Source organism: Candidatus Rokuibacteriota bacterium, assembly GCA_016188005.1.
Taxonomy (GTDB): domain Bacteria; phylum Methylomirabilota; class Methylomirabilia; order Rokubacteriales; family CSP1-6; genus UBA12499.
In genome coordinates, this window is record JACPIQ010000075.1 from 1 (window position 1) to 56,744 (window position 56,744).

A 56,744-nucleotide genomic window follows, 5' to 3' on the forward strand; every position below is an offset into this window, starting at 1 on the left:
CTTCGCCCTCGAGTACCACCGCCCGGCCGCCGGGCACGGGCACTAGGAGGATCGGCCGTGGCCGACCACGCCGCGACGCACGCCGCCCACGACCCCAACATGGGGATCACGGGCATCGACCACCGCAAGATGGGCATGTGGGCCTTCCTCGGCTCGGAGTGCATGTTCTTCGGGTCGCTCATCGGCACCTACCTGTCCTACAAGGGCAAGAGCGTCAGCGGGCCCACCCCGCACGAGATCCTGAACATCCCCCTCACCTCGGTGAGCGCCTTCGTCCTCCTGATGTCCTCGCTCCTCATGGTGCTGGCGCTGGCGGCCGTCCAGCGCAACGACATGCGGTGGGGGAAGGTCTGGCTCTTCACGACGGCGCTCTTCGGCGCAGGCTTCGTCGGCTTCCAGATCTACGAGTTCAACCACTTCGTCCACCTCGGGCTCACGCTCCAGACTCGGGCCGCAGGACGCGCTCAAGGTGGAGATCTGCGGCCTGTACTGGCACTTCGTGGACATCGTGTGGATCGCCATCTTCACCCTGGTGTACCTGATCCCGTAGGAGCCGAGCCCATGGCAGACGCCCACCCCCACACCGCCCTCCACGCCGAGGGGACACACGCGCCCGTGGCCACCTATCTCCGCGTGGCCGTGGTCCTGGCCATCATCACCGCCATCGAGATCGCCGCGCTCTACGTGCCGGGCCTGCCGACGGCCGCGCTGGTGACGGCGCTCATCGTCTTCTCGGTGCTCAAGTTCGGGCTGGTCGTGGCCTTCTTCATGCACCTGCGCTACGACTCCAGGGTCCTGGCGGCGCTCTTCTTCGGGCCGCTGATGATCGCCTGCGCCATCATCCTGGCGCTCATGGCGCTCTTCAGCGCGTTCCTGATCCTGCCGCGCGCGTAGCCATGGCGCATGGAGTGCCCCCGGCCGGGGGGCCGCCGCCGCTCGGGCCCGAGGGTTTCGACTGGACCGTGTGGAGCGCCGACCCCGTCGTCGTCTCGGGCCTGGCGCTGGCCGGGGGCGCCTACCTCGCCGCCACCCTGTGGCGCCGGCGGCTCGACCCGGGCGCCCGCGCCGAGCCGGGCCGGATCCTCGCGTTCGCGTGCGCCGTGATCGTCCTGGCGGGGTCGCTCACGGGCCCGCTCCACGACCTGGCGGACTACTATCTCTTCAGCGCCCACATGGTCCAGCACCTGTTACTGGCCTTCGCCATGCCGCCACTGCTCCTGCACGGCACCCCTCCGTGGATGGTCTGGCCGCTCGCCCGCCACCCTGCCGTGCTCCGGCTCGGGCGCGCGCTGACGCGCCCAAGCGGGGCCTTCGGTGCCTTCAACCTCGTGCTCGTGGCCTGGCACCTCCCACCGCTCTACAATCTGGCCATGGAGGTCCATCCGGTCCACGTGCTCCAGCACCTCATGATCATGGGGGCCTCCGTGCTGCTCTGGTGGCCGATCCTGTCGCCCACGAGCCGGCTGCCCCGCGCTCCGTACCCGGTGCAGCTCCTCTACCTCTTCGTCGTGGGCCTCCCCATGGTCGTGGTGTCCATCTTCATCACGATGGCCGACGGGGTCCTCTACCCCTACTACGCGGCTGCCCCGCGGGTGTGGGCCACCCTGTCCCCGCACGCAGACCAGCACCTGGGCGGCCTCATCATGTGGATCCCTGGAGGTCTCGTGTTCCTCGTGGCCACCTCCGTGGTGTTCTTCCGCTGGCAGGCCGCCGGCGCCGACGACGTGAGCCTGAGGGCCGTGGAGCCGAGGCATGCCCGCTAGACCGCCCCGCGCGCTCGCCTGGGCGGCGGTGGTGGCGCTCTTCCTGCTCATGGCGCTCGGCAACGTCGTCAGCGCCACCGGCTCGGGTCTGGCCTGCCCGGACTGGCCGCTCTGCCACGGCCGCCTGATTCCACCGCTCAGACCTGACGTGCTCGTGGAGTACGGGCACAGGCTGGCGGCGGCGATCACCTCGATCCTGCTCGTCAGCACCATCCTGCTCGCCATGCGCCGGCCGCGGGCCCCGGGCGTGGGGCACACGGGCGGGGCGCTCCTCGTCCTCCTGGGCGTCCAGATCGGTCTCGGCGGAGTGACGGTGCTCCTCCGGCTGCCACATCTCATCAGCACCGCGCATCTGGTCACTGCGCTGCTGATCCTCGCCGGGCTCCTGGTGCTCCAGCAGCCGGCGGAGATCCCGGGCCGTGCCGCGTTCCCGGACAAGGTCAGGCGGCTGGCCGTGGCGGGCCTCGTCGTCCTCCTGGCGCAGCTGGCCCTCGGGGGGTATGTCCGGCACACGGGGGCGGGACTGGCCTGTCCCGACTTCCCGCTCTGCAGCGGCGATCTCCTGCCGCGCGGGTGGCTCGCCGTCGCCCACTGGGTCCACCGCTGGCTGGGAATGACGCTGCTGCCCTTCTTCATCCATCTCGCGCTGGCGGCCCGCCGCACTCCTCTCGCGCGACCGGGGTGGAGCCTGGCGGCGCTCGGGGGGCTGCAGGTGACGCTCGGCATCCTCGCCGTCGTGCTCCAGCTCCCGCCGGCGGTCCGGGCCGCCCATGCCGCCGTGGGCTACGCGCTCTGGGGCACGCTCGTGTGGTTCAGCCTGCGCGCGGGCGCCTGGCGCCTCGCCTTCGCCCCGGCGCGGGCGGGGCGCCAGGCAAGGCTCGAGGCCGCGGGGACGGCCCGTGTCTCCTAGGGCCATCGCCGCGCCGGCGCGGGCGCTCCCGTCGGCGGGGGTGCGGGACCGCGTCGGCGCCTACGCGGAGCTCTCCAAGCTCGGCATCGTGCTGCTCGTCCTCGTCTCGGCCTGCGCCGGCTTCATGCTGGCGGCTCCCCTCGGCGCGGAGTTCCCGTGGCGGCAGGGCGTCCTGGTCCTCCTGGGGGTGCTGCTCCTGTCCTGCGGCGCCTCCGCGCTCAATCAGGTGCAGGAACGCGGGCGCGACGCCCTCATGCGACGGACCGTGAACCGGCCGCTCCCCTCGGGCCGCCTCTCGCTGACCCAGGGAACCTTGTTCGCCGCCCTGGCGCTCGTCACCGGGGCGGTGGTCCTGTGGCTCGGTGTGGGTGGGACGGCCGGCGCCCTGGGGCTCGTCGCGGCCTCGTTCTACAACGGCCTCTACACCCCGTGGCTCAAGCCGACCTCCCCCTTCGCGGCCGTGCCGGGGGCCGTGCCGGGATCGCTCCCGCCCGTGATCGGCTGGGTGGCCGGCGGCGGATCCCTCACCGACGCCGGCGCGCTCATCCTCTTCGGCGTCCTGTTCCTCTGGCAGATGCCCCATTTCTGGGCGCTGGCCCTGCGCTACCGCGCCGACTACGCCGCAGGGGGCTTCCCCATGGTGTCCGAGGCCGTCGGCGTCGAGGGCACGGCCCGGCTCATCCTCCTCTATGCGCTGGGGCTCACGGCGCTGGCGCTTGCCGCGCCGAGCTTCGGGCTGGGCGGATGGGCCTCGCTGGCGGCCGCGGCGCTGCTGGGCTGGCGGCTCATCTGGCTGGCGAGCAAGTTCGCGCAGCGGCCCGAGGAGCAGCGTGGGTGGCTCTCGCTCTTCCTCTTCTCCAACGTCTACCTCCTCCTGTTCTTCGCCGTCCTGGTGGGAGAGCGCCTCGTCCGCCACGCTCTCTCCTGAGCCCGCCGCGGGGGCCGGACGACATCGCCAGGCTAGCCGCCTAACGACTGTCGACTCCCGTGGACCGATATGGGCAGCGCCGGCCGTCTTGTCCGACACCCGCCGTTCTAGGCGACTATATATACCTTATTATCTAGCTATTTGTCGCATTGTAAACATTGTCACCAACTATGTTTACAATAGCCTTCCGATGCGTTTACAATATCGTCATGGCGACTGCGATCAGCGAACTATCCGAAGTACAACGTTTTATCCTAGCGGAGTTACCCAACCACCCACAGGACATCGCAAAGGTGGTTGGGGAGAAGTTCGGCATCACGCGTCAGGCCGTCGGCCGACATCTCCGCCGCCTCGTTGCACTTGGTCTTCTGACCGCAAAGGGGGAGACAAGAAGCCGAGAATACACGTTCGCGCTTCTCGGCAAGAGGTCAGCCTGGCTACCAATCACCGAGCAGTTGGAAGAGGACGCCGTCTGGCGAGAGGAAGTTGCGCCGGTCTTGGCTGGAGTGCCGGGCAACGTGATGGACATCTGTCGATATGGTGTGACGGAGATCGTGAACAACGCGATGGATCATTCCGGCTCGCCAAACGTCAGAGTCAATGTTGAATACACAGCATCAGAGATCAAGATCATGATCCTCGACGAGGGCATAGGGATCTTCCGAAAGATTAAGGAATACTGTGGCCTGGAGGATGAGCGACATGCCATCCTTGAGCTATCGAAAGGCAAATTGACTACTGACCCCAATCGGCACACGGGAGAGGGCATCTTCTTCACGTCGAGGATGTTTGACAGCTTCGGGATTCTCTCCGGCTATCTCTATGTCGGCTGCAGCCGTGGCGGCGGCGACTGGCTACTAGAAGATAGAGAGCACCCGTTCAAAGGGACGTCAGTTCATATGAATATCAGCCCCCTGTCTAATCACACGAATACGGAAGTCTTCGACAAATATGCTACCGATCAGGACGACTACGCTTTCAGTCGCACTCATGTCGTAGTCGCGTTGGCCCAGCAGTTCCACGGGGAGAAGCTGGTTTCTCGTTCACAGGCCAAGCGCGTCATGGCACGGCTTGAGCGGTTCCGCGAGGTCCTACTGGATTTTGCCGGTATGGAAGACGTGGGGCCCGCTTTCGCCGACGAAATCTTCAGAGTCTTTCGGAATGAGCATCCCGAAACCCACATTACCGCGATCAACAGCAATGATGCCGTCGGAAGGATGATTCGGCGCGCTGAGGCGGGGGCGCGGTCGGAAGAATCAACGAGTTAGGTGTTGCCCCCCCGACACCGTGGACCCGCGTGGGCCGCAGGGGAAGTACCAGTTAGGCTAGCGCATAGAAGGAGTGACAAGCGCTGCTCCCTCGGCTCCCACGAATCAAACTGAGACACCACCCGCCGCGGCGGGCTGTTGACAACGACAATTCGCTGCTGCTACGCTCCGCCGCGCGCGAGATCGTACGGTGTCGTGGTCCGCTGTCCTCATCCGCTGCCCCGCCCATCGGCTCCGTCGCCCGCGACGAGTGCCCGCGTTCGAAGCTGTCCGGGAGGAGAGAGGCCGTGAGGATCGAGGAGATCGGCGCGATCGACACAGTCGTGAACATCTGGACGGAGGAGTCCCTGACGTACCGGCCCAGCTGGCGGCATGCGTTCTTTCTCGACAAGATGAAGTCGAACGCGCAGAACGTCGCCGGCGTCTCGCTGGAACGCACGATCGAGCTGATGGACGAGGCCGGGATCCGGCGCGGCTTCCTCGTGTCGACCAAGGCGGGCCGGCGTGGCCACCCCTCGACATACCATCTGCCGTACCGGCTGGTGGCCGACGCCATCCAGAAGTACCCGGAGCGCTTCTCCGGGCTCGCCGGGATCGATCCGTTCGAGGGCATGCAGGGCGTCCGGGAGTTCGCCCGGGCGGTGACCGAATACGGCTTCATCGGCGCGCACCTCTATCCGCAGTGGTTCGAGCTCGCGCCCGATCACGCCAAGTACTATCCCTTCTACGCGAAATGTTGCGAGCTCGACGTGCCGGTGCTGATGCACATCGGTCAGTCGATGGTGTACGCGCCGGACTACCCGTGCCGCAGCGTGGGCCGCCCGATCACGCTGGACTCGGTCGCCTGCGACCTCCCGGAGCTCCGAGTGGTGGCGAGCCACATCGGCATTCCCTGGATCGACGAGATGATCGCGATGGCGTGGAAGCACGCGAACATCTACATCGCCTCGGACGCGCACAGCCCGAAGTACTGGCCGCCAGCCTTCGTGCACTACCTCAACACCTACGGCTCGGACAAGGTGATGTTCGGCACCGACTTCCCGTTGCTGGACTTCAGTCGGACGATGCAGGAGATCAAGGCGCTCGATCTGAGGCCGGAGGTGCTGCCGAAGTTCCTGCGCGACAACGCCGCGCGGGCGTTCAAGCTGGCGATCTGAGGAGCCCGATGCCCCTGTCCGAGGTCTTCCGGCTCCACGCCCGCCTGAGGGGCAGCAAGGTGGCCATCCGGCAGGGGCCCCGCCGCATCAGCTACCGCTCGCTCGACCGGCTCATCAACGGGGTCTGCTTCGTGCTCGAGGGGCTCGGCGTCCGACGCGGCGACCTGGTCGGGGTGGCCCTCCGCGACAGCGCGGAGCATCTCATCGTGCTGCTGGCACTGTCGCGGTACGGCGCCGTCATCGTCCCGATCGACTGGCGGTGGAGCGAGAGCGAGCAGCAGGCCGTCGCGGCCCGTTTCGGCGCCCGGATGGTGCTGATCGACGGCGCGCCTGCAGGCCGGCCCGAGACCTGGCCCGTCATCTCCGCTGCCTGGTTTTCGGAGACCGATCGGGAGTACCTCGACGACCAGCTCGGCGACGACAGCCCGCTGCTCCTGTCGCTGTCGGCAGGAACCACCGGCCACCCCAAGGGGCCGTGCGCGACGCACCGCCAGTTCGAGAACCGGTTCATGGCCTACTGGATCGACCTGACGCTGAATGCGCACGACCGGTTCGTCCTCGCCACCCCCCTCTATCACGGCGGTGGCCGCGGGTTCGCCCTGGCGATGCTGTTCGCCGGGGCGACCGTGTGCGTCTTTCCGGCGCCGTACAGGCCCCACGAGCTGATCCCGCACGTGGCCGAGGTGGACGGCACCGCCACCTTCCTGGTGCCGACGATCCTGCGCCGGCTGCTCGAGAACCGCTTCGACGGCCTCGCCTTCCCCGGCCTCAGGAAGCTGATCTCGAGCGGCTCGGCCCTCTATCAGGAGGAGCGTGTCGCCGTCAGGCAGCGGCTGACGCCGCACCTCTACGAGATCTACTCGTCGACGGAGGGCGGGGCGGCGACGGTCACGGGCCCGGAGGAGATGGACCGCTACCCCGACTCCGTGGGGCGCCCGGCCTTCCGGGTGCAGCTCGAGATCGTGGACGACAGCCACCGTCCCGTCCGGCCCGGCGAAGTCGGCCGGCTGCGATACCGCAGTCCGGCCTCTCCGCAGGGCTACTTCGTGGGCGATTCGTCGGAGGCGTTCAGGGACGGTTGGTTCTATCCCGGCGATCTGGCCGCGATGAATGCGGACGGCTTCGTGTTCCTGAAGGGGCGGGCCAAGGACATGATCATCCGCGGTGGCGTCAACATCTATCCCGCGGACATCGAGCAGGTGCTGCTCGAGGCCGAGGAGGTGACCGATGCCGCCGTGCTCGGCGTGCCGTCGCGCGAGCTGGGCGAGGAGGTCGCAGCGTTCGTCGTCGCCTCCTCACCCGTCGAGGCGGCGCAGCTCGTCTCGCTGTGCCGCGCCCGGCTCGCCGCCTACAAGGTGCCGTCAAGGATCTTCTTCGTGGACAGCCTGCCGAGGAACTCGGCGGGGAAGGTCCTCAAGGCGGAGCTGACACGCCTGGCCGGCGCCGGCTGATCGCCCGAGGCGCCGCCGAGGTCGACCACGGATGCGGGAAGCGGAGTCCCTGATCATGAACTCCGTCGAGCAGTTCTGTCGCCAGAGGCTCGGGGGAGACGAGGTGCGGCGCCGCGACGAGGCGCATCAGCCCCCCTACGACCTCGTCCCCGCCATGGCCGAGCTGGGCCTGATCCGGGCCCCCTTCCCCGAGAGCCAGGGCGGTCTCGGCGTGAGCTGGTCCTTGTTCTGCCGCATCCAGGAGCGGCTCGGCTACCACGCGTACTTCGCCGGATCGATCCTCAATCGCTTCGTCAGCTTCGGAGGCATGCCCATCGCCCTGTTCGGAAGCGAGGCGCAACGGGCCGCCCTCCTGCCCGAGATCCTGGCGGGGAGGGCGCTGATCGCGCTGGCCCTCAGCGAGCCCGAGGCGGGGTCCGACGCGCGGGCCGTGCGGACGCGCGCCCGCCGGGACGGAGCCCGGTGGCGGCTCGCGGGGCGGAAGACCTGGATCAGCGACGCCGGCGGCGCCGCCTACCTGCTCACCCTCTCCCGCACAGCCGAGGGGCCCGGCCGGGACCACGCGCTGACGGCGTTCCTGGTGCCGGCCCGCGCCAGCGGGATCTCGATGACCGAGCTCCCGAAGGTCGGCAACAACTGCATGCCGAGCTGGGACATCGGCCTGGACGACGTGCTCGTCGACGATGCCGCCCGGCTCGGGCCGGTCGGCCAGGGATTCGAGGTGGTGACCGGAACCCTCGGTTTCTCGCGGGCGAGCATGGCAGCCACCGTCACGGGCTGCGCGCAGGCGGCCCTCGACCTGGCGATCGCGCATGCGCAGGAGCGCCGGCAGTTCGGCCGGCCGATCGTGCAATTCCAGGTGCTGCGGCACCGGCTCGTCGACATGCGGATCGAGGTCGAGAAAGCGCGCGTGCTCGTCTACGAGCTGGCGCGGCGGATCGATGCCGCCGAGCAGACCGGCGAGCTCTCCGCGATCGCGAAGATCGTCGCGACCGAGGCCCTGCAGTTCGTCACCGAGCACGGCATGCAGATCCTGGCCAGCGCTGGCTATGCGCGCGAGAGCGCCATGCAGCGGTACTGGCGCGATGCGCGGCTCTACACCTTCGGGGAGGGGACGAATGAGATCCAGCGCGAGATCATCGCCGGCCACATGGGCCTGCGCTGATCGCTGTCCGCACCGTCACGAGCATCCAACGTCATCCGTCACACGTCCGGAGGGACTCATGAAGACGAGAGGCTGGGTTGTCGTCGCCGTCTCGGTGACCCTGGTCCTGCTGGCTCTCGCGGCACCTGACTCCGGCGCGCAGCCGAGACCGCCGGGGTCGATCGTCTTCTCAGGCTACGAGGTCGGCACCAGCACGTACTCGCAGGTCCAGGCGGTGGGCAACGCCATCAACGCCCAGTACGGCACCGCCGTCCGGACGCTGCCCTTCGGGGATGCGGTGGGCCGGCTCCTGGCGACCAAGCTCGGCAAGGCCCAGTTCGCGGTCTCCGCCGTGGACTGGCACCTGGCCTTCGAGGGCTTGTACGATTTCTCGGCGCTCTCGTGGGGACCGCAGGGGCTCGACCTCGTCTGGCAGACGCAGCCCACGGCCCTGGTCACCATGGCGGCCACGAAGAAATCTGGGATCAAGACGCCGTACGACGCCAAGGGCAAGCGGGTCGCGCAGATCGCCGGCTCGCCGGCGCTGAACCTCGCCATCCAGGGGTGGCTGGCCTTCGGCAACCTCACGTTGAACGACGTGAAGGTCGTGACCTTCTCCGGCTATACCCAGAGCATCACCGGTCTCATCAACGGGACCTGCGATGTCGGCTTCGGGTTCGGCACCACCCCTCAGTACAATGACCTCGACGCCTCCCCGCAGGGACTGGTCTGGGTGCAGCTTCCGTTCTCCGACACCGGTGGATGGGAGCGCATGTTGAAGGTCGCTCCTCACCTGCAGAAGTTCACCGCCACCAGCGCGGAGTCGGCAGTCGGCGTGACCGCCGCCAACCCCGTGCAGGGCTCGACGTTCGTCAGCCCGGTCATCGTCGGCTACTCGGGCGCGGTCCCGGACGAGCTGGCCTACTTCTACGTCAAGGCGATCGACGAGCTGTATTCCAGGTACAAGGATTCCTTCCACGTCCTGAAGTACTGGACCCTGAAGGAGTCTCTCGTGCCCCAGGGCTTTGCGCCGTATCACCCCGGCGTCGTCAGGTACCTCAAGGAGAAGGGCATCTGGAATGCCAGCTTCCAGAAATTCCAGGACGGCATGCTGAAGAGGCGCCAGATCCTCCAGGAAGCCTGGGACAGGACCGTCGCCGAAGGAACCCAGAAGGGCCTGCCCAGCGGGCAGATCAAGGAGAGCTGGCTGAAGACCCGCCAGGCCGCGCTGGCGGCGCAGCAGCCGACGCATCCGTCGATGTGGTGGCAGCCCTAGCGCGGGCTCGTGCCCGGGCGAGCTTGACTCCGGCAAAGGTGAGCACCGCGATTCCGAGACCGATGAGATCGAGGTACCACAGGGGATAGAAGAACATCAGCCCTGCGACGAGAAACGCCGTTGCCACGGGCCGGCTCACCGTCCCCACCCCGAGGATATATCGCTCCAGGCTTCCACCGATGAGCGCCACCCCCAGCATGGCCGTGAGGGAGCTCACGAGGATCTTCCACACCGGCCCCTGCATCACGAGGGATGGATCGATCACGAAGAAGAACGGGATGATGTAGAGGATCAGGCCCAGGCGCGTGGCCTTCAGCGCGATCTTCATGGGCGGCGCCTCGGCGATCGGAGCGGCCACGAAGCAGCCGACGGCGGTCGGCGGAGTCAGATCGGACAGGAGCCCCCAGTACAGGATGAACATGTGGGCGGCGATCGGCTCGATGCCGACCCTGACCATGGCGGGCGCGATCGTGATCGCCAGGAAGATGTAGCACGCGGAGGCGGTCAGGCCGGTGCCCAGGATGAAGCTGGTGACGGCGCAGAACACGAGGAGCAACCACATGTTTCCACCCGCCAGTCTGGTCAGCTCGTAGCTCATCGTGCCGCCCAGTCCGGTCACGTAGAACGAGCCGATGATGAACCCGACGACACCGAGGATCAGGGTCAGCTCCGCGAGGTACTTCCCCGTGGAGACGATGAACTGCCCGAGGGTCTTCACGGAGAAGCGGCCGTCGCGCCTGAAGATTCCGTACCCGATCAGGAAGGCGGATGCGTAGAACGGCGCCTCGGCTTGCTGCCGGAAGTTGAAGAGAGCCACCATCAGGACCGCGAGCGACACGAGATACGGCCAGCCGGTCTTGAGCGTCTTCCCCAGCAGGGTCAGTTGACTGCGGTCGAGGCCTCTCAGGCCATGCCGAGCCGCAAAGGCATCGGCTTGAACGAACAGACCCCAGTAGTAGAGAACGGTGGGAATCGTCGCCGCCGCGCAGACCGCGGAATACGGGATCCCGAGCACCATGGCCATGAGGAAGGCCGCAGCCCCCATGATCGGGGGCGACAGCGCCCCTCCGAGCGCTCCGCAGGCCACGAGCGCCCCCGCATAGTCGCCGGGGTATCCGGTCTTCTTCATGGCCGGGATGATCGTCGTGCCGGTGACGATCACGTTCGACGCTGTGCTCCCGGTGAAGATCCCGAAGAGTCCGGTCGCGACGATCGAGACCTTGGCCACTCCTCCTCTCACCGTCCCCATGAGGGCGAGTGCGAACTCGAGGAAGAACTTGCCGGCCCCCGTGTACTCGAGCGCGGCCCCGAACACGATGTAGCCGAAGACCAGCTGACCGATCACCTGCATGGGCACGCCCATGACACTGGCGTTGCTGATGAAGTGATAGGCGGCCAGTCCACCGAAGGAGAATGCCGGCGGGCCCCAGAGCATTCCAGGAAGGAAAGGGGCCAGCAGGGGATACACGGAGAAGAACGCCGCCAGCAGGACCAGCCACGATCCGCCGGCCCGCCTCCCGCCTTCCATCAGGATGATCCACAGGAGGATGGACATGACCACCGCCTGTGGAGGCGGAGCCATGCTCCAGCCCTGAGTGACGACGTCGTAACCGTGCCACGAGAGGTACAGGCCGCATCCGAAGACGGCAAGAAACATCAGCCAGTCGTACCAGGGAACCCTTCGTCTCTCCGCGCCTTCCCTGGCCCGGTAGAAGAGGAACCCGAGCGAGCCATAGATCGCCAGGATGCTGTACAGGTAGGAGGTGTCGATCGGCACGGGCACCAGATTCAGGCGGAAGGTGTAGCTCACGCCAACGAGCAGCCCGGCGGCGCTGAGAACCAGGGCCACGACCTGGAACACCCGCTCGCCGGTCCCGCCGGGCTCCGCGGTCACTGCGCGTCCCGCTGGCTGGCGGAGGACCAAGGGGCTGTCACCGGTCACCCGGCGCGCCCGCGCCCGGCCGTTGGTACCTGGGCAGACGCCGCAGCGGCATGAAGTACCGTGGTCGTGACATCCGGCCCACCGGCACCTCGACCAGGACGGGGCGGTCCATCTCGATCGCCTGGTCGACAAGGTCGCCGGCCTCGAGCGGCTCCCGGGCGCGGAGCCCCACCACGCCGAAGGCATCGGCGAGCTTCATGAAGTCCGGGTTGCGAACGCCGCCACCGGCGCAGCACACGACGCGCACGCCCTCGCGGAGCAGCGACGTCACCAGCGCCTCACCGCCGATCATCCTGGCCATCGGCCCCTCCCTCGGACGCCCCCCGTGCCTCGCGCGGCCGGCGGTCGGTGCCGGACTAGTGCTCGATCCTGAATACGGGCCGGTAGGCCGCGAAGGTCTCCTCGAGAAGCTCGCGTCCCGGGTGGCCGTAGACCCCCAGCTTCCTCGACACCTCGACGCCGATCTTCTTCAGGTCGGCGAGCATCTCGGCGGCCTTCACCAGCACGCTGATCGTATCCAGCACCAGGACATCGTCGAGCGTGGTCAGCCCCGTCCTGTAGGCCGCGGTGGCGAGGAAGGCCGGATTCGGCACGATGACCGAGGCCCCGTCGGCGATGGCCTTCCGCGCGGCCACCGCGAACCGCCCTGTGATCTGCGCGGGGTTCGTGAGAGCCAGCGCCACCTCCTCCTCGGTGGCGGGGAAGAAGTAGTTGCCACGGAGATGCTTGCTCTCCAGCCCGTACCGCACCACCTGCTGCCTGTACTTCTCGCAGAAGTGGGCCGAGATCGAGACGATGGCGAACAGCTCGCCCAGCATCGCAGCGAGGTGATAGCTGGTCTGGCTGATGCCGACCACCGGGATGCCGAGCATCTCCCGTCCTTCCTCCAGCCCCGTATCCGAGGTGCAGCCGATGGCGAAGACGTCGTAGCCTTCCTTCTCGGCCCGGAGCATGTTGTTCAGTACCTGGATCTTGTGGTAGTAGGTGACCGACTTGAAGCGATCGATCTCCCGCATCATCACCGGCAGCCCGGTCACGTAGATCTCAGTGTCCGGTCGCGCTGCCCTCCGGCACTGCTCCTCGAGCGTCTTGCCATATGCCTCGAAGGTCTCCTCGTACCGATACGAGCTTGCACTCTGGTACCAGATCCTCATGTGCGCTCCTTATGGCCGTGGCCGGTTCCCGCGCCGCTCCGTCGCGGAGCCCCCTCAGGCCCGCACGGCACGGGCCCGCTCCTGGTCGCGCAGGACCCGGCGCAGGAGCTTGCCGTTGGCCAGCTTGGGCAGCTCCTCCACGAACGCCACCGCGCGAGGCACCTTGAAGCTGGCGAGGCGGTCCCGGCAGCCGGCGATCACGGCCTCGGCGGTCGTGGACGTGCCGGCCCTGAGGACGACGAAGGCCTTGACGATCTCGCCCTTGACCGGGTCTGGCGCGCCGACCACGGCCGCCTCGTAGACCTCCGGCATCGTGTACAGGATCTCTTCCACCTCGCGCGGGTAGACGTTGTAGCCGGCGGTGATGATCAGATCGTCCTTGCGATCGACCAGGAAGTAGAAGCCGTCGGTGTCCTCGTAGGCGAGGTCGCCGGTGTGGAACCACCCTCCCCGGTAGTCGTGCGCGGTCTTGCTGGGCAGACGCCAGAAGCCGGGCGGGATCGACGGGCCGCGCGCGAGCAGCTCGCCGACCGCGCCAGCCGCGACGGGATGGCCTTCCTCGTCGACGATGGCCATCTCCATCTCGGGAAAGGGCAGACGCTTGCCGAGGGAGCCGTACCGCTGCGGCGCCGTGGGCTCCCAGAGGGGAGAGGTGGTCGAGGCCCAGCCGGTGCAGCCATACCAGTCGACGACGACGACTCCGGTGCGGGCGATGAACTCCCGCTGGACCTCGACGGGGATGGGGGCGCCACCCACCACCGCCAGGCGGAGCGAGGTGAGGTCTCGCCGCTCCAGGTCGACATCGCGGGTGAGGTAGACGTACATGGTCGGCACCCCGGAGAAGACCGTGATGCGCTCGCCCTCGATCCGCCGTGCGACCTCCTCCACGTCCCACCGGGGAAGCAGGCGCAGGGTCGCGCCGGTGGCGCAGGCCACCAGGGTCATCATCAGGCCGAAGGTGTGAAAGATGGGCAGCACCATGAGGTGGCGGTCGTCCTGGCGGAGCTGCCAGACCTGGACGTGCCACTGCATCATGCCGACCCACCAGTTGCGGTGAGTGATCATCACGCCCTTGGCCCGGCCGGTGGTCCCGGAGGTGTAGTGAAGGGCGCAGAGATCGTCCGGGTCGCGCTCGACCAGCACCGGGGCGGCGGGTCGGGGCACCAGGTCGGCGAGGCGATGGCTCCCGAAGGGGACGGTGTCGCCCGCGACGACGAGGTGCTCGAGCTGCGGCGCATCGGGCCAGGCCACGTCCAGGAGCGGCAGGAACTCGGGATCGGCGATGATCACCCGGGAGGCGGCATTGCGCAGCACGTAGGAGATCTCGTCCTGCCTGTACATGGTGTTCAGCGGCGAGGCGGCCGCACCCGCCTTGATCGCCGCCCAGTAGCTCACCAGGAAGGCGATGGAGTTCGGCAGCATGATGCTGACCCGGTCGCCGGGGCGCACACCGAGGGCCTGGAGGGCTGCGGCGAGGTTGTCGGTCTGCCGGTCCAGCTCGCGCCAGGTCAGGCTCTCCTCGCCGAAACAGACAGCCGCCTTCTCCGGCAGGCGCCGGGCGTTGTCCACCAGATAGTGAGCCAGGTTCATGGCAAGTCGCTCCTCACGTCGGCCAGCGGAGAGGTTGAGCCACGGGACGCGCCCCCTCTCTCCGGATGAGTGGGGCGGTGCTCCCCGGGGGGAGTCTAGAGCCTATTTCGGGGCTTGGGAAGAGGGGCGATTGGCCAGCGGGCGGGATGTTCTGGTATCCTGAAGGCCCTGTGCGGGAGGAGCCATGAACATCTGCGTCGTGGGAACGGGGTACGTCGGGCTGGTGACGGGCGCCGTGTTCGCCGACCTGGGCAACGATGTCGTATGCGTGGACAAGGTGGCCGGGAAGATCGAGGGGCTCCAGGCCGGGCGCATGCCCATCTACGAGCCCGGGCTCGAGGAGATGGTCGCCCGCAACCTGAGCGACGGCCGGCTCGCGTTCACCGTCGACCTGCCCGCGGCCGTGCGCCAGGCCGACGTCATCTTCATCGCCGTGGGCACGCCGTCCCAGGACAACGGCGAGACGGATCTCTCCCAGGTGGAGACCGTCGCGACCGAGATCGGCCGGGCCATGGACCGCTACAAGGTGGTGGTCAACAAGTCCACCGTGCCCGTCGGCACGGGCGAGCTCGTGCGGGAAACCATCGCGCGCAGCCAGCCGAGGCCCGTGGACTTCGACGTGGTGTCGAATCCTGAGTTCCTGCGCGAGGGCTCCGCCATCGAGGACACCTTGCGCCCGGACCGCATCGTGATCGGAGCGCCGACGCAGCAGGTGGCCATGACCCTCGTGGAGCTCTACGCTCCGCTCGAGCGTCCCATGATCATCACCGACCTGCCTTCGGCGGAGGTGATCAAGTACGCCTCCAACGCCTTCCTGGCGGCGAAGATCTCCTTCATCAACGCGATCGCCAACATCTGCGAGGCCGCCGGCGCGGACGTGGGCCAGGTGACGAAGGGCATGGGGCTCGACTCGCGGATCGGCCCGGCCTTCCTCCAGGCGGGGCTGGGCTACGGCGGCTCGTGCTTCCCCAAGGACGTGGCCTCGCTGATCCACACCGCGGGCCGCCCCGGCTACGACTTCAAGCTGCTGAGGTCGGTGGTCGAGATCAACCGGGAGCGCGCCGCGCTCCTGCTCGAGGCGATGCGCAAGGCCCTGGGCCCCATCGACAGCCAGACCGTCGCGGTCCTCGGGCTGGCCTTCAAGCCCAACACGGACGACATGCGCGAGGCCCGGAGCGTGGAGGTCATCGGGCTGCTCCGGGGGGCCGGCGCCGCCGTGAGGGCCTACGATCCTGTGGCCACGGACAACGCGCGCCCGCTTCTCCCGGCGGACGTCACCTTCTGCGCCTCACCCTACGAGGCGGCCGACGGGGCCGACGCCCTGGTCCTCGTCACCGAGTGGAACGAGTTCAGGTTCCTGAACCTGGAGCGCCTGCGCGCCGCGCTCCGCCGTCCCGTCATCTTCGACGGGCGCAATCTCTGGGAGCCCGAGCGTATGCGGCGGCTGGGCTTCGAGTACCACTCCGTCGGGCGCAAGCCCGTGCTGCCGTCCTGAGGGAAGCTGGCGTGAGGGCCCTGGTCACCGGCGGCGCGGGGGATGTCCACAGGGGCTGGGCACCCGGACTGGCGCCCGCCCAGCCCCGCCGGAACTCCCCACCGCCGACGGTCCCTCGCGCGATCTCAGGCGTTGTCACCCGGCATGGGCACCCGGGCTGCCGCCCGCCCGTGCCTGCGATGGGTCACCCGGCGTGAGGGTCCTGGTCACCGGCGGCGCGGGGTTCATCGGGTCGCATCTCTGCGACTTCCTGCTCGCCAGGGGGTGCGAGGTTCTCTGCGTCGACAACCTCCTGACGGGCACTGTGGACAACATCGCGCATATCCGTGACGGGCGCTTCCTCTTCGTCAAGCACGACGTGACCAACTACATCGTGGTGGACGGGCCGCTCGACTACGTGCTCCACGTCGCGAGCCCCGCCTCCCCCATCGATTACCTCGAGCTGCCCATCCAGACGCTCAAGGTCGGCGCGCTGGGCACCCACAAGGCGCTCGGGCTGGCGAAGGCGCGGCAGGCGAAGTTCCTCCTGGCGTCCACCTCCGAGGTCTACGGGGACCCGTTGGTGCACCCGCAGCGAGAGGACTACTGGGGAAACGTGAACCCGGTGGGACCGCGCGGCGTGTACGACGAGGCGAAGCGCTTCGCCGAGGCGATGACCATGGCCTACCATCGCTTCCACGCAGTGGACACACGCATCGTGCGCATCTTCAACACCTACGGCCCCCGCATGCGGCTCACCGACGGCCGGGCCGTTCCCACCTTCATCCGCCAGGCGCTGCGCAACGAGCCGCTCACGGTGAACGGGGATGGCTCGCAGACCCGGTCGTTCACGTACGTCTCGGACCTCGTGGAAGGGATCTGGCGGCTCATGAGCGCGCCGGTGAACGAGCCCGTGAACATCGGGAACCCGCGCGAGATGACGCTCCTCGAGCTGGCAAAGACCATCCTCCGGCTGTCGGGCTCCAGGAGCGAGATCGTCTTCACCCCCTTGCCCGTGGACGACCCGAAGGTGCGGCAGCCGGACATCGCCAGGGCGCGGCGGCTCCTGGGCTGGGAGCCGGTCGTCGCGGTGGAGGACGGGCTCCGGGAGACGATCGAGTGGTACCGGGGCCGTGGGCAGCAGTCGTGACGATGCAGCCGGCGGCGGGTCCAACGGCTTGAAGATCCTCGTCACGGGCGGCGCGGGATCACCAAGGCACGGGCACCCGGGCTGTCGCCCGCCCGTGCCGGCGGCGGACCCAGCGCGTTGAAGATCCTCGTCACGGGCGGCGCGGGGTTCATCGGCTCGCATGTGGTGGATGCGTTCGTGCGGGCGGGGCACACGGTGACGGTGGTGGACAATCTCGCCACGGGCAGCCTGGCCTGGGTGAACCCCGGAGCCGCGTTCCGCCGTCTCGATCTGCGGAGCGCGCGCTTGGGCGATCTCTTCGAGGCCGAGCGTCCCGAGGTGGTCGCCCATCTGGCGGCCCAGGCGGCGGTGAGCCGGTCCGTCGCGGATCCGGCGTTCGACGCCAGCGTGAACATCCTGGGCGGCCTCAACCTGCTGGACTGCTGCCGCCGGGTCGGCGTTCGACGCATCATCTACTCGTCCAGCGGAGGCGCAGGCTACGGGGACACCGACGTGATCCCGACGCCGGAGGGGCACCCCCTCGTGCCTGCCTCCCCCTACGGCATCGCCAAGGTGGCGATGGAGCATTACCTGACCGCCCTGGGCAGCATCCACGGCATCAGCGGCGTCTCCCTGCGGTACGCCAACGTCTACGGGCCGCGCCAGAACCCCGCAGGCGAGGCGGGAGTGGTGGCGATCTTCAGCCACCGCCTGCTCACGGGACAGGGGCCGGTGATCAACGGCGACGGGGAGCAGACTCGCGACTACGTCTTCGTCGAAGACGTGGCGGACGCGAACCTGCGCGCGCTCGAGCGCGCCACCGTGACGGGCGGCATCAACATCGGCACGGGTGTCGAGACCTCCGTCAACGACCTCTATGCGCGGCTGGCGCGCGTGGCGGGCGGGACGACGCCGGCCGCGCACGGGCCCGCTCGCCCCGGCGAGCAGCGCCGCAGCTGCCTCGATCCGGGCCTGGCCGCGCGCGCACTCGGCTGGCGGCCCACGGTGTCGCTCGACGAGGGCCTCGCCCGCACCTTCGAGTCCTTCAAGAAGGAGTTCCGCCCATGATCGACGAAGATCTCCGCTCCATCCTGGCGTGCCCTGCCTGCAAGGGCAACCTCCTCTTCGAGGAGACGCGCATCATCTGCCCGGCCTGCAAGAAGGCCTACCCCATCCGCGACGGCATCCCCGTGATGCTCATCGGCGAGGCGGAGCCCTGGACACCGCCAGCGTAACCGCCGTCATCCTGGCCGGTGGCCAGGGCACGCGGCTCCGCCCGCTCACGTCCCACCGGCCCAAGCCCATCGTCCCGCTGCTCAACGTCCCTTTCCTCGCCTACCAGCTCGCCCTCCTCCGCCAGCACGGGATCCGGGACGTCGTCCTCTCCTGCTCCTACATGGTGGAGGAGGTGCGCGAGGCCATGGGAGACGGGGACCGGTACGGCGTGAGACTCGGCTACGCCGTCGAGGCCGAGCCGCTGGGCACGGCCGGCGGAGTGCGCAACGCTGTGGATCTCGTGGGCGGGCTCGTGGTGGTCCTGAACGGGGACGTCCTCACCGACGTCGACCTGGGCGCGATGCTGCGCTTTCACGCCGACCGGCGTGCGGCGGCCACGATCTACCTCACCCGCGTGCCCGATCCCTCGGCCTACGGCCTGGTGGAGCTCGGCGCGGAGGGGCGCATCCTGCGCTTCATCGAGAAGCCGGACGCCGCGCAGATCACCACCGACACGATCAACGCGGGCGCCTACATCCTCGAGCGGCAGCTCCTGGACCGGATCCCGGCGGGGCGCATGGTGTCCGTCGAGCGGGAGTTCTTCCCCGGACTCCTGGCCGACCGCATTCCGTTCTTCGGGTGGGTGGCTGACCACTACTGGCTCGACATCGGCAGCCCCGCCAAGTACCGGCAGGGTCAGCTGGACCTCCTGGCCAGGCGCGTCGCCACCACCGTGAGCCCGGTGGGGGCGCTGGCGGATGGAGGCCTCTCCGCCGAGGACATCGTCATGGAGTCGGGGGCGAGCGTCGCGGGCCCGGCGCTGATCGGCGCCGGCAGCCGGCTCGGGGCCGGCTGCCGCGTGGGGCCTGCCGCTGTCCTCGGGCCCGGGTGCGCCGTGGGCGCCGGCGCCGCCGTGGCGGGCGCCATCCTGTGGGACGGCGTCTCCATCGGTGACCGCGCGGTGCTCCAGGACTGCATCGTCGCGAGCGGGGCCCGGATCGGCGCCGGCGCCCACGTCGGAGCGGGCGTGGTGCTGGAGGCCGGGGCCGTGGTGGCCGACCAGGCGCGCCTGGCGCGGTAGCCTCGATCCCCGTCCCGTCCGCTGGCGTGTTATCCTGCACTGGATGGCCACCGAGCTGATCCGCAACTTCTCCATCGTCGCCCACATCGACCACGGCAAGTCCACCCTGGCGGACCGCCTGCTCTCACTGACGGGAACCATGGACGCCAAGAAGGCCGTGGGACAGGTGCTGGACTCCATGGATCTGGAGAAGGAGCGCGGCATCACCATCAAGGCCCACACGGTCCGCCTCCTCTACACGGCCCGCGACGGGAAGGAGTACACGCTGAACCTGATCGACACGCCGGGGCACGTGGACTTCTCCTACGAGGTCTCGCGCTCGCTGGCCGCCTGCGAGGGCGCCATCCTCATCGTCGACGCCGCCCAGGGGGTCGAGGCCCAGACCCTGGCCAACTTCTACCTGGCCGTGGACGGCGGCCTCGAGGTCGTCCCGGTGATCAACAAGATCGACCTCCCGGCGGCCGATCTGGAGGGGACGCGGCGGCAGATCACCGAGATCCTGGGGCTGGACGGGGACGAGGCGATCCCCATTTCCGCCAAGCACGGGACCAACGTGGTGGATGTCCTGGAGGCCATCGTCGCGCGCGTCCCGCCGCCCACGGGCGACCCGGAGGCACCGCTCAAGGCGCTGGTCTTCGACTCCTTCTACGACTCCTACCAGGGCGTGGTGGTGTACGTGCGGCTCCTGGACGGGCGGGTGCGCGCCGGGCTGCGCGTCCTGCTCATGTCCAACGGCAAGACCTGCGAGGTCCAGCAGGTGGGGATCTTCGCGCCCGACATGCGGCCGGTCGGGGAGCTGTCCGCGGGGCAGGTGGGCTACCTCACGGCCTCCATCAAGCGGGTGGCCGACGCCAAGATGGGCGAGACCATCACCGATGCGCTCACGCCCACGGCTGCGCCGTGTCCGGGCTACCGCGACGCCAAGGCCATGGTCTTCGCTGGCCTCTACCCCATCGAGGACACGGACTACGAGGGCCTGCGCGACGCCCTCGAGAAGCTGCGGCTCAACGACTCTGCCCTGAGCTTCGAGCCGGAGACCTCGCTGGCGCTCGGCTACGGCTTCCGCTGCGGCTTCCTCGGCATGCTCCATCTCGAGATCGTGCAGGAGCGGCTGGAGCGTGAGTTCAACCTCTCGCTGATCGTCACGGCCCCCAGCGTGCGCTTCAAGGTGGTCACCACAGAGGGCGAGACGCTGGAGGTGGAGAACCCCGCGAAGCTGCCGCCGCCGGACAGGATCGAGCGCCTGGAGGAACCCTACGTCCGGGGCTCCATCCTCGTCCCCACGGAGTTCATGACGGCCATCTACAAGCTGGCGCAGGACAAGCGCGGCGAGCACCGCTCGCTGGAGTACCTGGGCAAGCGGGTGCACATCCTCTTCGACTTCCCGCTGAGCGAGATCGTCGTGGACTTCTATGACAAGCTCAAGTCCGTCTCCAAGGGCTACGCCTCCTTCGACTACGAGTTCCTGGAGTTCCGGCCCTCGGAGCTGGCGAAGCTCGACATCCTGCTCAACGGCGATCCCGTCGACGCCCTCAGCGTCATCGTGCACCGGGAGAAGGCCTACGAGAAGGGCAAGGCGCTGACCGAGAAGCTGCGCGGGGTCATCCCGCGCCAGCTCTACGAGGTGGCGATCCAGGCCGCCATCGGCAGCCGGGTCATCGCGCGGGAGACGGTCAAGGCCATGGGCAAGAACGTCACCGCCAAGTGCTACGGCGGGGACATCACGCGGAAGCGCAAGCTGCTGGAGAAGCAGAAGGAAGGGAAGAAGCGCATGAAACAGATCGGCAAGGTCGAGGTCCCGCAGGAGGCCTTCCTGTCGGTGCTGAAGAGCTGATGGCCATGAGGGACAGCGAGAGTCGCCCCGAGACGCAGGCCGTGGTCGCCGGGCAGGCGGCGAGACCCCGCCGGAAGTCCCAGGTCCGCGAGTACAGCGAGGCCATCGTCGTCGCAGTGCTCCTGGCGCTCGTGATCCGCGCCTTCGTGGTCCAGGCGTTCACGATCCCCTCGGGCTCCATGATGGACACGCTCCTGGTGGGCGACTACATCCTGGTGAACAAGTTCCTCTTCGGGCCCGAGATTCCCTTCACGGACACGCACCTGCCCGGCTTCCGGGATCCGGCGCGCGGTGACGTCATCGTCTTCAAGTACCCCAACGACGAGTCGCGGGACTTCATCAAGCGCATCGTGGCCCTGGGTGGCGAGACCGTGCAGGTCAGGGACAACCGCGTGTACGTCAACGGCCGGTCCGTGGACGAGCCCTACGTGCGGCCGGGCTCCGTGCCGACCGCCACGTCCGGTCACTGCGGCTACCTCTACGCCTGCGAGCCGACCGTCGTGCCCCCGGGCTCCTACTTCGTCATGGGCGACAACCGCGACAACTCCCAGGACAGCCGGTACTGGGGGTTCGTCAAGCGCGAGAAGATTCGCGGCAAGGCCTTTCTCATCTACTGGTCGTGGAACGGAGACCGGCATTGGCTGCGCTGGCGCCGGCTGGGGAACTGGCTCCCGTAAGGAGCTCTGCGCCTGCCACGCTGTGGACCCCGCGGGGCACGGCGCTCGGCGTCTACGTCCACGTCCCCTTCTGCGCCAGCCGCTGCGGCTACTGCTCCTTCAATACCGCCCCGTACCGGGAGGCGGCGGTGCCGCGGTATCTCGCGGCGCTCGGCCGCGAGATCGACCTGGCGGGGGCGGCCCCCTGGAGCGTCTCCGCGGCGGTCTCCACGGTCTTCTTCGGCGGCGGCACCCCCTCGCTCCTGACTCCCTCGGAGCTCGGCGCGATCCTGGAGCGTCTCCGCACGCGCTTCCGGGTGGTCCCCGACGCCGAGATCACGGTCGAGTGCAATCCGGACAGCGCGTCGCGGGAGCGGCTGTCCGGCTACCGCGACTCGGGCGTGAACCGCATCAGCCTGGGAGTCCAGAGCCTGGACGACCAGGTGCTCGCCGCGCTGGACCGCGCCCACTCGGCCGCGCAGGCCCGCGCCGCCTTCGACGCCGCGCGCCGGGCCGGCTTCGACAACGTCAGCGCCGACCTGATCTACGGGCTCCCCGGGCTCGACGCGGCCACGTGGGAGCGGACCGTCCGGAGTCTCCTCGACTGGGGGCCCGAGCACCTCTCGGCCTACGCGCTCACGCTGGACGAGGGCAGCCGCTGGCACGCGGCGGGGAGCATCGGCCTCCCGGCCGAGGAGAGCGTGGCCGAGCAGTACCGGGAGCTCGCGCGCCTGGCGGCGGCGGCCGGCTTCGAGCACTACGAGATCTCCAATTACGCCCGCGCCGGACGGCGCTCCGCGCACAATCAGATCTACTGGCGCGGCCAGGAGTACCTCGCGCTGGGCCCGGGGGCCTGCGGCTTCCTGGGCGACACCCGCTACGGCAACGTCAAGGCCACCGAGCGCTACTGCGCCACGCTCGAGGCCGGGGCGCTCCCCGTGGCGAGCCAGGAGACGCTCACCGCGCGCCTGCGCCTCGCCGAGCGGCTCATCCTGGGGCTCAGGCTCGGCGACGGCATCCCCGAGGCCTGGCTGGCAGAGCGGGTGGCCCTCGAGCCGGGGCGCCTCCCCACGCTGCTCGAGACCTGGCGGGAGCGGGGGCTCCTCGTGAGCGCCCACGGGCGCCTGCGCCTCAGCGAGGCCGGCTTCCTGCTTTCCGACGCGCTGTTCGTGGAGCTGCTGTAGGGAGTCGTGTAGGATACGAACCGAACCATGCTGGATCCCAGCCTGAACGAGCGCCACCGCCAAGTTCTCCTGGCCGTGATCGCAGAGTACGTGGAGAGCGCCGAACCCGTGGGCTCCCGCTCCGTCGCGCGGCGGCACATGCGCGGCCTGTCCCCGGCCACGATCCGCAACGTCATGGCGGACCTGGAGGAGATGGGGTACCTCAGCCATCCGCACACCTCGGCGGGCCGGGTCCCCACCGACAAGGCCTACCGCTTCTACGTGGACGCGCTGCACCGCGTGCCCTGGGTGGGCGCCGGGGCGACCCCCGTCCGCCAGGAGTCGCCCCCGGGGCCGCCCAGCGGCGCCGAGCAGCTCATGGCCGAGACCCCCGCCCAGCTGTCCGTGGGGACGCACATGACGGGGATCCTGCTGGCCCCTCCACTCAAGCAGACGGCGCTGGACCGTATCGAGGTCGTGCGGCTGGGCGACGGCCGCGCCCTGGCGGTTGTCGTGACGGACACCGGCTGGGTCACGACCCAGGCGATCACGGTGGACACCCCGCTGGTGCCTGACGAGCTCCGCGAGATCGGCCGCACCCTGACGCGCCGCTACCGCGGGAAGACCTTCCAGGAGATCGTCGACGACCTGGCGGCGCCCGCCGACCCCCTGGATCCCCTGTGGACGCGCGGCCGGCCGATCCTCGACCAGATCGTCTCGCTCCTCCGCGCCCGGACGCTCTACGTCAGCGGCGCCATCAACATCCTGGACCACCCGGATCTCTCGGATGTGGCCACCATGCGGGGCCTGCTGCGCGCCTTCGAGGAGAAGGCGCGCCTGATCGACCTCCTTTCCCGCATGGCGCAGGAGCGCGGGATCCAGGTGGTCATCGGCGAGGAGAACCCCGTGGAAGGGATGCGGGAGTGCAGCCTTATCACCTCCACGTACACATACCGCGACCACGTCCTCGGCGTGCTGGGGGTGGTGGGGCCGCGCCGCATGCCCTATTCGGACGTCATCTCGCTGGTGGACGAGACGGCGCGGCTCGTGTCGAGCTCGCTGTCCCGCGTGCGCCGCGAGCTTTATCTCCCCCTCTGACGTCCCCCCGACAGGCCCCGGGGGCGTCGCGCCCCGGACAGGCTCTGCTATAATCAAGCACTGTCATGAGCGAACACGACACGAAGCCCGACGACACGGTCGTTCCACCCGATTCCCCCGACGGGGCGGCGCCCGACCCCGGGAGCGAGCTCCGCCAGCTCCGCGAGGCGCTCGAGGCCAAGACACGGCAGGCCGAGGCCAACTGGGAGCGCTACGTCCGCACGGTGGCCGAGTACGACAACGCGCGCAAGCGCGCCGCCCGCGACCGCGAGGAGTACATCCGCACCGCCAACGAGACGCTCCTGCGCGAGCTCCTGCCCGTCCTCGACAACTTCGACCGGGCGCTCCAGGCCGCGCGAGGCGATGCCGGCGCCGCCGCGGTCACCGCGGGCGTCGAGCTGATCCAGCGGGAGTTGCTGCGCGTGCTGGAGAAGGTCGGCGTCACGCCCTTCGTATCTCTGGGAGCTGTCTTCGATCCCGAGCGCCACGAAGCCATCGCCCGCGTCCCGGCCTCGGGCGAGCCGGAGATGACCGTGGTCGGCGAGACGGCGCGGGGCTACCTGCTGCACGGCCGCGTGCTGCGCCCGGCCATGGTGACGGTCGCCATGACGCCCGAGCCCGACCCTCCGTCCGGCGACTCCTCGTAACCGGTGGCCGCCAAGAACTTCTACGCCGTCCTCGGCGTGCCCAGGCAGGCCGACGATGCCGAGCTGAAGAAGGCCTACCGCAAGCTCGCCCGGATGTACCACCCCGACAAGAATCCCGGGGACAAGGTGTCCGAGGAGCGTTTCAAGGAGATCAACGAGGCCTACGCGGTCCTGTCGGATCCGGACAAGCGCGCCCAGTACGATCGCTTCGGCACCGTGTCCGGCCCCGCCAGCCAGGGCGGCCCCGGCGACATGGGCTTCGGCAGCATCTTCGAGGATCTCTTCGAGGGCTTCTTCGGCCAGCAGGAGCGGGGGCGCCGCACCCGCGCGCGCCGCGGGGACCACCTCCGCTACGACCTCGAGGTCTCGCTGGAGGAGGCCGCCGAGGGGCTCGAGACCAAGCTGCAGATCCCCCGCCACGAGACCTGTGAGACGTGCCGGGGTTCGGGGCAGCAGGCGGGCACCTCGCCGGAGGTGTGTGGGAGCTGCCGGGGCCAGGGGCAGGTGCGCTTCTCCCAGGGCTTCCTCACGGTGGCGCGCCCGTGCCCGCAATGCGGCGGGGAGGGGCGCATCAACCGGGCCCCGTGCCGTGACTGCCACGGTCAGGGCCGGCAGCGGAAGGAGCGGCTGCTCAAGATCACCATTCCCGCCGGCGTCGAGGACGGCAACCAGCTGCGCCTGTCGGGCGAGGGCGAGAGCGGGCTCTTCGGCGGCCCGGCCGGCGACCTGTTCGTGGTGCTCCACGTGAAACCCCACGAGATCTTCGTCCGGCACGGCGCGGATCTCCTCTGCGAGCTCCCCCTCGGCTTCCCGCAGGCGGCCCTCGGCGACCAGGTCGAGGTTCCGGTGCTCGGCGGAAAGGCCACGCTCACGGTGCCTCCGGGCACGCAGCCTGGCCAGCAGCTCCGCCTCAAGGGCAAGGGCATGCCGCACCTCAGGGGGCGCGGGCGCGGCGATACCGTGTACCAGGTGGTCATCGAGGTCCCGACGCGTCTCACCGCGCGACAGCGGGAGCTCCTCGAGGAATTCAAGCAGGTCTCGAAGGACGAGTCCGGACCGCTTCTGTCCTCGTTCGTCGAGCGGATGAAGGGGCTCTTCGGCTCCTGATGGGATTCTGGGCGCTCCGGATCCCGGCGGCGCCGGAGACCGCCGAGGGGCTCACCAACTTCCTCTGGGAGCAGGGCGCGCTGGGAGTGGTGGAGGAGGAGGCGGCGGGCGAGTCCCCGCGCCTCCGAGCCTTCTTCCCCGAGTCCACCTCCGCCCCCGCGCTCGTGGCGGCCGTGGGCGACTACCAGGAGTCGCTGGCCGCCCTCGGCCTGCTGCCAGCGCCCGCGCCCGTCGAGATCGAGCGGCTCCTCGAGGAGGCCTGGGCCAGCGCCTGGCAGCAGGCCTTCCCGCCGCGCGCGGTGGGCGAGCGCCTCATCGTCGTGCCGCCGTGGGAGGTCTCGTCCAACGCGCTGGCGCCGCGGCTGCCCGTGGTCATCCAGCCAGGGCGAGCTTTCGGGACGGGCCAGCATGGCAGCACGGAAGGCTGCCTCGTCCTCCTGGAGAAGGCGATCGGGGGTCGGCGGCCCGGGGTCGTGCTGGACATCGGCACGGGCACGGGGATCCTCGCCGTGGCGGCGGCGAGGCTCGGCGCCCCCGGGGTCTGTGCCATCGACGTGGACCCCGACGCCGTCGGCGCCGCGCGCGAGAACGCGCAGCGGAACGGTTGTGCCGGGAAGATCCAGGTCGCCCTCGGCGGCCCCGAGTCCCTGCGGAGGACGGCCGCCTTCGACCTCGTGCTCGCCAATCTCCTGACCCGGGCCCATCTCACGCTGGCCCCTCACTACGCGCGCCTCCTGGCCACCGGGGGCGCGCTCGTCCTGGGGGGGATGCTCGCGGGGGAGGAGCCGGAGGTTGCCGGCGCTCTCTCCCCGAACGGGCTCGTCCTGGACGCCTCGATCGAGATCGACGGCTGGGTCTCGCTGCTCCTGCACCGGGAGCCCTGAGTCCTCGGTGCCGAGCTTCTATCTCCGCGCCGAGGCGGTGAGCGGTCCGCGCGTCACCTTCGACGCGCAGGAGACCCGCCACCTCGCCCGCGTGCTCCGTCTCGCACCGGGCGACGTGGTGCAAGCCGTGGACGGGCAGGGACAGGAGCTCACCGTGAGGCTCACGCGCGTGGACGCGCGGTCGGCGGAGGGCCTGATCCTGGGCCGCGAGGGGCGCCAGCGGGAGTCGCCGCTCCACCTCACGCTCGTGCAGGGGCTCCCCAAGGGGGCCAAGCTGGAGACGATCATCCGCATGGCCACGGAGCTGGGCGTCAGCCGTGTGGTGCCGGTGGTCACCGAGCGCACCGTGGTGCGGACGGATGCGGTGCGCCGCGCTGGACGCCTCGACCGCTGGCAGCGCGTGGCCCGCGAGGCGGCCAAGCAATGCGGGCGCACGGTGATCCCGGAGGTCGCCGCCGCGCGCCCGCTGGCGGAGTGGCTCCACGAAGGGCGCCCGGACGGGCTCTTGCTCTGCCTCTGGGAGGAGGAGCACGCCCTGCTGGCGGACCGGCTCCCGCCCCCGCCGGTCTCCGTCGCCACGCTCGTCGTGGGACCCGAGGGCGGGCTCGCCGCGGGCGAGGTCGACGCACTCGGGGCGGCCGGCGCCGTCACGGCGAGCCTGGGCGGGCGGGTGCTCAGGACCGAGACGGCGGGGCCCGTGGGGCTGGCGCTGCTGCAGGCGCGCTACGGTGACCTCGGTGGCGCTTCCTCGGCGGGCCCGGAGGCTCGTCCCTCAGCGGGCGGCTGAGGCAGCCGATCAAGTGTCACGGAAATGAGACAGGTGGCGGAATCGCGCGTGTCTTCGATGCCACAGCAGAGCGGCGACCAAGCCCTGCGTGAGACCGATATCGCCAATGACATCAGCGCGTTCCGGTGAATGACGCCCTGTGGCAGCGAGATTGCAGCTCTGCCCCCCGGGTCATGGATTCCCAGCGAACGATCCGGAGGAAGATCAGCGTAGAAGGCGTCGGGCTCCACACGGGCGAGCCGGTCCGGCTCACCCTCTCCCCCGCCGCATCCGACACCGGCATCCTCTTCCGCGCCGCGGACGGCACGCTGATTCCCGCGAACACCGAGCATGTGGTCAACTCCCACTTCGCCACGACCCTCGGCGCCTTCGGCGTGAGAGTGCGGACCGTGGAGCACCTGATGGCGGCCGCGCACGGTCTGGGCATCGACAATCTGCTGGTTGACGTGAACGGCGACGAGCTGCCCGCCCTGGACGGCAGCGCCAGCGGCTTCGTGGAGATGCTCGAGCAGGCCGGGCGGGTGTCGCTGGCCGTACCGCGCCAGACTCTCTCCATCGACACGGGTATCCGCGTCGAGTAGGGGGACCGCTTCATCCAGGTGGTGCCCTCGGAGACCTTCCGCATCAGCTACACGCTCGACCACGACCATCCGGTCATCGGGCTCCAGGTCGCGTCCGTGGAGATCACCGAGGCCGCCTTCGTGGACGAGCTGGCGCCGGCCCGCACCTACGGGTTCCTGCGGGACGTGGGGGCGATGCGGCGGAACGGTCTGGCCCGCGGCGGCTCCCTCGACAACGCCGTCGTGGTGGGGAAGCGCTCGGTGCTCAACGACAGCCTCCGCTTCCCGGACGAGTTCGTCCGCCACAAGATCCTGGACCTCGTGGGCGACCTCTTCCTCCTGGGCCGCGCGCTCGTGGGGCACGTGGTCGCGCGCAACGCCGGGCACGCGCTCAACTACCGGCTGCTCGTGGCGATCCAGGAGGCGACGGCCGCCGGGCGCCGCCGGGCCCGCCGGCGGACCGCGACGGCGCTCGCCCCGGACGCGGCGCCGGCCACCCTCGAGCGCGCCCACCCCGCGATCCCCGGGCTCGCGTCCCTGTAGCGGGCCCTCGCCGGCCACGCCGGGGGGGCCCCGACTTCCTCCGCCCGCCGGGAAGGCCGACGCTATAATGGGGCCGTGTTTCTGCACCCTCGATGCCTGTTACGGCTCGGCCTCCTGCTCGTCGTGGCGGGGGCGGCGCTGGTCGCGCCCGGGGCCGCCGAGGCCGAGATCAGGATCAGCAACCTGTCGGTCTTCCTGAACGATTACGACGTCACCGTCCAGGTCGTGCTGCTCAGCGCCGTCCCGCCGGCCTTGCACGAGAGCCTGCACAGCGGCGTGGCCACCCACGTGCGCTTCAACGTGGAGCTCTGGCAGTACAGCCGGTTCTGGGTGGAGCGCCGGATCCAGACGCGCGCCGTGGAGCGGCAGCTCACCTACAACGTGTTGACCAAGGAGTACAAGGTCGCCTCCGTGGCCGGGGAGCAGCGGGAGCCGTACCTCACCAAGAACCTGCGTGAGGCGCAACGGGTGCTGTCCGATCTGAGGGTGGCGCGGCTGGCGCCGGCCTCCGCCCTCGACGCCCAGGAGCTCTACTACGTGCGCGTGCGGGCGGATGTCTCGCTCGGCGGGGTGAACTCCTGGGTGGCGCGCATGGCCGGGGACGCCGCCGAGACGCCGTGGGTGCAGTCGAGCCTGCTGACGGTGAGCCGGAGCCAGTGATGCCACTGCTCCAGGGCCGGCCGGGCGAGCAGGGCAAGCGCAAGCGCAACCTGCTGATCATCAGCGGGATCCTCGTCCTGCTGGTGGTCGGCACCGTGTTCGAGGTGGGGATCCGGACTCCGCAGATCCCGCTCGCCTCCAACCTCCTGGTGCTGGCGCTGCTCAACCTGAACCTGGTCGTCTTCCTGCTGCTGCTGGTCCTCCTGTTCCGCAACCTGGTGAAGCTCTCGTTCGAGCGCCGCCAGAAGGTCATCGGCGCGCGCTTCAAGGCCAAGCTCGTGCTGGCCTTCCTCTCCCTCGCGCTGACCCCAGGCATCCTGATCTTCATCATCGCGTCCAACTTCATCACGACCTCCATCGAGGGGTGGTTCAAGCCCCAGGTCGAGCGGCCGCTGGACCAGGCCCTGGAGGTGGCGCAGGCGTACTACCAGACGCTCGAGGGCACGGCGCTCAGGCACGCCCGTTACATCGCGCGCGTGGCGGAGCGGGAGGAGCTCCTGGCCGACCAGCGGCGCGAGGCGCTCGCCGCCTTCCTCGAGGAGCAGCGGGACCGACTCGGGCTGTCGGCCATCACGATCTTCGACCGGAACGGGCAGGAGCAGTTCCACGCCAAGGATCCTGGGCTCTCCGCCCTCCGGGCCCGCTCCATGCACAAGGACAAGGTCGCGCAGGGGCTCAGCGGGCAGGAGGTGACCACGGTCCACGAGCTGGACCGGGGCGACATGATCCAGGCCGTGGTCCCGGTGCGCGACTCGGACCGCCGGGTGCAGGGCGCCCTGGTGGTGTCCAGCCACGTGAGCCAGCGGCTCGAGAACCGCCTGCGGGGCATCAGCCAGGCCTTCCAGGAATACAAGCAGCTCAAGCTGCTCAAGAACCCCATCAAGGGCATCTACATCCTGCTGTTCCTGCTCATGACGCTCATCATCGTGTTCTCGGCCACCTGGTTCGGTCTCTATCTCGCCCGGGGCATCACGGACCCGATCCAGATGCTGGCGGAGGGCACACGCGAGGTCGCCGCCGGCAACCTCGCCTACCAGGTGCAGGTGCGCGCCGACGACGAGATCGGGACCCTCGTGGACTCCTTCAACCGGATGACGCGGGATCTCTTCTCCTCCAAGGCCAAGCTGGAGGAGGCTTACCTGGACCTGCAGGCCAAGCACGGCGAGATGGAGATGCGCCGCCGCTACACCGAGACCGTCCTGGAAGCCGTCGCCACCGGGGTCGTCTCCCTGGATCCCGCGGGACGCGTGACCACCATCAACAGCGCCGCCGAGCGGATGCTTGGCATCCCCGCACGCGAGGCGCTCGGGCAGCCCGACTCCGCCGTCTTCCGCCGGCCCGAGTTCGGGGACATCGCGGCCCTGATCAAGCGCATGGCGCGGCTCAAGGAGGGGACGGTCGAGCGCGAGGTGCATCTCCGGCGCGACGGCCAGGCCATCACGCTCCTGTCCTCGGCCACCGCCCTCCGGGGTCCAGACGGGACCGACATGGGGTTGGTGCTGGTGTTCGACGATCTGACCGAGCTCCTGAAGGCCCAGCGGCTCGCCGCGTGGCGGGAGGTCGCCCAGCGCATCGCTCACGAGATCAAGAACCCGCTCACGCCGATCCAGCTGTCCGCCCAGCGCCTGAGGCGCCGGCTCGCCGGAGACGGGAGCCTCGAGGAGAAGCGGCTGCTGGAGGAGGCCACGGCCACGATCATCCAGGAGGTGGACGGGCTCAAGCAGCTGGTGGACGAGTTCTCCCGCTTTGCGCGCATGCCCGCCCTGTCGCTCCGGCCCACGGACCTGGCCCGGCTCCTCGATGGGGTGATCGTCCTGTACCGCGAGTCGCATCCGGCCCTCACCATCACGTCGGCGTTCTCCCCCGACCTGCCGCAGATCGAGGTGGATCCCAACCAGATCAAGCGTGCCGTCCTGAACCTGGTGGACAATGCCGTGGAGGCTGTGGGCCAGTCCGGCGAGGTGACCGTCGAGACCGTCTGGCTCCCCGAGGCGCGGCGGGCGCGCATCGTCGTCGCCGACACGGGACCAGGCATCGCCCAGGAGGACCGCGAGCGGCTCTTCCTGCCGTACTTCTCCACGAAAGCCACGGGCATGGGGCTCGGGCTCCCCATCGTCCACCAGATCGTGACCGACCACGGCGGCACCATCTGGCTCGAGGACAACCTGCCGCAGGGCAGCCGTTTCGTCCTCGAGCTGCCGGCGGGCCGGCTCGCGCCCGCCGCGGTCGAGGCCTGACGGGAGCGCCCGCTGACCCATGGCCGGCGAGCACATCCTCATCGTGGACGACGAGCGCGCCATCCAGAAGGCGCTGCGGGGCGTGCTCGAGGACGAGGGCTACCGCGTCTCGGCGGTGGGCTCGGGTCAGGATGCCCTCACCCGGGTCGCGGAGGAGTCCCCGGAGCTGATCTTCCTGGACATCTGGATGCCGGGCATGGACGGGCTCGAGGCCCTGGCCGAGATCAAGCGGCTGCGGCCGGAAACCGCCGTGGTGATGATCTCCGGGCATGCCACCATCGAGACGGCCGTCAAGGCCACCAAGCTGGGCGCCTACGACTTCGTCGAGAAGCCGCTCTCCCTGGAGAAGACGCTGCTGGCCGCGGCCCGCGCGCTGGACCACTCGCGGCTCGAGCGGGAGAACCGCGCTCTGCGCGAGCAGGTCGAGCGCCGCCAGGAGATCGTCGGCAAGGGCCCCCTCATCGAGGAGCTGCGGCGGCAGATCGCCACGGCGGCGCCGACCAACGGGCGCGTGCTCATCCAGGGCGAGAACGGCGCCGGGAAGGAGCTCGTGGCCCGGGCCATCCACGCGCTGTCCACGCGGCGCGAGGGGCCCTTCGTCGAGGTGAACTGCGCCGCCATTCCCGAAGAGCTCATCGAGTCGGAGCTGTTCGGCCACGAGCGCGGCGCCTTCACCGGGGCGGTGGCGCGCCGGCGCGGGAAGTTCGAGGTCGCCGACACCGGCACCCTCTTCCTCGACGAGATCGGGGACATGAGCCTCAAGACGCAGGCCAAGGTGCTGCGCGTCCTCGAGGAGCAGGCCTTCGAGCGGGTGGGCGGCAAGGAGACCCTCCGCGTGGACGTGCGCGTGCTCGCCGCGTCCAACCAGGACCTGAAGGAACGGATCGCGCAGGGCCGCTTCCGCGAGGATCTCTACTACCGCCTCAACGTCATCCCCGTCGAGGTCCCCCCGCTGCGCCGGCGCAAGGAGGACATCCCGACGCTGGTGGAGCACTTCATCGCGCTCTTCTCGGCGGACAACGGGAAGCGGCCGAAGACCGTGTCGGTGGAGGCCCTCGCCTACTTCCTTTCCTACGACTGGCCGGGCAACGTCCGGGAGCTCCGCAACATGGTGGAGCGGCTCGTCATCATGGCGCCGCGCGACGTGATCGGCCCGGAGGACCTTCCCCCGCCGCTGCGCCCCAAGGAGACCCCGGCGGGCGCGGAGGAGGCTCAGCGGGAGCGGACGCTCAAGGAGGCCCGCGAAGCCTTCGAGCGCGCCTACGTCCTGGCGGAGCTGCGGGCCCACGACGGCAACGTGACGCGCACCGCCGAGAAGCTCGGCATCGAGCGCAGCCACCTGTACCGCAAGCTCAAGAGCTACGGCATCACAGCGTCCAAGGGCTGAGCCGGCGCCCGACGCTCCGTGCCCGGCGGCATGCCGTCAGTCGTCCCGGCGGCCAGTCCGGGCCTGGCGGCTCATGGCGTGGAGCGCAGCCCCCACCAGGGCCACGCCGGCCGCGCTCCCGACCCCAACGGCCGCCAGCACCCACAGCGCTCCGCCCCCCTCGCGCCGGGCGTCGTGCCTGGCCCGCTCGCGCGCCGTCATCTCGCTGATCCCCTCGCGGATCCGGTCCATGAGGGCGCGGCCCTCGTCCGTGAGGACCACCCGGACCGCCGCGGCCTCGCCCTCGTGTCGGCGAAGCTCGATGGTTCGGTGGAGCTCGGCCAGCTTGGCGGAGATGAGCGGCTGGAGGGCGTCGAGGCGCTCTCGCTGCCCCGGCCGAGCGGCAAGTCCGACCCGCAGCTCCCGCTGCCGCTCCCACAGGGCGGCGAGGGCGTCCTGGTAGGGCTCGAGGTAACGCTCGTCCCCCGTGAGGAGGTAGCCGCGCTGCCCCGTCTCGGCGTCCTTCAGCAGGGACAGGAAGGCGTTCAGCCGCTCGACGTTGACGAGTGTCCCCTCGACCCGGCGGGTCGCGTCGATGAACATCAGCGTGCCGTCGACGGCGACGACCGCAGTGACGATGACCAGGGCGAGCCCGACCCAGAGAAGGTGGACCGCCCGTCGCGAGTCGACGCGCACGGGGGGCATCGGGCCACGGTCCCGGTAGTCACGTCGGCGCAGCCCCGCCGGCCGGGCTGGCGCCGCCGGGATCCGGGCGAGGTCTCCGGGCCCGGCCGGCTTGCGCTCATCCATCGTCCGATCATACATACCCGCCATGCTCTTGACACGCTGGAGGTCTGAGGGTAGGGTGAAACAACACCCTGACTGACTCCTTTAAGCGGGCCCAGCGAGGCCGGCAAGGAGCAAGAGATGTGGATCCCGGCTTCCCCGTGCAGCAGTTCCCAGCCCCGGACGGGGCGATTTTTTTTGCCCCGGAGCGCCCCCACCCCATGACCGGCCGCGAGAAGGCCCAGGTCCTGGACGACTCCGCGCTCGATCGGGCGCTGACCCGTATCGCCCACGAGGTCGTCGAGCAGGCAGGTGGCGAAGGGGTGGCGCTGGTCGGGATCAAGACTCGTGGGGTCACCCTGGCCGAGCGCATCGCCGAGAAGGTCGCCGCCATCGAGGGCACCAGGCCCCCGGTAGGCGCCCTCGACATCACGCTCTACCGGGACGACCTGCGGCTCAAGGCCGAGCAGCCGGCCGTCCGCGGCACCGAGATCCCCTTCCCGCTCAAGGGGCGCACGGTGGTCCTGGTGGACGACGTGCTCTTCACGGGCCGGACCATCCGCGCCGCCATGGACGCCGTGATGGACCTGGGCCGCCCCCGCATCATCCGCCTGGCCGTCCTCATCGACCGCGGCCACCGCGAGCTGCCGATCCGCCCCGACTATGTCGGCAAGAACCTTCCGACCAGCCGGCGCGAGACGGTGGCGGTGATGCTCCGCGAGCACGACGGCGTGGACCGCGTCGTCATTCAAGAGCCGACCGAATGATCGGCGAGCCGCAGCCGCAGGCGAGGCGAGCGGAGATGGTCATCCCCCGAGCGGAGCGAGGCGGCGAGCCGCAGCCCGCAATGCGAGGCGCAGCCGAAGGCGAGCCGAGCCCAAGGATCCCAAGAGCGCGAAGCGCGCCGAGGCGAGCGGAGATGGTCATCCCCCGAGCGGAGCGAGGCGGCGAGCCGCAGCCCGCAATGCGAGACGCAGCCGAAGGCGAGCCGAGCCCAAGGATCCCAGGAGCGCGAAGCGCGCCGAGGCGAGCGGAGATGGCAATCCCCCGAGCGGAGCGAGGTCGATGGACCAGAGGAGCCGGGCCATGCCCTGGAAGCGAAAAGACCTCCTGAGCTTGCAGGATCTCGAGGCCGTGGAGATCCGTGATGTGCTGGACACGGCCGAGTCCATGAAGGAGATCGCGACCCGCGACATCAAGAAGGTGCCGGCGCTCCGGGGCAAGACGGTGGTGAACCTCTTCTACGAGGCCTCGACGCGGACGCGCACCTCCTTCGAGATCGCGGGCAAGTGGCTCTCGGCGGACGTCGTCAACTTCTCCGCCTCGGGCTCGAGCGCCGAGAAGGGCGAGAGCTTGCTGGACACGGCGAAGAACATCGAGGCGATGAGCCCGGACGTCGTGGTGGTCCGCCACAAGGCCTCGGGTGCCCCGGCGCTGCTCGCCCGGCACCTGCGCTGCGCCGTCGTGAACGCCGGCGACGGCGCCCACGAGCACCCCACGCAAGGGCTGCTGGACCTCCTGACGATCCGGGAGAAGAAGGGCCACCTGGAGGGGCTCAACGTGACGATCGTCGGCGACATCGCCCACAGCCGCGTGGCCCGCTCGGACATCCACGGGATGCGGAAGATGGGCATCACGGTGACGGTGGCGGGGCCGCCCACGCTCATCCCCCCCGCCTGCCAGGAGCTCGGCGTCAAGGTGAGCCACCGGCTGGAGGAGGCCATCGCGAACGCCGACGTGATCATGATGCTCCGGCTCCAGCGCGAGCGGATGGAGAGCGGCCTCATCCCCTCCCTGCGGGAGTACTCGCGCATCTGGGGGGTGTCGCTGGACACGCTCAGGCACTGCCGGCCCGACGTGCTGATCATGCACCCGGGGCCGGTGAACCGCGGGGTCGAGCTGTCCCCCGAGGTGGCCGACAGCCCGTACTCGGTGATCCTGGACCAGGTGTCCAACGGCGTGGCGGTGCGCATGGCGGTCCTCTACCTGCTGGCGGGGAGCCAGCCGGCATGAGCCTGCTCATCCGTCAGGGTCGCATCGTGGATCCGGCCGGCGGGATCGATGGCATCCAGGACGTGCTCGTGGCGGACGGGCGGATCGTCAAGGTGGGCCCGGGCCTCACGGCGCCCCCGGGCGCCCAGGTCATCGACGCGGCGGGGAAGGTCGTCTGCCCGGGCTTCATCGACATCCACGTCCACCTGCGCGAGCCCGGCTTCGAGTACAAGGAGACGGTGGCGAGCGGCACCCGCGCGGCGGCGGCCGGCGGCTTCACCGCCGTGGCCTGCATGGCCAACACCTTCCCGGTCAACGACAACCGCGCCGTCACCGACTACATCCTCGCCAAGGCCCGCGTGGAGGGCGTCGTGCGCGTCTACCCCATCGGCGCCGTCACGCGGGGGCTTCGCGGGGAGCAGCTGGCGGAGCTGGCGGAGCAGGCCGAGGCCGGCTGCGTGGCCTTCTCCGACGACGGCGAGTGCGTCATGAACGCCGCGCTGTACCGGCGCGCCATGGAGTACGCGCTCCCCTTCGGGACGCCGCTCATCAGCCACGCCGAGGACTGCCACCTGGCGCACGGCGGCGTCATGCACGAGGGACTCGTCTCCACCGAGCTCGGCCTGACGGGGCAGCCCGCGGCGGCCGAGGATGTGATGGTCGCCCGGGACATCCTCCTGGCGGAGCTCACGGGGGCCCATGTCCACATCGCCCACATCTCCACGGCCGGCGCCGTGCGGCTCGTGCGTGACGGCAAGGCCCGCGGCATCCGCGTGACGGCCGAGGTGACCCCGCACCATCTGCTGCTCACGGACGAAGCGGTGCGCGACTACGACCCGAACACGAAGATGCAGCCGCCGCTGCGCAGCAAGGGCGACGTGGAGGCCGTGCTGGAGGGGCTCCTGGACGGCACCATCGACTGCGTGGCCACCGACCACGCCCCGCATGCCCAGTCCGAGAAGGAGGGCGAGTTCGCGGCGGCCGCCAACGGCGTCGTCGGCCTCGAGACGGCCGTCCCGCTCCTGCTGGACCGGCTCGTGCGGCCCGGCCGCCTCGACCTCGCCACCTTCGTGGCGCGTCTGTCCTCGGGCCCCGCCCGCGTCCTCGGCCTGCCGGGCGGCAGCCTCGCGTCCGGGGCCGCTGCGGACATCACCATCCTGGACCTCGAGCGCCCCTTCGCCGTGGACCCCGGCCTCTTCCGCTCGCGGAGCCGCAACACGCCCTTCCGGGGCCTGACGGGCACGGGAGCGCCGGTCATGACCATCGTCGGCGGCACGGTGGTCGCGCCATGACCGAGACGCTGCTGGCGCTGGCCGACGGGCGCCTCTTCCGGGGCGAGCCCTGCGGGGCCGTGGGGGAGGCCCACGGGGAAGTCGTGTTCAACACCGCGATGACGGGCTACCAGGAGATCATGACCGACCCCTCGTACCGGGGACAGCTCGTCTGCATGACCTATCCGCTCATCGGTAACTACGGCGTCAACCCGGAAGACGTCGAGTCCCGACGGCCATGGCTCGGCGGGCTCATCGTCAAGGAGGCCTGCCCCTACCCCTCCTCGTGGCGCGGGCGGATGTCGCTCGACGGCTACATGAAGGAGCACGGGATCGTCGGCATCCAGGGCATCGACACCCGCGCGCTGACCCGCCACCTCCGCGACCGGGGCGCCCAGGAGGGCATCATCTCCTCCACGGAGGGCGACCACGCCCGGCTGGTGGAGCGGGCGCGGGCGCTGCCGGGCCTGGTTGGCCGAGACCTCGTGCGGGAGGTGACGGCGGACACGCCCCGGGGCTGGGGAGAGGGGACCTGGGATCTCCGCCGCGGCTACGCGGAGCCGCCGGCGCCGCGCTTCCGCGTCGTCGCCTTCGACGCGGGCATCAAGAACAATATCCTGCGCCGGCTCGCCTCGCTCGGCTGCGCGCTCCAGGTGGTGCCGGCCGGGACCCCCGCCGAGCAGATCCTCGAGATGCGGCCCCACGGCCTCTTCCTCTCCAACGGCCCGGGCGACCCGGAGCCGGTGCAGTACCTGATCCGGACGGTGCGGAGCCTCTTCGGCCGGCTGCCGATCTTCGGCATCTGCCTCGGCCATCAGATCCTGGGGCTCGCCTTCGGCGGGACGACCTACAAGCTCAAGTTCGGTCATCACGGCGCCAACCACCCGGTGCAGAACCTGCTGACCGGCGGCGTCGAGATCACCTCCCAGAACCACGGCTTCGCGGTGGACCCGGGCTCGATCGCGCGCTTCGGGGTCGAGCCGACCCACGTGAGCCTGAACGACGGCACCTCCGAGGGGATGCGCCACCGGGAGCTGCCCATCTTCTCCGTGCAGTACCACCCCGAGGCCTCCCCCGGTCCGCACGACGCCGACTACCTCTTCCGGGACTTCATTGCGCTGATGGCAGGCGAGCAAGGAGGCTGACCTCTCCATGCCGAAGTATTTGATCTCGTACCGCAAGACCGAGGAGTCGGGACAGAAGCCCGAGTGGGCCAGCTTCACCACCGAGAGCGAGCTGTCGCTGGAGGCCCACGCCGTCAAGGAGCGCGTCGAGAAGCGCATGGGCGTGCTCGGCGAGAAGCTCTGGGGCAAGGGCGAGGTCGTGTGGGTGGGCTCGGGCCGCCTGGACGACGTGCTCTACAAGCGGGAGGAGGCCGCGCCGGAGGTCTCCATCATCTACGGGCTCGTCGTGGGCGGATAGACCGCCGTGCCGAAGCGGACCGACCTCGAGAAGATCCTCCTCATCGGCTCCGGGCCCATCGTGATCGGCCAGGCCTGCGAGTTCGACTACTCGGGCACGCAGGCCTGCAAGGCGCTGCGGGAGGAGGGCTTCCAGGTGGTGCTGGTGAACTCGAACCCGGCCACCATCATGACCGACCCCGAGATGGCGCACCGCACCTACGTGGAGCCGCTCACCCCGGAGTTCGTCGCCAAGGTGATCGCCCGCGAGCGCCCCGACGCCATGCTCCCCACCGTGGGCGGGCAGACCGGGCTGAACCTGGCAGTGGCGCTGTCGGAGGACGGCACGCTGGACCGCCACGGCGTCGAGCTCATCGGCGCCAAGCTGCCGGCCATCAAGACCGCCGAGGACCGCAACCTCTTCGGCGCGGCCATGGCGCGGATCGGGCTCGAGATGCCCACGGGCTTCTACGCGGAGAGCCCGCCGGAGGCGCTGGAGGGGATGCGCCAGCGCCGGATGCAGTTCCCCCTGATCCTCCGGCCCTCGTTCACGCTGGGCGGCACCGGCGGCTCGATCGCCTACAACCCGGAGGAGCTCGAGGCCGCCATCAAGTGGGGACTCCAGCAGAGCCCCGTGGGCCAGGTGCTGGTGGAGGAGTCCGTCATCGGCTGGAAGGAGTTCGAGCTGGAGGTGATGCGCGACCTCAGGGACAACGTCGTCATCATCTGCTCCATCGAGAACTTCGACCCCATGGGCGTCCACACGGGCGACTCCATCACCGTGGCGCCCGCCCAGACGCTGACGGACAAGGAGTACCAGCTCATGCGCGACGCCTCCCTCGCGATCATCCGCGAGATCGGCGTCGAGACCGGCGGGTCGAACATCCAGTTCGCCGTCAACCCGCGGGACGGGCGCATGGTCGTCATCGAGATGAACCCCCGCGTCTCGCGCTCGTCGGCGCTGGCCTCCAAGGCCACGGGCTTCCCCATCGCCAAGATCGCGGCGAAGCTGGCCGTCGGCTACACGCTGGACGAGCTGCGCAACGACATCACCCGCGAGACCCCGGCCTCCTTCGAGCCCGCCATCGACTACTGCGTGGTCAAGTTCCCGCGCTGGGCCTTCGAGAAGTTCCCCGAGGCCGAGCAGACCCTCACCACGCAGATGAAGTCCGTGGGCGAGGTCATGGCCATCGGGCGCACCTTCAAGGAGGCGCTCCAGAAGGCGATCCGCTCGCTGGAGCAGGACCGCTGGGGGCTCACGCTGGACCGGCCGCTCGAGGGGCTCGAGGCGCTGCGCCAGAAGATCCGCGTGCCCAACCCCGAGCGCTGCTTCGCCATCGCCGAGGGCTACCGGCGCGGGCTCACGACCGGGGAGATCGCCGAGCTGTCGGCGATCGACCCGTGGTTCCTCGACAACGTGCGCGAGATCGTCGAGCTGGAGCCGCGCATCCGGGCCGCCGGGCTCGGAGAGGCCCGCCTCCTCCGCCGGGCCAAGCAGATGGGCTTCGCCGACCGTCGCATCGCCGAGCTGGCGGGCGTCACCGAGCCCGAGGCGCGGGCCGCGCGGCTCGCCGCGGGCATCCGCGCCACCTTCAAGATGGTGGACACCTGCGCCGCCGAGTTCGTCGCCTACACCCCCTACCTCTACTCGACCTACGAGGAGGAGGACGAGGCGCCGCCCACCCCGCGGCCCAAGGTCGTCATCCTCGGCTCGGGGCCGAACCGGATCGGCCAGGGCATCGAGTTCGACTACGCCTGCGTGCACGCCGCTTTTGCGCTCAAGGAGATCGGCGTCGAGGCGATCATGGTCAACTGCAACCCTGAGACGGTCTCCACCGACTACGACACCTCCGACCGCCTCTACTTCGAGCCGCTCACGTTCGAGGACGTGATGAACATCGTGGAGCGGGAGCAGCCGCAGGGGGTCATCGTCCAGTTCGGCGGCCAGACCCCGCTCAAGCTGGTGGTGGCGCTCCAGGCCGCCGGCGTCCCGATCCTGGGCACGCCGTCCGACGCCATCGACCGCGCGGAGGACCGCGGGCGCTTCGCCCGGCTGCTGGAGGGGCTCCACCTCGCCCAGGCCCCGGGCGACATGGCCCGCTCCTTCGACGAGGCGGCGCGCATCGCGACGGCCATCGGCTATCCGGTGCTGGTTCGACCCTCCTACGTCCTGGGCGGGCGCGCCATGCAGATCGTCTACGACGAAGAGGACCTGCGCGGTTACATGGGCGAGGCCGTGCGCGTGAGCCCGGAGCATCCGATCCTCGTGGACAAGTTCCTGGAGGACGCCATCGAGATCGACGTGGACGCCATCGCCGACGGCGAGCGCGTGGTCGTGGGCGGCGTCATGGAGCACGTGGAGAAGGCGGGCATCCACTCGGGCGACTCGGCCTGTGCCCTGCCCCCCTACTCGCTGGGTGACGACCAGGTCGAGCGCATCAAGGCGCAGACGCGCGCGCTGGCCCGTGAGCTGGGGGTGATCGGCCTCCTGAACATCCAGTTCGCCATCAAGAACGAGACGATCTTCGTCCTCGAGGTCAACCCGCGGGCCTCCCGGACCGTGCCCTTCGTCTCCAAGGCGATCGGCGTCCCCCTGGCGAAGCTCGCCACCAAGGTGATGCTGGGGGCGCGCCTCGTCGACCTGGGCCTGGGCGAGGAGCGCGAGGTCGCCCACATCGCCATCAAGGAGGCCGTGTTCCCCTTCGTCAAGTTCCCCGGCGTGGACGCCGTCCTGGGGCCCGAGATGAAGTCCACGGGCGAGGTGATGGGGATCGACCAGGACTTCCGGAAGGCCTACGTGAAGGCCCAGCTCTCGGCGCACTCGCCACTGCCCACCTCGGGCAAGGTGTTCATCTCGGTCAAGAACCGCGACAAGCGCGCCGCCCTGGGCATCGCCAAGCGGCTCAGCGAGATGGGCATGAGCCTCGTGGCGACCACCGGCACGGCCAAGCTCCTGGCTCTGCAGGGCATGACCGTGGAGACCATCCACAAGGTGGCCGAGGGCTACCGGCCCAACATCGTGGATCTCATGAAGCGCGGCGAGATCGCCCTGGTCTTCAACACGCCCGAGGACGGACGCGCTCGCAAGGACTCCTCCATCATCCGCCGCACAGCCGTGACCCAGAACATCCCCTACTACACCACGGTGGACGGCGCCCAGGCGGCCATCGGCGGGATCGAGGCCCTGCTCAAGGGGGAGATCTCCGTGCGGTCGCTCCAGGAATACCATGCCGCCCCCTGACCCCCGCGGCCGGCTCATCGTGGCCCTGGATGTGGACAGCCTCGACGCCGCCGGGAGGCTCATGGACCGGCTGGAGGGCCTCGTGCGGCGATTCAAGATCGGCTCCCAGCTCTTCACCGCCTGCGGTCCGGCGGCGGTGGAGGCCGTGCACAAGCGCGGCGCCGAGGTCTTCCTCGACCTCAAGTTCCACGACATCCCGAGCAGCGTGGCCGGGGCCGCGCGGGAGGCCGCGCGCCTGGGCGTCTTCATGTTCAACGTCCACGCCTCCGGAGGCCGCGCGATGATGCAGGCGGCGGCCGGCGCCGCGGCGGCGGCGACTCCGCCCGGGGCGCGGCGCCCGCTCGCGCTCGCCGTGACCGTGCTGACGAGCCTGGACCGGGCGGCGCTCCAGCGGGAGCTCCGGGTGGCCTCGTCGGTGGAGGGGCATGTGCTCCACCTGGCCGGCCTCGCCCGCGCCGCCGGACTCGACGGCTGCGTGGCCTCGCCCGGCGAGATCGCCCCGCTCAGGAACCACCTGGGCGCGGGCTGGGTGATCGTGACGCCAGGGGTGCGCCCGGCGGGCAGCGATCCGCACGATCAGTCGCGCGTGGCCACTCCCGCGGCGGCCGCCCGCGCTGGGGCCCACTACCTGATCGTTGGCCGGCCCATCACCGCTGCCCCCGACCCGGCCGCCGCCGCCCGCGCCATCCTCCACGACATCTCCCCCTGACCTTCACCCGCCCCGCCCTCCGATGAGCGCCGCAGGCGCGAAGAGGCCCAACCGCAAAGCGAAATCCTCCACGTTCAAGCACCATGGTCAGAGCGCCGCAGGCGCGAAGAGGCCCAACCGCAAGGCGAAATCCTCCACGTTCAAGCGCCATGGTCAGAGCGCCGCAGGCGCGAAGAGGCCAAACCGCAAAGCGAAATCCTCCACGTTCAAGCACCATGGTCAGAGCGCCGCAGGCGCGAAGAGGCCAAACCGCAAAGCGAAATCCTCCACGTTCAAGCGCCATGGTCAGAGCGCCGCAGGCGCGACCCACGCGGCCCTGATCCGCCGGCTCTTCGAGATCGGGGCCCTGCGCTTCGGCGAGTTCACCCTCAAGTCCGGGATCACGTCGCCCTTCTACATCGACCTCCGCGTCGTCATCTCCCACCCCGACGTGCTGGCGCGGATCGGAGCGCTCATGGCGGAGGCCGTCTCGCGCTGCCGGGCCGACCGCATCGCCGGCATCCCCTACGCCGGGTTGCCGCTCGCCGTGGCCACGAGTCTGGCCGGCAATTTCCCGCTCATCTACCCGCGGCGGGAGGAGAAGGCCTACGGCACGAGGAAGCGGATCGAGGGGCTCCACGAGCCGGGCGAGCAGGTCGTCGTCATCGACGACATCGTCACCGATGGGGCGAGCAAGTTCGAGGCGATCCAGCCGCTGGAGGAGGCGGGGCTCGTGGTCAAGGACCTCGTGATCCTCATCGACCGCGAGCAGGGCGGCCGCGAGCGGCTGGCCGCCAGGGGCTACGCGCTCCACGCCGTGCTCACGATCTCCGAGTGCCTGGACGAGCTCACGCGGGCGGGGCTCCTCCCGGCCGGGCTTTCGCGGACGGCCCGGGAGTTCGTCCGCGCCACCCGGTTCGCCTGATGCGCCGCTCGATGGACGAGGTGGGAGAAATCCTGGTGGACGAGGCCACCATCCGCCAGGAGGTGGCCCGGCTGGGCGCGGAGATCTCCAGCGACTACGCCGGCAGGCAGCCCCACCTCGTCGGCGTCCTCAAGGGAGCGGCCGTCTTCATCGCCGACCTCGCGCGCGCGCTCACGGTGCCCGCTACCCTGGACTTCATCTCCATCGTGCCTTACGGCGAGGTCACCGCGTCCGGGGTCGTTCGCATCCGCAAGGACCTGGACGATCCGATCGAGGGCAAGGACGTCATCGTGGTGGAAGGCATCTGCGCCAGCGGGCTCTCTCTCGCTTACCTCCTGCGCAACTTCGAGACGCGCCACCCGGCCTCGCTCCGGGTCTGCGCGTTCGTCGCCAAGCGGCGGCCGCGCCCCCCGGACCTCGTGCTCGACTACGTCGGACGCGAGATCCCCGACGCCTTCGTGGTCGGCTACGGCCTCGACGCCCAGGAGCGCTACCGGCATCTGCCCTACATCGCCCGGCTGGGGTAGCGCCCGGGCCTGCGGACGTCTCGCGCTCGCGGGCGCCAGGGCGCGCGCGTCAGTCGTGCCAGTGGCCCTCGAAGTGATGCTTGAGCTCGTGCAGCAGGGCGTAGGGATCCGGCGTGGAGACGACCACGTTCTCGCCGGGGAGGTAGCAGCCGTGGATGCGGCCGGTCGGCCGCCGCTCGAGCCCCATGGTCGACCGCAGACGACAGAGGAAGTCCACTTCCGGCTGAGGACGGATCAAGACCCTCAGGGGCCCGATCCGGTACAGGTCGCCCTTGAGCCCGGCGGCGGCCGGAGTGAGCTGCTCGTCAGGGGGGACGAGGAACTCGGTCCCGTGGCGCGGGTCAGGTCCCGTCGTGGCGCATCCCGCGACCACGAGAGCTGAAAGGGCGAGCAGCGCCGCCTGCCCCGCCCATCGCCTGCGCCCCACGTCGTCCCCCCTGGCCATCCGTCTGCGTCTCCCAAGGGGGTGGTAGCAATCGGGGTGCCGGGGACGTCCGAGAGGTGGTCGAGGAACAAACGTCCTCTCTATCAGAGAGTTGCGATGCTGCTCTCGGGCTGAGGCAGGGGGACGGCTCGGGATTGATGCGACGCCCTCTGTCGGCGACGCCAGAGTCTGGCCAGCACGCTATGGTGTCCTTGCCAGAGCGGGCCGTGAGATCTGGAAGCGGGCGTCGGGCGGCCTACGACCCCTTGAAGTCGGCGCCCGCGATTCCATACCGCCGCATCTTGAGGTGCAGGGTCTTGTAGTCGGTTCTGAGGAGCCGGGCGGCCTCGCTCTTGTTCCCGCGGGTGCCCCCCAGCGCCAGGCGGATGGCCAGCTGCTCGGCCTCGGCGGCGCCCATGGCGCCGAGCTCTCTGAGCGAGCGGCCCCCGAGTCCGTCGGGGGAGGGGACCGCCCCGCCGCGTCCCCCCTCGGCCCCGCCGAGGCGCAGGTGCTCGGGCAGGAGCAGGCCGTTGCTCAGCAGCACGGCCTGGCGAATGGCGTTCCGGAGCTCGCGGGCGTTGCCCGGCCACGGGTGGCGCAGCAGGAGCTCGCTCGCGGCCTCCGAGATGCCGTGCACGGGCCGGCGCAGCTCCATGGATGCCTCGTCGAGAAAGCGCCGGGCGAGGAAAGCGATGTCCTCCCGGCGCTCGCGCAGCGGCGGCAGTGCGATCGTGAACTCGTTCAGTCGATAGAAGAGGTCCTGGCGGAACCGGCCCGCCCGCGCCTCGCGCTCCAGAGGGGCGTTGGAGGCGGCGAGGATCCTGGCGTCCACTGGAACCGGACGCGTGGCGCCGAGGGGTTGCACCTGCCGCTCCTGGACGGCTCGCAGGAGCTTGGCCTGGGTGGGCAGCGGCAGGTTGCCGATCTCGTCCAGGAACAGGCTCCCGCCCCCGGCAGCCTGGAAGTAGCCGTCCTTTCGCCTGTCGGCCCCGGTGAAGGCACCGCGCTCGTGGCCGAAGAGCTCTGATTCGATGAGCGTCTCGGGAACGGCCCCGCAGTCGAGGGCCACGAAGGGGCGCGTGCGGCGGGGGCTCTGCCCATGGATCGCCCGCGCGACCAGCTCCTTGCCCGTTCCGGTCTCGCCCAGGATGAGGACGCTGAAATTCGACTCGGCGACCTGCAGTACCCGACGTATGACGCCCGCGACAGCATCGCTCGGCCCCATCTGCCGGCGGAGCGCTCCCCCTGCTCCCACCTCGGCGCTCAGCTCCTGGACCCGCGCCAGCAGACCGGTGTGCTCCAGCGCTCGCTGAACGCGCAGGGCGAGGTCTTCGAGGTCGAAGGGCTTGACGAGGTAGTCGTAGGCCCCCAGGCGCATGGCCTGGACCGCGGTGGGGACGTCGGAGTGCGAGGTCAGGACGATGATGCAGGCCTCGGGCGCGATGCGCCTGAGCTCCGGGAGCGCCTCCAGGCCGCCGAGCCTCGGCATGTTGAGGTCCAGCAGCGCCACGGGTGGACGGTCCAGCTGCATCCGCTCCAGCGCCACCTGGCCGTCCTCGGCGGTGACCACCTCGAAACCGCGGGTCTCGAAGAACTCGCCGAGGAGGGCGCGGACCTGGTACTCGTCATCCACGATGAGGATCCTGGGCATGCACACAGACTCGCACAGGAGGCCGGGCGGCGTCACGTTCTCAGCGCTTCTGGTATTCCGGCCGCCAGCGCAGGAGGCGGCTCTCCACCTGCTTGATGCCCAGCGCCATCACGATGCCGATGACGCCCAGCACCATGAGCGCCACCATCATGTCCGCGGCGTTCAGCGTGCCGAGGGACTGGATGATCAGGTAGCCGAGGCCGCCGCCGGACTCCCCCCCGATGAACTCCCCCACCACGACCCCGATGAGCGCGAAGGAGATGGACGGGGTCAGGGAGGCGAAGGTCCAGGCCAGCGCCGAGGGGACGATGACGGTCCGCATGATCTGCGCCTCGCTCGCCCCGAGGAAGCGTGCCGAGTGGATCAGGTCGGCGTCCACGCTGCGGGCACCCTGGAAGGTGTTGAAGAACACGATGAAGAAGACGATGGTCCAGGCCAGCACGATCTTCGCGAGGAGCCCGAAGCCGAAGATCATGGTGATGAGGGGCACCAGCGCGATGCGCGGCAGCGAGTTGAACGCGATGATGTAGGGCTCGAAGATCCCGGCCAGGCGGTCATTCCGCCCCAGCACGAGTCCCGCGACGAAGCCCGTGGAGATGCCCACGAGAAAGCCCCAGACGGTGGACTGCACGGTGGAGAGCGCCATGGCCCAGATGGTGAGCCGCACCTGGTCGGAGGACAGGTAGGCGAGGCGCCGGGCGATCGCCGACGGCCGGCTGATGAAGAACGGGTCGATCCAGTAGAGCCCCGGCGTCTTCGAGAGCGCCTTGATGCCGGTGAGGTATTCCCAGGCGCCCAGGAAGGCCACGAGGAGAGCCAGGCGCCAGGCCAGCACGGTCCACCGGTCCCGGGTCACGAGGCCCTCTCCTGCAGCTCCTCACCCAGGGCGTGCCAAATCTCGCCGTACTCCCGCAGGTACTCGTCGGTCTCCCGGAGCTTGATCACGTCGCGGGGACGTGGCAGTCGCACGTCGTAGATCAGCTTGATCCGCCCGGGCCGGCGCGTCATGACGACGACCCGGTCGGCCAGCGTGATGGCCTCCGAGAGGTCGTGCGTGACGAAGACGACGGTCTGGTGCCTGGCCTCCCAGAGCGCCAGCAGCTCGGCGTGCAGGGTGAGCTTGGTGTGGGTGTCCAGCGCGCCGAAGGGCTCGTCCATCAGGAGGATCTCGGGGTTGACGATCAGCGATCGCATCAGGGCCACCCGCTGCCGCATGCCGCCGGAGAGCGTGGCCGGGAAGGCGTCCTCGAAGCCCTGGAGGCCGGCCAGGGCGATGGCCTGGCGGACCCGGCGCGCGCGCTCGTCGGCCGCCACGCTCCGGTACTCGAGCCCGAGGGCGATGTTGCGCTCCACGCTGCGCCAGGGGAAGACGGTGTCCTTCTGGAAGACGTAGCCCACCTGGGGCGCAGGGCGCCCGACCACGGGCTCGCCGTCCACCAGGATCTGACCTCCGGACGGCGCCACCAGGGCGCCGATCATGTTGAGGATGGTGGACTTGCCGCACCCGGAGGGGCCCACGATGGCGACGAACTCCTCGTCGCGGACATCGAAGGAGACGCGGTCCACCGCGGGGATCTGCCGAGGCCCCTGGACGAAGGTCTTCGAGAGGTCTTGGATCGCGATGCGGACGCGGGGTGCGGCCACTCTCAGGACTTGTACTTCGCCTGCGCCTTCTTGACGAAGCTCATGTCCACCGCCCGGGTATAGGGGATGGGCTTGTCCAGCGCGGTGGGCACCCACACCTTGATGCCGCGCTCGTAGTCCTTCTCCTCGATCAGGAAGTCCCAGTCGAAGATGGTCTTGTAGTACCGGACCGACTCCAGCACCACCTCACGCTTGAAGGTGTCCATGTAGGGCCGGTGGAGCAGATCCACGATCTCGTCGTTCTTCGCCCTGTGGATCCACTGCTGCGCCCGATAGCAGGCGTTCACGTACGCCTGGACCAGGTCCGGGGACTTCTCGATGGTCTCCTTGAGGACGTATCCCACGGTGACGGGGATGGGGCCGCCGAAGACGCTGTTCCAGGACTTCTCGTCGGCGATGTCGTAGATGGGCCGGCCGAACCCTTCCTGGACGGCTGCCGCCTGCCACTCGGTCACGGCCATGATGGCGTCGAACTTGCCGGCCTTGAGCCCGCCCAGGATGGTGGTGGAGGCCCCGCCCCCCACCCAGTCGACGTGGTCGTTGACAGTCCTTCCGTCGGCGGCCTTCGTGTTCTTCAGCACGTAGACCCCGTAGACGTAGGTGCCGGAGCCGATGGCGGTGGCCGCGATGACGGCCTTGCGGCCCACGAGCTTCTGGTCCGCGAGGGACTCGACGCTCTTGACGCCGCGGTCGAAGAGCTCCTTGCGGACCACGATGTTGGCGTAGGAACAACGGGTGTCGGTGGCGAAGATCATGAGGGCGTCCTTGCCCTTCTCGCTGATCTTGAGCGGGTGGTTCGAGTCGCCCAGGGCGAACAGCACCTGGCCGGCGGCCAGGGCCTGGACGACCTTGGCGCCGCCGCCCGGGACGACGAAGTCGGGCGTCCTCACGCCCTCCTCCTCGAAGAACTTCTTCTGCGCGGCCACGAGATGCTGGCCGTACACGAAGGTCGACACGCTGTGAGAGGCCGTGATGGGCTTGAGAGCCTGGGCCCGACCGGCGACCGGCAGGCCGCCCACCGTGAGAGCGGCGCCAGCCAGGCTGGCGGCTTCGAGGAAGTGACGGCGCGTGAGGTTCCGGGGGTCCGTCGTGCTCATCGTCTCTCTCCGGGTTGGCCGCCGGGAATCGGGACACCCCCGGCGGTGGGTGGTTGCTCGACGATCTACCGCGTCCCGCCCGAACTCTACACGCCGGCGGCGGCGCTGTCAACGGCGGAAACGCTCGAACGCATTGACAGAAAAGGTCTTTTGGGCTACCCTCCATCAATGGCAGCGCCCGACTTGCTTCCCACTCCGGACGCCCAGAGGCCATCATGATCCGCAGCATGACGGGGTACGGCCGGGCGGAGGTGTCCGGGGCGCGGCTGGCGGTCACAGTCGAGTGCAAGGCGGTAAATCATCGGCATCTCGACATCGCCCTCAGACTCCCTCGACTCCTCACCGCTTTCGAGCCCGATGTCCGGCGGCTGATCCAGGCGGGCGTCCAGCGGGGGCGCGTGGACGTCAGCGCGACGCTGACCCCGGCTGCGGGGTTGGCGCAGAATCCCCTGACTCTCAACACGGATCAGGCGCGAGAGTACGCCACAGCGGCCAAGCGCCTGGCAGATGACCTGAGCCTCCCCGGGGGACCCCGCCTGGAGTGGCTCCTGGGACAGCCGGGCGTCCTCTCCCGCGAGGATCAGCCGGCCGTGCCGCCCGAGGAGGGCTGGGCCCTCCTGGCGCAGGCGCTGACCCAGGCGCTCGGCGACATGATTGCCCGGCGTGAGGCCGAGGGCAAGGCGCTCTGCCAGGAGCTGTTCGCGCACCACGGGACCCTGGCGTCCCAGGTCGCGCTCATGGTCGAGCGGGCGCCCGTGGCGGTGGAGCGCCGCGGCGCACGCCTGCGGGAGCGCCTGCAGGCGCTGCTCGGGGAGACACCGCTCGACGAAGGGCGCCTGGCCATGGAGGTGGCGGTGTGGGCCGAGCGCTCGGACATCAGCGAGGAGCTGGCGCGGTTGCAGGCCCACCTCGCCCAGCTGAGCGCCCTGCTGGACCACGGCGGAGCGGTGGGGCGGACGCTGGACTTCCTGATCCAGGAGATCAACCGGGAGGTGAACACAGTGGGGGCCAAGGCCGACGACCTCGAGATCTCGCGGGCCGTGATCGCCGCCAAGTCGACCCTGGAGAGGCTCCGCGAGCAGGTGCAGAATCTCGAGTAATGGAGCTGATCAAGCGGCGCGGCGCCCTCGTGGTCGTCTCGGCCCCGTCCGGGGCGGGCAAGACGACGCTGTGCCACGAGGTGCGTTCCGTCGTGCCCGATCTCTACTATTCGGTGTCCTACACGACGCGGGCCCCGCGCTCGGGGGAGCGGAACGGCCGGGACTTCCACTTCGTGACGGCGTCGGAGTTCACGGTCCTGCGGGAGCGCGACGAGCTGGCCGAGTGGGCACAGGTGCACGGCCACCTCTACGGGACCCCGGCCCGGGCGCTGGAGGGCGCGCTGTCGCGGGGGCTCGACGTGCTGCTCGACATCGACACCCACGGGGCCCGACAGCTGCGCCAGCGATACCCGGAGGCGGTCTCCGTGTTCATCATGGCGCCGTCGCTGGCTGAGCTGGACGCGCGGTTGCGCGAGCGGAAGAGCGATGCGCCGGGCGACATCGCCCGGCGCCTGGCGCGGGCGCGCGAGGAGATGGCCGCCTGGCGCGAGTACCATTACCTGATCATCAACCGGGACGTGAAGGACGCCGTGGACCAGCTCGCCACCATCATCCAGGCCGAGCGCTGTCGCACGAGTCGACTCACACTCAGATTCCCGGACGTGGAGGTGCCCGAGTGATGCCGTTCCCATCGCTGGAGAAGTCCCTCAACAAGGTCTCGAACCGCTACCTGCTCGTCGTCCTGGCCGCCAAGCGCGCCCGCCAGCTGAATCGCGGCGCGGCGCCGCAGATCGAGAGCCGGCACAAGAAGCCCACCAGCGTCTCGCTGGAGGAGATCGCCGACGGCAAGGTGGGCTATCGCGTGAAGGAAGACGACTCCGCCAAGTCCTGACGGCATGACTGTCGCCGGAAAGGAGCTGATCCTCGGGGTCACCGGCAGCATCGCCGCCTACAAGGCGGCGTACCTGCTCCGGGAGCTGCGGCGCGCGGGTGCGCAGGTCACGGTGGTGACGACATCTCACGCCGAGCGGTTCGTGGGCGCGCTCACCTGGCGGACGCTGTCCGGCCGGCCCGTGCTCTCGGATCTCTTCGATCCCCGGAGCGAGGAGGCGGTGGAGCACGTGGGCCTGGCCGAGCGGGCGGATGCCGTGATCGTGGCGCCCGCCACCGCCAGCATCCTGGCCAAGGCCGCCCACGGGCTGGCGGATGATTTCCTCTCGACGCTGCTGCTGGCGGCGCGCTGTCCCGTGCTCATGGCGCCGGCCATGGACGGCGGCATGTGGGCCCACCCCGCCACCGCGGCGAGCGTGGCCACGCTCCGCGCCCGCGGCGTCACCGTGCTCGAGCCGGAGTCCGGCGAGCTCGCCTCGGGCCTGGCCGGCAAGGGACGGCTGCCGGAGGTGGAGGCCCTCCTCGAGGCGATTCACCGCCTCTTGACCCCGGCGCGGGACCTGGCCGCCGACCGCGTCCTGGTCACGTCGGGGCCTACGCGCGAGGCCATCGATCCGGTGCGCTACCTCTCCAACCGCTCCTCGGGGAAGATGGGGCACGCTGTGGCGACGGCAGCCCTCCGCCGCGGGGCCGAGGTCGTCCTGATCTCCGGGCCCACCTCCCTCACACCGCCGCCCGGGGCCGTGTACGTCCCGGTGCAAACGGCCGAGGAGATGCGCGAAGCCGCGCTCCAGCAGCTCGAGTCGGTCACGATCGTCATCAAGGCGGCCGCGGTGGCCGACTACCGTGTCAAGGAGCCGCGCGCCAGCAAGATCAAGTCCTCGAAGACCGAAGGACTCACGCTGGAGCTGGTCCCGAACCCTGACATCCTCAAGGAGCTGGCGGCCCGACGGGGCCGCGCCTTCATCGTGGGATTCGCCGCGGAGACCAGCGAGGTGCGCGCCTACGGGGCGGAGAAGCTCCGCTCGAAGGGGATCGATCTCCTGGTCGTGAACGACGTGAGCCAGCGGGGCATCGGCTTCGAGTCGGACGACAATCAGGTGCTGCTGCTGGATCGCTGGGGCGGCGCCGTCGAGGTGCCCCGCATGAGCAAGCTGGCGGTGGCCGGCGCCATCCTCGACCGGATCCTGGCCCTCCGGGCCGCCGTGGCCCCCGCGCCCGATCCCGCCAGACCCGAGCGCCGTCCTCGCCCCTGAGCGAGCCACGGCGCGCAGACCATGGATGACCGGGCGTTCCTCGCCGACGTGCTCCGTGACCTGGGCCAGACCCTGCGCCACCACCGGGATCTGGGCCTGACGGAGATCTCCCTCGAGCGGCCGGCGTTCCCCGCTCCCGCCGAGTCGCTCTCGGCCCAGGAGGCAGCGCTCCGGGGCTGCACGCGGTGCAAGCTCTGCAGGAGCCGCAGCACGGTCGTCTTCGGCTCGGGCAACCCGCGCGCCCACCTCCTGGTCGTGGGCGAGGGGCCCGGCGAGGAGGAGGACCGGCAGGGCAAGCCGTTCGTCGGGCGCGCGGGCCAGCTCCTGACCCGGATGCTCCAGTCCGTGGGCTTCGACCGCGAGCGCGACTGCTACATCGCCAACGTCGTCAAGTGTCGCCCCGAGCGGAACCGGAACCCGGAGCCCGACGAGGTGGCGGCATGCAACCCGTTCCTCACCGCTCAGGTGGACACGATCCAGCCGGCGGTGATCCTGGCCCTGGGCAACTTCGCGGCGCAGACGCTTCTCGGGACGAAGGAAGGGATCACCAAGCTCCGCGGCCGCGTCTACGAGTACCGGTCGAGCGTGCTCGTGCCCACCTTCCATCCGGCCTTTCTCCTGAGGAACCCGGGCCAGGAGTTCAAGCGCATGGCCTGGGACGACCTCAAGCTGGCCCGCCGGGAGTGGGAACGCCTCACTGGATGATCGCAGAGGTCGTCTTCGATCTCCCCCTCCGACGCTCCCTCGTCTATCTCGTCCCCGATGGCCTGCCCCTCCTGCCCGGGCAGCGTGTCAGAGCGCCCCTGGCGGGACGGACGCGCGTGGGCGTCGTGGTGGATGTGCGGCGGGAGGATCGCGTCGGGCTCAAGCCCATCACGGCGGCCGTGGAGCCCGTCCCCATCCTGTCCCGCACCATGCTCGATCTCGGGCGCTGGGTCGCGCAGGAGAGCCTCTCTTCGCCGGGCGCCACGCTCGCGGCCCTGCTGCCTCCGCTTCCGCCTGGAACGAGCGGCGAGAGCGTGGCCCCGCCCCCCGGGGCACGCCAGGCCGCGCCGATCCCGCCCGAGCTGTGGGTGGACGCGGCCCGGGAATCGAGGCTCGTGGAGCGGCTCGGCGGCGAGGTGGGCACGAGCCTCGTCATCGCCCCCGACATCGAGGGCGCGGCCCGCTGGGCGGAACTGCTGGACGCCGCCCGGCTCGACAGCGGCGTGCCCGAGGCGCCGCGGCGGGCGGCCTGGTTCGGCGGCGCCCGCGGCCGCCCCCGCATCCTGGTGGGCACACGCTCGGCTCTCTTCGCGCCGCTGGCCCCGCCGGCGACGCTCGTGCTCTTGGACGAGCACGATCCCGCTCACAAGCCGCCCGGCCCGCCGCGCATGCACTCGCGGGATGTGCTGGTGGAACGGGCCCGCCTCGAGGGCAGCCGGCTCCTCCTGCTCTCGGCGACGCCGTCGGTGGAGACCTGGTGGCGCGCTGACAGCCGCCACCTCGCCCGTCGGGAGTCGGCGCCCGGCCCCTGGCCCGAGGTGATCACGGCCGACACGCGGGGCATCCTGAGACACCACCCGCTCACGCTGCCGCTCACCCGCGCCATCGAGGAGATGTCGCGCCGCGGCCGGCGCACGGCCCTCGTGGTGTCGCGCGAGGCGGCTGCGCTGGGCTGCGACGAGTGCGGTGCGGCGTTCCGCTGCCCGGACTGCGGGGTGGCCCTGGCCCTTTCCCGCCGGGACGCGCGGCTCACGTGCCGGATCTGCTCGCGCGTCGCCTCCCTTCCCGCCGTCTGCCCGGGCTGCGGAGGGCATCGGCTCTCCCCCTTCGGCTGGGGCGCAGAGCGCGTCGAGGCTTCGCTGCGCAGGCGCTTCCCGCGGCTCGCCGTCTCCCGCGCGGCCGGCTCCCGGCCCGACCCAAAGGCGGACGTCCTGATCGGGACGGCGGGATTGCTCCGCGGGGCGCCCCCTGGAAGCCTCGGCTGCGTCGGGTTCGTGGCCGTCGACCGGCTCCTCCGCATGCCGGACTTCCGGGCGGGCGAGCGGGCCTTCGCGAGCCTGTGGGCCGCCGCCGAGGCGGTGGGCTCCGACGGCCGCGTCATCGTGCAGACGCTCCACCCGGAGCACTACGCCCTCCGCGCCGTGAAGGAGCAGTCCCGGACGGGCTTCTACGCGAGCGAGCTCAAGTTCCGGGCCGAGCTGGGCTATCCCCCATTTCGGCGCCTCTGCCTCGTCTCGATCCATGGGCGGAGCGAGGAAGGCGCGCGCGCGCTGGCCACGGAGTGCGCTGGCGCCCTCCGCGGGATCCCGGGGCTCACCGTCTACCCCGCGGCGGCCCGGGGAGGGCCGGGCGCCCGGCGACCGCTCTGGCGCTTCGCCGTCAAGGGGCCGGCCGACCTGCCCGGGCTCGTCGCCGAGCCGCTGCGACCGGTGCTCGAGCGGGGGCGCCGCGCAAGCGGTGTGGTAGAAGTGGAGATGGACCCGCTCTCCCTGGCGTGAGGGCAGCGCCCGGCGCGCGAGCGGCGAGAAAGGAGCTGGCCGGGTATGGCTGTGTTGACGGTGCGGCGCTATGGCGACCCCATCCTCAGGCAGAAGGCCACGCCCGTGGCCGCCGTGACGCCGGACATCACGGCGATCATGGACGACATGGTCGAGACCATGTTCCAGCAGGTGGGCATCGGGCTGGCAGCGCCGCAGGTCGGAATCCTTCTCCGCCTCATCGCCATGGACGACGGCACGGGAGGCGCGCGGCTCCTCGTGAACCCGGTCATCGTCGACAGGCGCGGCTCCCTGCGCGCGGAGGAGGGCTGTCTCTCCCTGCCGGGCATCTTCGCCGAGGTGGAGCGGAGCGAACGGGTGCGGGTGGAGGCGCTGGGCGGGGACGGCGCGCCGATCTCGTTCGAGGCGAGCGGCCTCCACGCGCGCGTGATCCAGCATGAGGTCGACCACCTGGACGGCGTCCTGTTCATCGACCACCTGCCCCCGGTCGCCCGCGATCGCATCAAGAAGCGCATCCAGAAGGAGGGGCTGCCCGAGGCGGCCCCCCACCACGCCTTCGCGCTCTAGAAGGGACGCGGGACGACATCGCAGGTCGCTCAAGAAGGTCCAGATGCGAGGCGGCGCCCGACGGCCGCACGCGAGGCGTACTCTCTGTACGTTGAGCGTGCGGCCGAGGGCGCCAACGAAGCAGATGGGCCTTTTTCAGCGGCCGGCTAGGGGCCGCGGGTGCGGGTTCTCTTTTTCGGGACGCCCGACTTCGCCCTGCCCACGCTCGAGGCGCTGCTGGCGGCCCACGAGGTGGTCGGCGTCGTCACTCAGCCGGACAGGCCCGCGGGGCGGGGACAGCGCCTCCAGCCCTCTCCAGTCAAGCGGCGCGCCGTGGCGGCAGGCCTCTCCGTGCTGCAGCCGGCGCGTCTGCGCGATCCCGGCTGGCCCGAGCGCCTCGCCACCCTCCACGCCGAGGTCGCCGTCGTCGTGGCTTTCGGTCAGATCCTCCCCGGAGCCGTGCTCGACGTGCCCGGGCGCGGCTCCATCAACGTGCACGCCTCGCTCCTGCCGCGCTACCGGGGCGCCGCGCCCATCGCCTGGGCCATCATCCGCGGCGAGGTGGAGACGGGAATCACCACCTTCCGGATGGACCCGGGAATGGACACGGGCGATCTCCTCCTCCAGGAGCGCGTGCCCATCCCCAGCGAGGAGACCGCCGGCGAGCTGGCGGTGCGACTCGCGCGCCTGGGCGCGGCGGTGCTCCTCCGGACCCTCGAGCGGCTGGACCCGCTCGCCCCAATCCCCCAGGATCACGCGGCCGCCACCTTCGCGCCCCGGCTCCGGAAGGCGGACGGCTGGCTGCGGCTCGGCGAGCCGGCGCCCGGCCTCGTCAATCGGGTCCGCGGCTGCAACCCCTGGCCCGGCGCGGCGATGATGACGCCCGGGGGCCGCCTCCTGATCTGGCGCGCCACGGCAGGGCCGGCCACCGTCGCGGCCGCACCCGGCACGCTGGTCGCCGCCGGCGACGGGGCCATCGGCGTGACCACGGGCGACGGGCTCCTGCTGCCTACCGAGGTGCAGCCGGAGAACCGCAAGGCCATGCGGTGGGAGGACTTCCTCCACGGCGCCCGGCTCACCCCCGGCGCCCGCCTCACCGAGATCTCGTGACTCCCGTTCTGCGGGCGGGACCCGTGTCGCAGGGGCGCTTCGAGGCCCTCGGGATTCTGGTACGCGTGGAGGAGGACCGGGCCTTTGCCGACATCGCGCTCGAGCATGCCCTCGAGAAGGCGAGGCTCGAGACGAGGGAGGCCGCGCTCTGCACCGAGATCGTCTACGGCACGCTGCGCTGGCAGCGGCAGCTGGACTGGCGCCTGGCACCCTACCTGCGCCGCCCCTTGGCCAGGCTCGACCCGTGGGTACGGATGCTGCTGCGCCTCACGGCCTATCAGCTCCTCTTCCTCGACCGCATCCCTCGCTGGGCAGCCGTCGACGAGGCGGTGAGCCTCGCCAGGCTCAAGTCGCGCACTCCCGGGCCGGCCGAGTTCGTCAACGCCGTGCTCCGCTCTCTCACCCGGGCGCCGGCGCCGCCCCCGCTGCCGGAATCGCCTGCGGCCTCTGCCGGCGTGCGCTGGTCCTTCCCCGACTGGCTCGCCGCCCGCTGGATCGCCCGCTATGGCCGGCAGGAGGCGGAGGCCTTGATGGCGGCGCTGGATGAGCGCCCGCCTCTCACCGTGCGCGCGAACACGCTGCGCTGCTCCCGCGACGTCCTGGCCGCGCGGCTGCGCGACGAGGAGCTGGTCGAGACCCGCCCTACGGCACTGGCCCCCGAGGGACTCGCCGTCGAGCGGGGGAGCCCAGGGCGGTGGAGAGCCTTCGCCGACGGCTGGTGCACTGTCCAGGACGAGGCCTCGATGCT

The 56,744-nt window shown here is 70.2% G+C and carries 54 protein-coding genes and 1 pseudogene (1 of these 55 running past the window's edge); 45 read left to right on the forward strand and 10 right to left on the reverse strand.

Annotated elements, in window-relative coordinates; genetic code table 11:
• Positions 1-99: 99 nt before the first annotated feature.
• The 10 genes and pseudogenes from HYV93_14550 to HYV93_14595 all read left to right on the forward strand — a co-directional run bounded on the left by HYV93_14550 (position 100) and on the right by HYV93_14595 (position 9,897).
• Positions 100-550: pseudogene (locus tag HYV93_14550) on the forward strand (cytochrome oxidase subunit III).
• 11 nt (positions 551-561) lie between these two features.
• Positions 562-894 (forward strand): cytochrome C oxidase subunit IV family protein, encoded by a 333-nt coding sequence (locus HYV93_14555; protein ID MBI2527190.1) that lies wholly within the window; start codon positions 562-564, stop codon positions 892-894.
• 2 nt (positions 895-896) lie between these two features.
• On the forward strand, positions 897-1,763 hold the full coding sequence (locus tag HYV93_14560; GenBank protein MBI2527191.1) for a cytochrome c oxidase assembly protein: 867 nt from the start codon (positions 897-899) through the stop codon (positions 1,761-1,763).
• Complete coding sequence (locus HYV93_14565; GenBank protein ID MBI2527192.1) at positions 1,753-2,673, forward strand: COX15/CtaA family protein; 921 nt, start codon at positions 1,753-1,755, stop codon at positions 2,671-2,673. The genes HYV93_14560 and HYV93_14565 overlap by 11 nt, the downstream gene beginning before the upstream one ends.
• Positions 2,663-3,601 (forward strand): protoheme IX farnesyltransferase, encoded by a 939-nt coding sequence (gene cyoE, locus HYV93_14570; protein ID MBI2527193.1) that lies wholly within the window; start codon positions 2,663-2,665, stop codon positions 3,599-3,601. Before HYV93_14565 ends, cyoE begins: the two co-directional genes overlap by 11 nt.
• Positions 3,602-3,810: 209 nt before the next feature.
• Complete coding sequence (locus HYV93_14575) at positions 3,811-4,869, forward strand: DUF4325 domain-containing protein (GenBank protein MBI2527194.1); 1,059 nt, start codon at positions 3,811-3,813, stop codon at positions 4,867-4,869.
• Between the two features lie 287 nt (positions 4,870-5,156).
• Positions 5,157-6,026 carry an amidohydrolase gene (locus HYV93_14580; protein ID MBI2527195.1) on the forward strand — a complete coding sequence of 290 codons (870 nt, stop codon included), beginning with the start codon at positions 5,157-5,159 and terminating at the stop codon, positions 6,024-6,026.
• An 8-nt stretch (positions 6,027-6,034) separates the two neighbouring features.
• On the forward strand, positions 6,035-7,477 hold the full coding sequence (locus tag HYV93_14585) for an AMP-binding protein (GenBank protein MBI2527196.1): 1,443 nt from the start codon (positions 6,035-6,037) through the stop codon (positions 7,475-7,477).
• A gap of 55 nt (positions 7,478-7,532) precedes the next feature.
• Positions 7,533-8,642: an acyl-CoA/acyl-ACP dehydrogenase gene (locus HYV93_14590; protein ID MBI2527197.1), complete on the forward strand. Its 1,110-nt coding sequence runs from the start codon at positions 7,533-7,535 to the stop codon at positions 8,640-8,642.
• 58 nt (positions 8,643-8,700) lie between these two features.
• Positions 8,701-9,897, forward strand: coding sequence for a TAXI family TRAP transporter solute-binding subunit (locus HYV93_14595; protein MBI2527198.1), 1,197 nt, complete (start codon positions 8,701-8,703; stop codon positions 9,895-9,897).
• Here the strand turns inward: HYV93_14595 and HYV93_14600 are convergent.
• From HYV93_14600 to HYV93_14615, 4 genes are read right to left on the reverse strand one after another with little or no spacing between them, the layout of a single operon-like run.
• The gene (locus tag HYV93_14600) at positions 9,815-11,791 is read right to left on the reverse strand and encodes a TRAP transporter fused permease subunit (GenBank protein MBI2527199.1); all 1,977 of its coding nucleotides are present in this window, start codon (positions 11,789-11,791) and stop codon (positions 9,815-9,817) included. The genes HYV93_14595 and HYV93_14600 overlap by 83 nt on opposite strands.
• A gap of 37 nt (positions 11,792-11,828) precedes the next feature.
• Positions 11,829-12,140 carry a hypothetical protein gene (locus HYV93_14605; protein ID MBI2527200.1) on the reverse strand — a complete coding sequence of 104 codons (312 nt, stop codon included), beginning with the start codon at positions 12,138-12,140 and terminating at the stop codon, positions 11,829-11,831.
• 55 nt (positions 12,141-12,195) lie between these two features.
• Complete coding sequence (locus HYV93_14610) at positions 12,196-12,993, reverse strand: hypothetical protein (GenBank protein MBI2527201.1); 798 nt, start codon at positions 12,991-12,993, stop codon at positions 12,196-12,198.
• Positions 12,994-13,047: 54 nt separating this feature from the next.
• Entirely contained in the window at positions 13,048-14,583 is a 1,536-nt protein-coding gene (locus tag HYV93_14615) for an AMP-binding protein (protein ID MBI2527202.1), read from the reverse strand.
• Between the two features lie 184 nt (positions 14,584-14,767).
• Here HYV93_14615 and HYV93_14620 point away from each other — a divergent pair, with 184 nt between their 5' ends.
• The 17 genes from HYV93_14620 to HYV93_14700 all read left to right on the forward strand — a co-directional run bounded on the left by HYV93_14620 (position 14,768) and on the right by HYV93_14700 (position 33,045).
• Entirely contained in the window at positions 14,768-16,078 is a 1,311-nt protein-coding gene (locus HYV93_14620; protein ID MBI2527203.1) for a UDP-glucose/GDP-mannose dehydrogenase family protein, read from the forward strand.
• A gap of 193 nt (positions 16,079-16,271) precedes the next feature.
• Complete coding sequence (locus HYV93_14625; protein ID MBI2527204.1) at positions 16,272-17,207, forward strand: SDR family oxidoreductase; 936 nt, start codon at positions 16,272-16,274, stop codon at positions 17,205-17,207.
• 117 nt (positions 17,208-17,324) lie between these two features.
• Complete coding sequence (locus tag HYV93_14630; GenBank protein MBI2527205.1) at positions 17,325-18,254, forward strand: NAD-dependent epimerase/dehydratase family protein; 930 nt, start codon at positions 17,325-17,327, stop codon at positions 18,252-18,254.
• Between the two features lie 28 nt (positions 18,255-18,282).
• Entirely contained in the window at positions 18,283-19,482 is a 1,200-nt protein-coding gene (locus HYV93_14635; GenBank protein MBI2527206.1) for an NDP-sugar synthase, read from the forward strand.
• Between the two features lie 43 nt (positions 19,483-19,525).
• On the forward strand, positions 19,526-21,316 hold the full coding sequence (gene lepA, locus HYV93_14640; GenBank protein ID MBI2527207.1) for an elongation factor 4: 1,791 nt from the start codon (positions 19,526-19,528) through the stop codon (positions 21,314-21,316).
• 5 nt (positions 21,317-21,321) lie between these two features.
• Positions 21,322-21,993, forward strand: a complete 672-nt coding sequence (lepB, locus tag HYV93_14645) for a signal peptidase I (GenBank protein MBI2527208.1) — start codon at positions 21,322-21,324, stop codon at positions 21,991-21,993.
• A complete protein-coding gene (gene hemW / locus HYV93_14650) occupies positions 21,954-23,156 on the forward strand; it encodes a radical SAM family heme chaperone HemW (GenBank protein ID MBI2527209.1) in 1,203 nt (400 codons plus the stop codon). Before lepB ends, hemW begins: the two co-directional genes overlap by 40 nt.
• Positions 23,157-23,183: 27 nt before the next feature.
• Positions 23,184-24,233, forward strand: coding sequence for a heat-inducible transcription repressor HrcA (gene hrcA, locus HYV93_14655; protein ID MBI2527210.1), 1,050 nt, complete (start codon positions 23,184-23,186; stop codon positions 24,231-24,233).
• A 65-nt stretch (positions 24,234-24,298) separates the two neighbouring features.
• The gene (locus tag HYV93_14660) at positions 24,299-24,880 is read left to right on the forward strand and encodes a nucleotide exchange factor GrpE (GenBank protein ID MBI2527211.1); all 582 of its coding nucleotides are present in this window, start codon (positions 24,299-24,301) and stop codon (positions 24,878-24,880) included.
• A gap of 3 nt (positions 24,881-24,883) precedes the next feature.
• A complete protein-coding gene (gene dnaJ, locus HYV93_14665; GenBank protein ID MBI2527212.1) occupies positions 24,884-25,987 on the forward strand; it encodes a molecular chaperone DnaJ in 1,104 nt (367 codons plus the stop codon).
• Positions 25,987-26,871, forward strand: a complete 885-nt coding sequence (locus tag HYV93_14670; GenBank protein ID MBI2527213.1) for a 50S ribosomal protein L11 methyltransferase — start codon at positions 25,987-25,989, stop codon at positions 26,869-26,871. The genes dnaJ and HYV93_14670 overlap by 1 nt, the downstream gene beginning before the upstream one ends.
• Positions 26,872-26,878: 7 nt before the next feature.
• Positions 26,879-27,658: a 16S rRNA (uracil(1498)-N(3))-methyltransferase gene (locus HYV93_14675; GenBank protein MBI2527214.1), complete on the forward strand. Its 780-nt coding sequence runs from the start codon at positions 26,879-26,881 to the stop codon at positions 27,656-27,658.
• 173 nt (positions 27,659-27,831) lie between these two features.
• Positions 27,832-28,239, forward strand: coding sequence for a UDP-3-O-acyl-N-acetylglucosamine deacetylase (locus tag HYV93_14680; GenBank protein MBI2527215.1), 408 nt, complete (start codon positions 27,832-27,834; stop codon positions 28,237-28,239).
• An 18-nt stretch (positions 28,240-28,257) separates the two neighbouring features.
• Positions 28,258-28,761, forward strand: a complete 504-nt coding sequence (locus HYV93_14685; GenBank protein MBI2527216.1) for a UDP-3-O-acyl-N-acetylglucosamine deacetylase — start codon at positions 28,258-28,260, stop codon at positions 28,759-28,761.
• Between the two features lie 75 nt (positions 28,762-28,836).
• Entirely contained in the window at positions 28,837-29,421 is a 585-nt protein-coding gene (locus tag HYV93_14690; protein MBI2527217.1) for a DUF4390 domain-containing protein, read from the forward strand.
• Positions 29,421-31,658: a PAS domain-containing protein gene (locus tag HYV93_14695; protein MBI2527218.1), complete on the forward strand. Its 2,238-nt coding sequence runs from the start codon at positions 29,421-29,423 to the stop codon at positions 31,656-31,658. Before HYV93_14690 ends, HYV93_14695 begins: the two co-directional genes overlap by 1 nt.
• A 19-nt stretch (positions 31,659-31,677) precedes the next feature.
• Positions 31,678-33,045, forward strand: coding sequence for a sigma-54-dependent Fis family transcriptional regulator (locus HYV93_14700; protein MBI2527219.1), 1,368 nt, complete (start codon positions 31,678-31,680; stop codon positions 33,043-33,045).
• 36 nt (positions 33,046-33,081) lie between these two features.
• Here HYV93_14700 and HYV93_14705 read toward each other — a convergent pair whose 3' ends face one another.
• Entirely contained in the window at positions 33,082-33,834 is a 753-nt protein-coding gene (locus HYV93_14705; GenBank protein ID MBI2527220.1) for a CHASE3 domain-containing protein, read from the reverse strand.
• Between the two features lie 197 nt (positions 33,835-34,031).
• Between HYV93_14705 and pyrR the strand changes: the two genes are divergently transcribed.
• The 9 genes from pyrR to hpt all read left to right on the forward strand — a co-directional run bounded on the left by pyrR (position 34,032) and on the right by hpt (position 43,854).
• Entirely contained in the window at positions 34,032-34,577 is a 546-nt protein-coding gene (gene pyrR / locus HYV93_14710) for a bifunctional pyr operon transcriptional regulator/uracil phosphoribosyltransferase PyrR (GenBank protein MBI2527221.1), read from the forward strand.
• Positions 34,578-34,896: 319 nt separating this feature from the next.
• On the forward strand, positions 34,897-35,823 hold the full coding sequence (locus HYV93_14715; protein ID MBI2527222.1) for an aspartate carbamoyltransferase catalytic subunit: 927 nt from the start codon (positions 34,897-34,899) through the stop codon (positions 35,821-35,823).
• The gene (locus HYV93_14720; GenBank protein MBI2527223.1) at positions 35,820-37,094 is read left to right on the forward strand and encodes a dihydroorotase; all 1,275 of its coding nucleotides are present in this window, start codon (positions 35,820-35,822) and stop codon (positions 37,092-37,094) included. Before HYV93_14715 ends, HYV93_14720 begins: the two co-directional genes overlap by 4 nt.
• Entirely contained in the window at positions 37,091-38,218 is a 1,128-nt protein-coding gene (gene carA / locus HYV93_14725) for a glutamine-hydrolyzing carbamoyl-phosphate synthase small subunit (protein ID MBI2527224.1), read from the forward strand. The genes HYV93_14720 and carA overlap by 4 nt, the downstream gene beginning before the upstream one ends.
• Before the next feature lie 7 nt (positions 38,219-38,225).
• Entirely contained in the window at positions 38,226-38,495 is a 270-nt protein-coding gene (locus HYV93_14730) for a hypothetical protein (GenBank protein MBI2527225.1), read from the forward strand.
• A 6-nt stretch (positions 38,496-38,501) separates the two neighbouring features.
• Positions 38,502-41,714, forward strand: a complete 3,213-nt coding sequence (gene carB / locus HYV93_14735; protein MBI2527226.1) for a carbamoyl-phosphate synthase large subunit — start codon at positions 38,502-38,504, stop codon at positions 41,712-41,714.
• The gene (pyrF, locus tag HYV93_14740; protein ID MBI2527227.1) at positions 41,701-42,423 is read left to right on the forward strand and encodes an orotidine-5'-phosphate decarboxylase; all 723 of its coding nucleotides are present in this window, start codon (positions 41,701-41,703) and stop codon (positions 42,421-42,423) included. The genes carB and pyrF overlap by 14 nt, the downstream gene beginning before the upstream one ends.
• A 22-nt stretch (positions 42,424-42,445) precedes the next feature.
• Entirely contained in the window at positions 42,446-43,327 is an 882-nt protein-coding gene (locus HYV93_14745) for an orotate phosphoribosyltransferase (GenBank protein ID MBI2527228.1), read from the forward strand.
• The gene (hpt, locus tag HYV93_14750) at positions 43,327-43,854 is read left to right on the forward strand and encodes a hypoxanthine phosphoribosyltransferase (protein MBI2527229.1); all 528 of its coding nucleotides are present in this window, start codon (positions 43,327-43,329) and stop codon (positions 43,852-43,854) included. Before HYV93_14745 ends, hpt begins: the two co-directional genes overlap by 1 nt.
• Positions 43,855-43,903: 49 nt before the next feature.
• Here hpt and HYV93_14755 read toward each other — a convergent pair whose 3' ends face one another.
• The 5 genes from HYV93_14755 to HYV93_14775 form a co-directional block, all read right to left on the reverse strand.
• Positions 43,904-44,299: a hypothetical protein gene (locus HYV93_14755; GenBank protein ID MBI2527230.1), complete on the reverse strand. Its 396-nt coding sequence runs from the start codon at positions 44,297-44,299 to the stop codon at positions 43,904-43,906.
• Between the two features lie 235 nt (positions 44,300-44,534).
• Positions 44,535-45,929, reverse strand: a complete 1,395-nt coding sequence (locus HYV93_14760; GenBank protein ID MBI2527231.1) for a sigma-54-dependent Fis family transcriptional regulator — start codon at positions 45,927-45,929, stop codon at positions 44,535-44,537.
• A gap of 40 nt (positions 45,930-45,969) precedes the next feature.
• Positions 45,970-46,785 carry an ABC transporter permease gene (locus HYV93_14765; protein ID MBI2527232.1) on the reverse strand — a complete coding sequence of 272 codons (816 nt, stop codon included), beginning with the start codon at positions 46,783-46,785 and terminating at the stop codon, positions 45,970-45,972.
• Positions 46,782-47,552: an ABC transporter ATP-binding protein gene (locus HYV93_14770; GenBank protein ID MBI2527233.1), complete on the reverse strand. Its 771-nt coding sequence runs from the start codon at positions 47,550-47,552 to the stop codon at positions 46,782-46,784. The genes HYV93_14765 and HYV93_14770 overlap by 4 nt, the downstream gene beginning before the upstream one ends.
• 23 nt (positions 47,553-47,575) lie before the next feature.
• Positions 47,576-48,670, reverse strand: a complete 1,095-nt coding sequence (locus HYV93_14775) for an ABC transporter substrate-binding protein (protein ID MBI2527234.1) — start codon at positions 48,668-48,670, stop codon at positions 47,576-47,578.
• A 215-nt stretch (positions 48,671-48,885) separates the two neighbouring features.
• Here HYV93_14775 and HYV93_14780 point away from each other — a divergent pair, with 215 nt between their 5' ends.
• The 9 genes from HYV93_14780 to rsmB form a co-directional block, all read left to right on the forward strand.
• A complete protein-coding gene (locus HYV93_14780) occupies positions 48,886-49,770 on the forward strand; it encodes a YicC family protein (GenBank protein ID MBI2527235.1) in 885 nt (294 codons plus the stop codon).
• Between the two features lie 8 nt (positions 49,771-49,778).
• A complete protein-coding gene (gmk, locus tag HYV93_14785) occupies positions 49,779-50,390 on the forward strand; it encodes a guanylate kinase (protein MBI2527236.1) in 612 nt (203 codons plus the stop codon).
• The gene (rpoZ, locus tag HYV93_14790) at positions 50,390-50,602 is read left to right on the forward strand and encodes a DNA-directed RNA polymerase subunit omega (protein ID MBI2527237.1); all 213 of its coding nucleotides are present in this window, start codon (positions 50,390-50,392) and stop codon (positions 50,600-50,602) included. The genes gmk and rpoZ overlap by 1 nt, the downstream gene beginning before the upstream one ends.
• 4 nt (positions 50,603-50,606) lie before the next feature.
• Entirely contained in the window at positions 50,607-51,857 is a 1,251-nt protein-coding gene (gene coaBC, locus HYV93_14795) for a bifunctional phosphopantothenoylcysteine decarboxylase/phosphopantothenate--cysteine ligase CoaBC (protein MBI2527238.1), read from the forward strand.
• Positions 51,858-51,878: 21 nt separating this feature from the next.
• The gene (locus tag HYV93_14800) at positions 51,879-52,562 is read left to right on the forward strand and encodes a uracil-DNA glycosylase (GenBank protein ID MBI2527239.1); all 684 of its coding nucleotides are present in this window, start codon (positions 51,879-51,881) and stop codon (positions 52,560-52,562) included.
• A complete protein-coding gene (locus HYV93_14805) occupies positions 52,559-54,340 on the forward strand; it encodes a hypothetical protein (protein ID MBI2527240.1) in 1,782 nt (593 codons plus the stop codon). The genes HYV93_14800 and HYV93_14805 overlap by 4 nt, the downstream gene beginning before the upstream one ends.
• Before the next feature lie 45 nt (positions 54,341-54,385).
• A complete protein-coding gene (gene def, locus HYV93_14810; GenBank protein MBI2527241.1) occupies positions 54,386-54,907 on the forward strand; it encodes a peptide deformylase in 522 nt (173 codons plus the stop codon).
• A gap of 159 nt (positions 54,908-55,066) precedes the next feature.
• Positions 55,067-55,996 (forward strand): methionyl-tRNA formyltransferase, encoded by a 930-nt coding sequence (locus HYV93_14815; protein MBI2527242.1) that lies wholly within the window; start codon positions 55,067-55,069, stop codon positions 55,994-55,996.
• Positions 55,993-56,744, forward strand: the 5' portion of a protein-coding gene (rsmB, locus tag HYV93_14820; protein MBI2527243.1) for a 16S rRNA (cytosine(967)-C(5))-methyltransferase RsmB. The gene runs 607 nt beyond the window's last position; the window shows 752 of its 1,359 coding nt (coding positions 1-752); the start codon lies at positions 55,993-55,995; its stop codon lies off the right edge, out of view. Before HYV93_14815 ends, rsmB begins: the two co-directional genes overlap by 4 nt.

What these genes read in the sequence shown, in the direction of transcription:
- HYV93_14615 (MBI2527202.1), bottom strand. Translation starts at nt 14,583, where the DNA reads ATGAACCTGGCTCACTATCTGGTGGACAACGCCCGGCGCCTGCCGGAG.
- HYV93_14760 (MBI2527231.1), bottom strand. Translation starts at nt 45,929, where the DNA reads ATGCCCAGGATCCTCATCGTGGATGACGAGTACCAGGTCCGCGCCCTC.
- HYV93_14720 (MBI2527223.1), top strand. Translation starts at nt 35,820, where the DNA reads ATGAGCCTGCTCATCCGTCAGGGTCGCATCGTGGATCCGGCCGGCGGG.
- HYV93_14595 (MBI2527198.1), top strand. Translation starts at nt 8,701, where the DNA reads ATGAAGACGAGAGGCTGGGTTGTCGTCGCCGTCTCGGTGACCCTGGTC.
- pyrR (MBI2527221.1), top strand. Translation starts at nt 34,032, where the DNA reads ATGACCGGCCGCGAGAAGGCCCAGGTCCTGGACGACTCCGCGCTCGAT.
- lepA (MBI2527207.1), top strand. Translation starts at nt 19,526, where the DNA reads ATGGCCACCGAGCTGATCCGCAACTTCTCCATCGTCGCCCACATCGAC.
- carA (MBI2527224.1), top strand. Translation starts at nt 37,091, where the DNA reads ATGACCGAGACGCTGCTGGCGCTGGCCGACGGGCGCCTCTTCCGGGGC.
- rpoZ (MBI2527237.1), top strand. Translation starts at nt 50,390, where the DNA reads ATGCCGTTCCCATCGCTGGAGAAGTCCCTCAACAAGGTCTCGAACCGC.
- HYV93_14755 (MBI2527230.1), bottom strand. Translation starts at nt 44,299, where the DNA reads ATGGCCAGGGGGGACGACGTGGGGCGCAGGCGATGGGCGGGGCAGGCG.
- lepB (MBI2527208.1), top strand. Translation starts at nt 21,322, where the DNA reads ATGAGGGACAGCGAGAGTCGCCCCGAGACGCAGGCCGTGGTCGCCGGG.
- HYV93_14575 (MBI2527194.1), top strand. Translation starts at nt 3,811, where the DNA reads ATGGCGACTGCGATCAGCGAACTATCCGAAGTACAACGTTTTATCCTA.
- HYV93_14590 (MBI2527197.1), top strand. Translation starts at nt 7,533, where the DNA reads ATGAACTCCGTCGAGCAGTTCTGTCGCCAGAGGCTCGGGGGAGACGAG.
- HYV93_14555 (MBI2527190.1), top strand. Translation starts at nt 562, where the DNA reads ATGGCAGACGCCCACCCCCACACCGCCCTCCACGCCGAGGGGACACAC.
- HYV93_14585 (MBI2527196.1), top strand. Translation starts at nt 6,035, where the DNA reads ATGCCCCTGTCCGAGGTCTTCCGGCTCCACGCCCGCCTGAGGGGCAGC.
- HYV93_14660 (MBI2527211.1), top strand. Translation starts at nt 24,299, where the DNA reads ATGAGCGAACACGACACGAAGCCCGACGACACGGTCGTTCCACCCGAT.
- HYV93_14730 (MBI2527225.1), top strand. Translation starts at nt 38,226, where the DNA reads ATGCCGAAGTATTTGATCTCGTACCGCAAGACCGAGGAGTCGGGACAG.
- HYV93_14610 (MBI2527201.1), bottom strand. Translation starts at nt 12,993, where the DNA reads ATGAGGATCTGGTACCAGAGTGCAAGCTCGTATCGGTACGAGGAGACC.
- HYV93_14805 (MBI2527240.1), top strand. Translation starts at nt 52,559, where the DNA reads ATGATCGCAGAGGTCGTCTTCGATCTCCCCCTCCGACGCTCCCTCGTC.
- coaBC (MBI2527238.1), top strand. Translation starts at nt 50,607, where the DNA reads ATGACTGTCGCCGGAAAGGAGCTGATCCTCGGGGTCACCGGCAGCATC.
- HYV93_14745 (MBI2527228.1), top strand. Translation starts at nt 42,446, where the DNA reads ATGAGCGCCGCAGGCGCGAAGAGGCCCAACCGCAAAGCGAAATCCTCC.
- HYV93_14715 (MBI2527222.1), top strand. Translation starts at nt 34,897, where the DNA reads ATGCCCTGGAAGCGAAAAGACCTCCTGAGCTTGCAGGATCTCGAGGCC.
- HYV93_14775 (MBI2527234.1), bottom strand. Translation starts at nt 48,670, where the DNA reads ATGAGCACGACGGACCCCCGGAACCTCACGCGCCGTCACTTCCTCGAA.
- def (MBI2527241.1), top strand. Translation starts at nt 54,386, where the DNA reads ATGGCTGTGTTGACGGTGCGGCGCTATGGCGACCCCATCCTCAGGCAG.
- HYV93_14560 (MBI2527191.1), top strand. Translation starts at nt 897, where the DNA reads ATGGCGCATGGAGTGCCCCCGGCCGGGGGGCCGCCGCCGCTCGGGCCC.
- HYV93_14705 (MBI2527220.1), bottom strand. Translation starts at nt 33,834, where the DNA reads ATGGATGAGCGCAAGCCGGCCGGGCCCGGAGACCTCGCCCGGATCCCG.
- HYV93_14670 (MBI2527213.1), top strand. Translation starts at nt 25,987, where the DNA reads ATGGGATTCTGGGCGCTCCGGATCCCGGCGGCGCCGGAGACCGCCGAG.
- HYV93_14565 (MBI2527192.1), top strand. Translation starts at nt 1,753, where the DNA reads ATGCCCGCTAGACCGCCCCGCGCGCTCGCCTGGGCGGCGGTGGTGGCG.
- hrcA (MBI2527210.1), top strand. Translation starts at nt 23,184, where the DNA reads ATGCTGGATCCCAGCCTGAACGAGCGCCACCGCCAAGTTCTCCTGGCC.
- HYV93_14700 (MBI2527219.1), top strand. Translation starts at nt 31,678, where the DNA reads ATGGCCGGCGAGCACATCCTCATCGTGGACGACGAGCGCGCCATCCAG.
- HYV93_14680 (MBI2527215.1), top strand. Translation starts at nt 27,832, where the DNA reads ATGGATTCCCAGCGAACGATCCGGAGGAAGATCAGCGTAGAAGGCGTC.
- HYV93_14800 (MBI2527239.1), top strand. Translation starts at nt 51,879, where the DNA reads ATGGATGACCGGGCGTTCCTCGCCGACGTGCTCCGTGACCTGGGCCAG.
- HYV93_14780 (MBI2527235.1), top strand. Translation starts at nt 48,886, where the DNA reads ATGATCCGCAGCATGACGGGGTACGGCCGGGCGGAGGTGTCCGGGGCG.
- HYV93_14695 (MBI2527218.1), top strand. Translation starts at nt 29,421, where the DNA reads ATGCCACTGCTCCAGGGCCGGCCGGGCGAGCAGGGCAAGCGCAAGCGC.
- HYV93_14605 (MBI2527200.1), bottom strand. Translation starts at nt 12,140, where the DNA reads ATGGCCAGGATGATCGGCGGTGAGGCGCTGGTGACGTCGCTGCTCCGC.
- HYV93_14620 (MBI2527203.1), top strand. Translation starts at nt 14,768, where the DNA reads ATGAACATCTGCGTCGTGGGAACGGGGTACGTCGGGCTGGTGACGGGC.
- hpt (MBI2527229.1), top strand. Translation starts at nt 43,327, where the DNA reads ATGCGCCGCTCGATGGACGAGGTGGGAGAAATCCTGGTGGACGAGGCC.
- pyrF (MBI2527227.1), top strand. Translation starts at nt 41,701, where the DNA reads ATGCCGCCCCCTGACCCCCGCGGCCGGCTCATCGTGGCCCTGGATGTG.